This is a genomic window from Thiomicrospira microaerophila (assembly GCF_000934765.1).
In the GTDB taxonomy this organism is placed as follows: domain Bacteria; phylum Pseudomonadota; class Gammaproteobacteria; order Thiomicrospirales; family Thiomicrospiraceae; genus Thiomicrospira; species Thiomicrospira microaerophila.
In genome coordinates this window covers 1-51,460 of sequence record NZ_JYNN01000021.1, presented here as the reverse complement: position 1 = coordinate 51,460, position 51,460 = coordinate 1, and the positions used below count along the sequence as shown (strand labels likewise).

Sequence of the window (51,460 nt, the reverse complement as noted above, 5' to 3'; positions counted from 1 at the left end):
GTCAGCAAGAGCAAGCTCTTCTGTTACCGTTCGACTTGCATGTGTTAGGCCTGCCGCCAGCGTTCATTCTGAGCCAGGATCAAACTCTTCAGTTTAATCTTGAACATATATAAAACACTCGGAATTGACAAAGTTAACATGGAAGAATTGCTTCTACCTATACTTCATTTGTCGTTTCGAGTTAATTTTTGCTTCGGCGCATCTTCGCACTTCCACATAAATTATCTCTGAATTACCTGATTTTTAAAGAACTTAATTCGTTCACTAAGCAAGTGTTTCTCACTCAGTAAGCCAGCTATTCTAGCCAACTTCGAAACTCGTGTCAATCGTTTTTTTCAAACTTTTTTCTGCAAATTTCGTTTCGTGTTTCTTCTTCAGCGCCTTAGCGTCGAAGTGAGGCGTATTCTACAGACTATCCCGGTTCACGCAAGCGTTATTTAACATTTTTTTGATTTTTTTATTACAGCGACTATTTATCAACAACTTACCAGTCAACACGCGCTCCTATCTAGCCCGCATGTTTGATAAATTCGCGTGATGATCGCGCAGGATATTGGTTTCCCAGTGCTTTTTTCGAAGGCGTGCTCTAGTTATTCATGCAGCCGACTGAGAAAAAAGTACTGGGAAATCAATAGTCAAGCGAGGGCACGTGAGATTTATGAATCGAAGAAAGCGATGCTAAATATCCGGGATAAACCAACCACACAACGGAACAGCAGAGCTACTTTACTAACTGTAGCCCGTCGGACTAAACTAGTCGCAGCGAAAAAGTCTGCGTTGCGTCAGTTTTTGCAGCCGATTGGTTAGCACGGCAAACGCCTAGTCCCTAAACAACTGCCACACAGGCACAACCCCGTCTGGTAAAGCCGCCAACCAACCTAGGTTTCGCCATTTATGCTCTGGGCGGTGAAAGTCCGACCCGACCGAAGCATAAAACCCATAACGCTTAGCGCGGTCCGCCATACCCACTATATTAGATGTTCGATTCGGCGTGGTCACTACTTCAATACCCTTGCCACCGGCTTGAGCAAAGTCAGTTAGCATCAGATTAAGCTTCCGACTGGTCATATTGTATTTTTCTGGGTGTGCCATCACCGCGATACCCCCCGCTTGCATGATCGTTGCCACCCCTCTTTCCAAAGCAGGCCACGCCTCACTCACATAACCTGGGCGACCATTTTTTAAGAATCGATCAAAGGCTTGTTGCTGACTAGTTACATAACCACGCTCAATTAGTACCTGTGCGACATGTGGGCGCGCCGCCACCCCGACCCCAACGATTTGTTGAATACGTGCCAACATACAAGGATGCCCACGTTTAACTAGCTTGCTATTAATTTGTTTAACTCGCGCCCAGCGGCTGTCGCGTATATCCGCCAACAAGGCTTGTAATAGCGGATTATCTGTATCAACATTTAGCCCAACAATATGAATACTTCGCCCCTGCCATAACACCGACATTTCAACACCTGAAATCAAGCGCAAACCCTGTTGTCTCGCATACTCGACCACCGCCTGATAGCCGGCGGTAGTGTCATGATCAGTAATCGCAAGACAATCTAATTGTTTTTCAATCGCCAAGTCAATTAATTGGTGCGGCGTCAAGCTTCCATCAGACGCTTGGGTGTGGCAGTGAAAATCAACTTTCATTCTTCGTCATTCCCCTTTAGAATGGCATATTCTATAGCGTGGTAACCCTGATTACCAGCACGACACATTCACCAACTAAAAATGTAAAAAAACTATGAAACTATTATTTGATCTCTTTCCCGTTATTCTATTTTTCATTGCTTATAAAATGTATGACATCTATGTCGCCACGGGCGTCGCCATTGTCGCCACTATACTCCAAGTGAGCTATTTGTATGCCCGTTATAAAAAAGTAGAAAAAATTCACCTAATCACCCTTGCACTGATTGTTGTACTTGGCGGTGCCACGATTATTTTACAAGACGAAGCCTTTATTGCCTGGAAACCAACTGTCGTCAACTGGGGGTTTGCACTGGTGTTTCTAGCAAGCCATTATGTATTTGGTAACAAGCCAATTGTGCGCCGAATGATGGATTCAATGATTAGCCTGCCTGATCAAATCTGGATACGCTTGAGTTATCTATGGATTGGCTTTTTTGTGTTCTCCGGTCTAATTAATCTATGGGTCTATTACAACTTCTCACTCGATGCATGGGTGAACTTCAAGCTGTTTGGTTTAATGGGCTTAACCTTTTTGTTTATCCTGGTTCAAGGTGTCTATATCAGCCGCTATACTAAAGATGAGGAACAGGAGGAAAAAGACTTAAAAGAGCCTACCCCTGAGGCTTTTGATAATAACCAGAGAAAAACGGAGAACTAAGTATGCTTTTTTCGATCTTTGCCTACGATGTAGAAAACAGCTCAGCCTTGCGCCAACACGCTCGCCCAGCACATATTGCAAGACTTGAGGCACTTAATAATGCTGGACGCCTAGTGATAGCAGGCCCTAACCCCAACTTAGAAGGTGAGGGGTTTAGTGGCAGTTTGATTGTGGCTGAATTTGATAGCTTTGAAGCCGCCGATCAATGGGCGAATGAAGACCCCTATTTCTTTGCTGGCGTATATGACACAGTTGAAGTAAAACCGTTTAAACAAGTTTTTCCTAAATGAATCACTTATCACTCACTCTACTCGCGTGTGGCGGCACGATAGATAAAGACTACAACCCAATTACGGGCGAATTGTGTTTTAGCCAGAGTCACCTAGGTGAGATACTAGATCAAGCGAACCACCAGCTTAATATTGATCTGCAAACACTAATGCTTAAAGATAGTTTAGAGATGGACGAACAGGATCGTGAACAGCTCTTTCAGGCCTGTTTGGCTTGTGAAAGCCAACTTATCGTCATTACACACGGTACCGACACACTTACCGATTCAGCCGAATACCTGAACGCGCGATTTGAACATTTAAACAACAAAACCCTCGTTCTAACAGGGGCCATGCGCCCTTTTAAACTAGGAAACTCTGATGCGCTGTTTAATTTAGGCACCGCTTGCATGGCCGTACAACTCTGTAAACCAGGCGTATATATCTGCATGAACGGCCAGTTATTTTCAGCAGGAAAGGTTACAAAAAATCGCGCTTTGGGCATTTTCGTTTCACCCTAACACCTTATCTCAATTTCAATGTAAGCGAGTCTACCATGCCCGTTCTTTTGGCTTATTTTGCGGTGATTGCAATTTGGACCACCACGCCCCTCGCTATCCAATGGTCAGGTCAAACCGACTGGTTTTTTGGGGTCGCTGCACGCCTGATTTTAAGTGCGCTGCTGATTCTGCCTTTCGCCCTACTGTTTAGCAAACAACGTTTTGCTCTCGACTGGCCCGCCATCAAAGTCTATGGCGCCGCATCTATTGGTCTACTGGGCGGAATGACACCCGTTTATTGGGCCGCCCAAACTATGCCCTCAGGATGGATAGCCCTCATTTGGGGAATGACGCCGATTGCAACTGGATTGTTAATATATTTTCTACTCGGCAATGAACGTCTATCTTTAAACAAATGGCTCGGCATCAGCATCAGCTTGCTTGGATTAGTTGCGCTATTTGTTCCCAACCTTGAACCGACCGAGTCTCGCCTGCAACTGATGGGACTTGGGCTGGCCCTTGTCGGTGTATTTTTCCACTCTCTCAGCACCGTGCTGGTTAAAAAATCACAACACAATTTACCACCGCTGCATGTCGTTACGGGTGCGCTTTGGATAACAGCAGTCGTTTTCCTTATTTTCCAGCCCCGTATTCTGCTTGATTGGCCAGCGCTTGAACCTCACAGCCTCGCCGCTATCGGTTATTTAATTGTAATCGGCTCGGTTATTGGATTTGCACTTTACTACTATGTTCTTAAACAAATGGATGCGATGCGCTTAGGCCTTATACCCATGATCACACCTGTATTTGCTTTATTGCTTGGTTACTTTGTTAACAATGAAATACTCAATTGGTCGATATGGTTAGGTGCAGGCCTGGTTGTGCTTGGGCTTATTTTGTTTGAGCTCGATCGTTTCTATCGCTATCGAAAGCAAAAAAGTCAGCGTTAAAACCCAACAATGTTAAAATAACGCTGAACTTAATTAGGAGCAAACCGCATGAAAAAACTCTTTTTATTAACAGGCCTGGCTATCACCCTTGCCTTTAATGGCCTCTTAGCAAAAGCCGAAAACCCGCAAGTTTTAATGGAAACCAATAAAGGCTCATTAATTATTGAACTGTTCCCAAACGAAGCACCCGAATCGGTTAATAACTTTTTGGCGTATGTTAACAGTGGCTATTATGATGGCACCATTTTTCATCGCGTGATTGGTAACTTTATGATTCAAGGCGGTGGCTTTGATGCCGACTTCAACCGTAAACCGACTCGTGCCCCGATCCAAAACGAAGCCGACAATGGTCTCCAGAATCGGATTGGCACCATTGCCATGGCGCGCACCAATGACCCCCACTCCGCCACCTCTCAGTTTTTTATTAATGTCGCCAATAACAACTCGCTCGACTTCCGGGAAAAAACACCTCGCGCCTGGGGTTATGCCGTATTTGGTCGTGTAACAGAGGGTATGCGCACGGTTAATCAAATTCGAACCGTCCCGACCACAAGACATCAAGGGCATCAGGATGTACCTATTGAACCCGTTATTATTGAACGCGTAAGACAGATTAAATAACTTACTTTAACAACCAGTAATTAACCAAAGGAAAACGCATGACACAGGTTACCTTCCACACTAGCATGGGTGATATTAAAATTGAAGTTGATCACAAAAACGCACCTATCAGTGCAGCTAATTTTGTGCAGTATGCTGAAGAGGGCTTTTATAACGGCACTATTTTTCACCGCATTATCCCAAACTTTGTTGTTCAAGGTGGAGGATTAGAACCCGGTATGGAATCCAAACCCAATCGTGACTCGATTATAAATGAAGCTGATAACGGGCTAAAAAACTTAAAAGGTTCACTATCTATGGCACGCACAATGGCGCCTAATTCGGCGACTTCGCAGTTTTTTATCAACTTAAAAGACAATGCGTTTCTTGACCATACCAGCAAAGATGTTCATGGCTGGGGTTATGCGGTTTTTGCCAAAATAGTTGAAGGCATGGATGTTGTTGAAGCAATGGCAAAAGTTAAAACTACCAACCGTATGGGACATCAGGATGTACCTGTCGACGATATTTTGATCGAAAATACCACCGTCACTCAGGCTGACTAAACCTTGCCTCAACAAGCGCTCTGCTATATTCTGGCTGATGTTCACCTTCAGCCAGACCCTCAACACCCCGTTAATCAACTTTTTCACCAGTTTTTAACTCGCCTCGCTCCTCAAGCAGATGAAATCTACATTTTAGGCGACTTATTTGAAAGCTGGGTCGGTGATGATATTGAACTCAGCCGCTATCAAACCGAAATTAATTTACTCAAACAAGTTAGCGACCAAGGCACCCACTTGCATATTGCTTATGGTAACCGCGACTTTTTAATGCGCGGTTTATTTGAACGCGCCACCGGAGCAGATGTAATTCGACAGGACATCATCATCGAAACAATTCAAGGCACCCCATTCCTACTACTTCACGGTGACACACTTTGCACGGATGACGTAAGCTACCAAAAAATGCGGCGCTGGCTACACAAACCTTGGATACAATGGCTATTTCTTCATTTACCTCAAAAAACACGTTTAAAGATAGCCGATTCTATGCGAAAAAACTCAGGTCAAGCTACAGCTAGCAAGTCTCAACAAGCGATGGATGTCAATTTACAGACCGTAAAGACGATACTTGCTGAACATAAATTCATTGAACACATGATCCACGGCCATACCCACCGCCCTCATCGACACGCTACTCACTTAAAGTCTGGAGATAAAACACGTTGGGTTGTCGGCGACTGGCACCCTCAATCCGCTAAATTCATTCAAATAAAAAACGGGCAACCGGAGTTTATTCAATATTCGGGCTAGTAACAAGACAGCTTACATCATCACAACATCAAAAAACTCGGCTGGATAACAACTTTCTGCTTGAAAGCTAATGGGTTTTTTTAGAAATGCTTCCAAGGAAGCAATGCTTTCCGACTCCTCATCCATTATCTTAGCGACTACGCTTTCAGCCGCAATCACACGGTAGCGCTCAGCATTAAAGGATTTGTCCATACGCGTGATTTCCCTAAATATTTCATAGGCTACGGTTTCGCCGGTTTTGACCACGCCTCGACCATTACAAACAGGACAAGTCTCACACAATGTACGCTCCAAACTTTCACGAGTACGCTTACGAGTCATCTCAATGAGGCCTAACCTTGAGATTTCACTTATTGATGTTTTGACCCGATCTTTAGCAAGAGCTTTTATTAATGCATCATAAACATGTGTTTTATGCTCATCTTCCTCCATATCTATCAGGTCAAGAATAATAATACCCCCTAAGTTTCGCAATCTCAGCTGTCTTGCAATCGTTTGTGTCGCTTCTAAATTCGTACGATAGATGGTCTCTTCAAGATTTTTATGGCCGACAAACCCCCCTGTATTTACATCAATGGTCGTCATCGCTTCTGTTTGGTCGATAATTAAATAACCTCCCGACTTCAGCGGAACGCGTTTTTCAAGTGCCGCTTGAATTTCATCCTCGATGTTATACAGATCAAATATGGGCCTCTCGCCTTGGTAGTGTCCTAGTTTATCAGTTACTTCCAACACATACATTTGTGCAAAACGCTGCATTTTTGAATAGGTTTCAGCAGAATCAACGCGAATTTTCTCAATGCCAGCGTTAGGAATATCTCGTAAAATTCTTAAGTACAGGGGTAAGTCTTCATAAATAATTTGCGGTTTCACCGCTAACTGTGATTTTTCAACAATCGATTGCCAGAGGCGCTGAAGATAAATCATATCTGCTCTTAATTCATGGAACTGCGCGCCCTCCGCCACCGTTCTGACGATAAACCCCCCATCTATCGCTTTGGCCTCGGGAATCTGCTTCATCAACTCTCTTAGCCGCTCTCGCTCCTCGGTAAGATCAATTTTCTGGGACACTCCCAAGGTTTTTTCAGATGGCATATAAACGAGCAAACGAGAAGGAATGGAAACCTGCATAGTTACCCTGGCACCTTTCGTTCCGAGAGGGTCTTTAACCACCTGAACCATAAGCTTCTGCCCCTCATGCAAGAGCTTGGCGATATCTTGAGGTGTTTCAGGTGATTTTTTTTGTATCAAGTCATCTGATAAATCAGAAACATGCAAAAAAGCGGCGCGCGATAAACCAATATCAATAAACGCGGCCTGCATACCGGGTAGAACTCGCTCCACCTTTCCCCAATAGATATTACCAACCAGGCCACGCTTTTTAGAGCGCTCAACCCATACCTCTTGTAACACGCCATTTTCAACCCAAGCAACACGCGTTTCATTCGGCGTGATGTTTACCAGGACCTTTTCTTCACTATTCATGGCGCTACTCATAAAACCGACTTTCGGTTAATAATTGATTTAATTCGAAAATAGGTAAGCCCATCACAGCGGAGTAACTACCCTCCAAGCGCGCAATATATTTGGCACCTATTCCTTGAATTGCATAACCGCCGGCCTTGTCTTTAGGCTCTCCGGTATTCCAATAGTCATCTATATCCTGAGCAGATAAAGCATTAAATTTTACACGTGTACAATTTAATGCCCATACCTCCTGAATGCCATTGTCGAGTGCGACGGCTGACAGTACCTCATGCCATGAGCCGGATAACATTTGCATAGTCAGACAAAAATCGGCTTTAGATTTAGGTTTACCGATCACTTCCCCCTTAATAGCCAACAGCGTATCGCCCGCGATCACCCAAGCCTTGGGGTCGAGCGTATTTTGCCTTCCTGCTCTGGCTTTTTCCAATGCCATGCGCACAACAAAATCATCTACACGTTCATTAGGCTGTGGAACCTCATCAATATCAGCGGCAACTACATTAAAATCAAGTCCCATTTGGCTTAACAACTGAGCGCGACGCGGTGAACTTGAAGCAAGATATATATGTTTATTCACCTGAAATCCTTTTTCATCTGGCCTTTATTTATTAGAAGAGAGAAGCAGATCAATCAACTCAGCCAAGTGCATGGCGGAACGATCAGCAAGATCTGCAATTTGCTGACGACAACTCACCCCCGTTGCCACCACCCAGTCATCCTCTGAAGCCTGTTCAATAGCCGGCAACAAGGCTTGCTGAGCAATGTTAACTGACATATCATAATGCTTGTAGCCAAAGTCGCCTGCCATACCGCAGCAGCCACTTTTAATCGTGTTGACGACTAAACCAGGTACTTGCGCAAGGATCTTATTGACATCTTCGGGTTTAGCGAGCGATTTTTGATGGCAATGTACATGCAGCCAAAGTGTTTTTTCTACGGTATTGATCGTTGGAAAACGCTGCTGTTTAATCAAATCAATCAGCAACTCTTCATAGAGCATAACGTGCGCATAATCAAATGCATTGGCTTTTTTAGGCAATAAATCTTTTGCTTCATCACGCCAGGTCAAGGTTTCAGAAGGTTCGATACCAATGATATAATCATCCAGTGCCACATTAGACAGCGCGTGAATTATGCGCACCAATTCAGCAGAAGCCTCAAGCAATAAACCTTGACTAATCAACAATCTCGGCGAGGCTTTCATAAAGACAGGTCGCACATCAAACCCTAGTTTCATTAGGCTTTGCAGCGTCGCTCTGCCAACTTGCGGTTCTTGATATTGGCTATATAAGTCCACCAACACCCAAACTTTTTGCTGATTAGCTACGTTTGCTATTGATTGAGCCTGAGACACCCACCAGGCCTGCAAATTAAGTGCACCCATTTTCGGTATCGGGCGCCTTTCATCCAAACCCAATGCTTTTCTTGATAAGCCAATCTTTTGTACCCAGCTTAATGCTTTTGGGTTTTGTTGTGCCCAAAACATCACCTTTTCTTGCTGATTCAATAAAAACCTTCGTGTTTTACTGGGCTTAAGTTGATAGGCCACCTCCGCCTTTAAACGTGCCATATCTACACTAGCAGGGCACTCCGATTTACAGGCCTTACAAGCCAAACAATGTGATAAAGCTTCTTGCAACTGTGGCATGCCCAGTGCATTGACTGGATCCGGTTCGGTCAGCGCCCAACGTAATAAGTTGCTGCGTCCTCGTGTTGAATAGGCTTCTTCTCGAGTTACTTGATAGGAAGGACACATGTTACCCGTAGTCTTACGGCAGGCGGCGGCACCGTTACACTTCTCTACCGCATCCATCAAACTGATATCACTGCGCCAATCAAACCCGGTTGCTAGTTTTTGAATCGGTTGACGCTCAGCCCGCAACCCTTCTAATATCGAAGCGTCTGACAGTATCACACCCGGATTCAATTGATGCGTAGGATCAAATATCGCCTTCAGCTGCTGCCAAATTAGATATACCTCCTCGCCAACTTGCTGCCTTAAAAAAGGGGCACGTAAACGCCCATCACCATGTTCGCCGGACAAGGCACCGTTAAACTGTTTAACCAGACGAGAAAAGGCTTGCGCTAACTCCCCGAACACCTGACGATCATGCGGCTCCGCTAAATCGAGCTCAGGTCGAATATGAATAAGCCCTACTGATGCATGGCCATAAAACACCGCACGCAACTGATGTTCAGCTAACAATACCTGCACAGCACGATAAAAGTCACACAATTTACTAACGGGTACCGCCGCATCCTCAATCACCGCTACCGCTTTCTTTCGTGTACGCTTGCCCATTAGCAAGCCTAAACCTGCCTTCCTCAGTGCCCAGACCTTATTGGCTTGATGACTTGCAATCATCGGTGCGGCATACGCGCCCTGCCTCAACAACCAGGCCTGGATGTGTTTAGCCTGTTTTTTTAAACCCTCCGCAGAAGATGCATACAATTCAATAACCAAAACAGCTGCTGGCTTACCCTCCAACCAAAAACGATTTGCCGCTTGCTCAGCATTGCGTGCCGTACAAGCTAAAGTTACCTGATCAATTAACTCAACGGCAGCTGGTTTCATGGCAAGCAGCGGCTCAATAAGACTGAGTGCTTGCTCAATCGATTCAAAATGAGCACAAATTAATTGACTATGCGTTGGTTTCGCGCTGAGCTTTAGTGTAGCAGAGGTAATAACACACAGGGTTCCTTCAGAACCACAAATGATAGGCGTTAAATTAAAGGGCTTACCTTCAGGATTAAATGGCTGATAATCGCGTGCCAGCACATCTAGTGCATAACCAGTATTACGACGTATTAAACTAGTATCAGGCGATGCCTGCAAAATTGCCTTTCGATGCATCTTAACCAATGAAATGACCTGACGATAAATTTCACCCTCCAAGGTTTGCAGTGTCATTTTTTGATTCAAGGCTGTTGCGTCCAAGGATTCAAAACAAGCTTGCGAGCCATCAGCCAACACCACCTCTAATGACGCCACCCAATCACGCGTTGTCCCATAATACACAGAATGAGCGCCCGCGGCATTGTTAGCAATCATGCCACCCAATGTTGCACGACTAGCCGTTGAAATATCAACTGGAAAAAATAAGTTATCAAAAGCAAGCCGCTGGTTAAGCTCATCTACAACCAGACCAGGTTGTACTTTTACCCGTTGCTGACTAGGCCTATACTCAATTAATTCATTGAGGTGCTTAGACACATCCACCAACCGCCCCTGTCCAATGGCTTGCCCCGCCAACGAGGTACCTCCACCACGTAACGTAATCGCTTCACCCACACGCAGCGCCTCCTGCAACTGCTCCAAGAGCGCATCGTGCGTCTTAGGCACACTCACATCCTGAGGATAAATCTCAAATACAGAGGCGTCTGTGGAATATAAAAGTTCTTTTTTCAAATTAAACCCCAAGCACTTTTTTTAGCCCCTTCGGCAACATTAAAACACGCTTTGCCCGTGTAATAGCCACATAAATAACATTCAAACTTTCACGATACCCCGGATGCCCATCATCTGGCCACTCAAAATCCGATGCTAATACCACCTGGTCGAAACCCAATCCCTTTGCCTTGTGCACAGTACTAATAAACACTTGCGTTTGTGCTGAAGGACGTGCATGATTGCCCAATTTTTTTATTTTATCTAAGGTTTGAGTTTTATGCGTTTCGACAAACTTTACAATCGTTTTCCATTCTGCCTTATTAAGTTCTTCGGCCACTTCACTAAACTCCTGCCAAGAATTAAACAAGCTTAACTCTGCCGACCTAGGTACCTTTCGATCCCCCTGGTACAAACCATACGCTGACTCAATCAAGCGCGTAATTTGATCCAACCCGCCATTAATACTATAACTGATATTACGCTGCAAACAAAAGTCTGCCACCTCAAACACCTTTGCATTCGTCCGGCACATCACTGCATAAGGTTGATAAGGATCAAATCCACTATTAATAGGCTGATCCAGCCCACGCCCTACAATACGTCTTGTCTCATTTAACTTGTCCAATAGTTGATTAGCCAACGCTGAAATATGAGAACCAAATCGAAAGGAATGGGTTAACGGATAGTCTTTTAATGCCACCTTATCGAGTGTGTTAATGGCATTACGCCAAGCATAAATTTCTTGATGACGATCACCGACCAGCACTTTTTGACACGACTGTTGAGCCAGAATGGCCTGCAACACCGGGTTAGTATCTTGCGCCTCATCCAATAACACAACATCATAACCGAGCTGGGGCTTTCTCAACTGAAAAGCTTTTAAATAAGCATCATGCGTCATCCCACAATCACACCCTGGGTCTAGCATATTTTCGGCTAAACACTGTGTAATAGAGAGGAGTTGAGTAACAAAATCAGCTTCTTCTCTTGGGCTCGCGTTAGTCGCCCACTGCATGATCATTTCTGAAATATGGTTTTTATCCACCACCCACTCTGCCGAGTTCAGGTAATTATTTAATGTCTCACTGATCGCAATATTAACCTGAAAACGAGAACGACGAAATGGCTGCCAATGCTCGGGTTTATTAGAATAATGTTCCAAGTCTTGATAGGGCAAAAATGCACCAGCGCGTTTGAGCTTTTGCTGATACCGTGGCTCGGAATGCATCATAAAACGATAAGCTAAACTGTGTGCCGTTCGGCATTCAACCCAGTTAGGGAAAAGTTGACGTGCTTCCTCCGCGATCGCCTTGTTAAACGCTAAGTAAAGAATACGCTTAAAGGGAAGGTGTTGAGCCACGCCTCTAAGCGTCGTGGTCTTAGTCGCACCAGCAAAGGCCGACACTTTGAAACTTTCGCCGGCCTGCGCCGCTTGAATAATCGCGACTTGTTCCGGCGTCGCCGCTAAATCATTGATGAATAATGAATCAGAGGCGCAACCAAACATAAAATGAGCAGGTGCAAGCGGCACTAAATATAATTCACCTCTAGGATTTCATAATCAATATCACCACTGGGCGCTTTAACAATAATTTCCTCACCCTCCTCTTTGCCAATCAATGCACGCGCAATAGGTGAATTAATCGATATTTTATTCGCTTTTACATCCGATTCATCATTACCGACGATGCGATAAGTTACTTGCTCATCGGTATCCACATTTAACAATTTAACCGTAGCACCAAATACAATTTTGCCATGCGCTTCAATTTGTGTAACATCAATAATCTGCACATTGCTCAACACGCCTTCAATGTACTTAATTCGTGCTTCATTCATGCCCTGCTGCTCACGCGCTGCATGATACTCCGCATTTTCTTTTAAATCGCCGTGCTCACGTGCATCGGCAATCGCTTGAGTTATGCGTGGGCGATCCTCTTTTTTTAAACGATTAAGCTCAAGCTGTAATTTATCGGCACCTTCTTTAGTCATAGGATGTTTTTGCATTTTCATTCTCCTAAAAACAAAAAGAAGCCGGCACATAAGCACCGGCTTCTATTGTCTATTCTAATTAATTTTTAATATAAATCTTGTAACCGCTGCACTGGCTGCACATCAAGATAGTCCATCGCCGCGACGGTAGCAAACGCCCCAGCCATGGTGGTGGTATAACAAATCTTATGCATTAAAGCCTCACGACGTATACCAGAGGAGTCTTTGATACTCACAGAACCATCCGATGTATTAACGATCAAATCAATTTCCTCATTTTTAATCGCATCGACAATATTGGGACGCCCTTCTGCAACTTTATTAATCAACTCGCACTCAATACCCGCCTCAATCAAAGAGGACGCCGTACCCCGTGTAGCCACTAAACTAAACCCTTTATCTTGTAAGCGCTTAGCTAAATCGATAACCTTCACACGATCGGCTTTGCGCACACTAATAAAAGCTTTGCCCTGGCTTGGCAAAATCGTACTGGCCGCCAACTGTGCATTCGCATAAGCTTGCGCAAAATTAACCCCAATACCCATTACCTCACCAGTTGATTTCATTTCTGGGCCTAGAATAGGATCTACACCTAAAAACTTAATAAACGGAAACACGGCCTCTTTAACAGAGTAGTGCTTGGGTTTAACTTCTTTTTCAAAGCCTTGTTGTTTTAAAGTTTGACCCGCCATACAACGTGCGGCAATTTTGGCCAATGGAAAACCGATTGCTTTAGACACAAACGGCACGGTTCGCGATGCACGTGGGTTGACCTCTAAAACATAAATATCTTCACCTTTAACAGCGAACTGGGTATTCATTAAACCAATAACATTTAACGCCTTCGCCATTTTGTATACTTGATCGCGTATTTCATTCTGAATTTTTTCAGAAATACTATAAGGCGGCAATGAGCAGGCAGAATCGCCAGAGTGAATTCCGGCTTGTTCAATATGCTCCATTAAACCGCCGATGACAACCTGCTCTCCATCACAAATTGCATCGACATCAAGTTCAACCGCATCATCTAAAAACCGATCTAACAACACCGGTGAATCATTTGAAACCTTAACCGCCGTTTTCATATAGCGAATCAAATCTTCTTCACCATAAACGATTTCCATCGCACGTCCACCCAAAACATAGGATGGACGCACGACTAACGGATAACCAATTTCTTTAGCTAAGGTAATAGCTTCATCTTCACGACGCGCGGTTCTGTTTGGCGGCTGACGTAATGCCAGTTTATTAAGCAACTGCTGAAAACGTTCGCGATCTTCAGCCAAATCAATCGAATCAGGTGAAGTGCCAATAATGGGGACGCCGGCGGCCTCTAGGTCACGCGCCAATTTTAACGGTGTTTGACCGCCATACTGGACAATCACACCTTTTGGCTTTTCAACTGCAACGATTTCCAACACATCTTCAAGCGTCAGGGGTTCAAAATACAATCGGTCAGAAGTGTCATAATCAGTAGAAACAGTTTCTGGGTTACAGTTAACCATAATGGTTTCATAACCATCTTCGCTTAGCGCCATCGCCGCATGTACACAGCAATAATCAAATTCAATACCCTGACCGATACGGTTGGGCCCACCGCCCAATACCATAATCTTGTTGCGATCAGTTGGTTGCGCTTCACACTCGTCCTCGTAGGTCGAATACATATAAGCCGTGGAAGTAGCAAACTCACCCGCACAGGTATCGACACGTTTATACACCGGACGAATTCCCAAGGTATGACGATACTTTCGCACCAAAGCACTATCCGTTTTTAATAAACTGGCAATACGATTATCAGCGAAACCTTTACGCTTTAACTGACGTAAAAAATCTTCTTCAAGCGCATCGAGTCCTTTGGCGATAACCTGAGATTCAAGCGCTACAACTTCTTGTATCTGCGCTAAAAACCACGGATCAATTTTACTGACCTCAAAAATCTGCTCAATCGTCCAGCCTGCGCGAAACGCATCGGCCACATACCAAATACGATCAGGGCCTGGGTCACGGAGTTCACGACGCAAAATATCGCGCACGTCCTTTTCATCCGTCGTCGCCATATCAATCATTTCATCAAAACCGTTCATCCCGGTTTCAAGACCACGCAATGCCTTTTGAATCGACTCTTGAAAGTTACGCCCCATCGCCATGACCTCACCAACCGACTTCATTTGAGTCGAAAGACGTGCTTGGGCTTGTGGAAACTTTTCAAATGTAAAGCGTGGCACCTTGGTGACAACATAATCAATTGAAGGCTCAAACGAGGCGGGGGTCGCCCCATTAGTGATATCATTTTTTAATTCATCAAGCGTATAACCTACCGCTAACTTAGCCGCAATTTTAGCGATAGGAAAACCTGTTGCTTTCGATGCCAAAGCCGATGAACGTGAAACACGCGGATTCATTTCAATAACAATCATCCGGCCATTTTCAGGGTTAAGCGCAAACTGCACGTTTGAACCACCGGTTTCAACACCAATTTCACGCAGCACAGCAATCGATGCATTACGCATAATCTGATATTCTTTATCTGTCAGGGTTTGCGCAGGCGCAACAGTAATCGAATCACCGGTGTGCACACCCATCGGATCAAAGTTTTCAATCGAACACACGATAATGCAATTATCCTTGCGATCACGAATCACCTCCATCTCAAACTCTTTCCAGCCCAAGATAGACTCTTCGATCAATAGCTCCTTAGTTGGTGACAAGTCCAAGCCAAACTTACAGATCTGCTCAAATTCTTCTTTATTATAAGCGATGCCGCCGCCAGAACCACCTAATGTAAAGGATGGACGAATAACCGTCGGAAAACCGAGGTCTGCTTGAATAGCCCAGGCCTCGTCCATATTGTGCGCAACTTCAGAACGCGGCATATCTAAACCAATTTTAGTCATCGCATGACGAAAACGATCACGATTTTCAGCCTTATCAATCGCATCTTCACTCGCGCCAATCAGGCTGCAGTTATACTTAGCCAACACACCATTATGTGCTAAATCCAATGCACAGTTAAGGGCTGTTTGACCGCCCATAGTCGGCAAAATCGCATCGGGACGCTCTTTTTCAATGATACGCTCAACCACCTGCCAAGTAATCGGCTCAATATAGGTCGCATCCGCTAAGTCTGGATCGGTCATAATCGTTGCCGGATTGGAGTTAACCAACACTACCCGATACCCCTCTTCCTTTAACGCCTTACACGCTTGTGCGCCAGAATAGTCAAATTCACAAGCCTGACCGATAATAATGGGGCCGGCGCCGATAATCAGAATACTTTTTATGTCTGTTCTTTTTGGCATGTTATTCCCTTATACCTGTACCCAACTACTTGGCGTTAGCGGATTTAAACTGTTTAATATTTTCTACAAACTGGTCGAAAAGCGACGCAACATCATGCGGCCCCGGACTTGCCTCAGGGTGCCCCTGAAAACTGAATGCCGATTTATCTGTGCGAGAAATGCCCTGCAATGAATGATCAAAAAGAGACTTGTGCGTTGCCTTAAGACAAACAGGCATTGTCGCTTCATCTACCGCAAAACCATGATTTTGCGCTGTAATTAAAACTCGTCCTGTTTCCAAATCTTGCACAGGATGATTACCGCCATGATGACCAAACTTCATCTTCAGTGTTTGTGCACCACTTGCTAAAGCGAGCAATTGATGGCCTAAACAAATTCCAAACACAGGAATATCCGCCTCTAAAATTTCAGCAATAGCTGTAATCGCATAGTCGCAAGGTGCAGGATCACCTGGACCATTAGATAAAAACACACCGTCGGGTTTCAAGGCTAACACATCCGCTGCACGGGTTTGAGCAGGTACCACAGTTAAACGACAGCCACGATCAGCCAACATGCGCAAAATATTAAGTTTAACACCATAATCATAGGCCACAACATGATAAGGCTGCTCTCCTGAAGGTTCTGCATGCCCCTTGCCCAATTGCCACGTTCCCTGCGTCCAATGATAAGTATCTTGCGTTGTGACTTCCTTTGCTAAATCCATACCCTTCAGTCCTGAAAAGCTACGGGCTTTAGCAACAGCTTGGTCTGCATCGATATTTTCGCCCGCCACAATCACCCCATTCTGCGCACCCTTTTCACGCAAAATACGCGTCAGCTTGCGCGTATCAATATCCGCAATCGCTACCACATTTTGGGATTTTAAATAATCTGGCAAGCTTTGCGTAGCACGGAAATTACTCATTACAGCAGGACAATCCTTCACCACCAAACCCTGAGCCATAATTCTAGATGATTCTTCATCATCAGGATTTACCCCCACGTTACCAATATGTGGATAGGTTAAAGTCACTATTTGCTTGAAATACGAAGGATCCGTTATGATTTCCTGGTAACCGGTTAATGAAGTATTAAACACCACCTCACCAACACACTCACCCTGAGCGCCTATCGAAGCACCCCAAAACAACGTCCCGTCTTCAAGCGCCAATAAAGCTGTATAATTCATCTCATCGCCCGCCTAAATACTTAAAATGCAGATACAAAAAACGGAGCCAACTCCTGAATACCAAGAATAAGCTCCGTTTGCAATTTCACTTGAATATGACCTCATGTCACCCTTGCTTCGCGTCATAAAATCAAAAAATTTAATGAACGAGATTTTAATGCATTGAGCGGGCAAAGTCCAGTTGAAATTTACCCCATACCTTCAATCAACGCAAACCCAAAACATCTTGCATATCATAAAGCCCATTCGGCTGATGCGCTAACCATTGGCACGCACGTACGGCACCGTTTGCAAATGTCATACGGCTCGATGCTTTATGGGTGATTTCAACACGCTCACCTATGCCAGCAAACATTACCGTATGATCACCGACAATATCGCCCGCTCGTACCGTAGCAAAACCAATCGTATTCGGATCACGCTCACCGGTATTTCCCTCGCGGCCATACACCGCACAGGTTTTTAAATCACGCCCCAGCGTTTGTGCTACCACTTCGGCCATTCTTAATGCCGTGCCAGATGGCGCATCAATTTTGTGACGGTGATGGGCTTCTAACACCTCAATGTCAAAGCCTTCATTTAACACTTCAGCCGCCATTTTCAATAACTTAAGGGTTAAGGTAACACCTACACTCATATTGGGCGCAAACACCACAGGAATCTTGGCCGCTGCATCATCAATGGCAAGCAGGCCTGCTTGATCAAGCCCTGTTGTACCAATCACAATGCGTTTATTCGCTTGCACACATAAACCTAATGCCTGCAACGTCACTTCAGGGCGCGTAAAATCAATCAACACATCAAAGTCATCAACAACCTGAGCTAAATTATCAACCACACGCACACCTAAAGCACCGACACCCGCCAGTTCGCCCGCATCCGCGCCCACTAAACTCGAACCGGGTCGTTCAACCGCTGCGCCTAAAACCAAACCTGGCGTATTTACCGTCGCTTCAATTAAATGCTTGCCCATTCGGCCCGATGCGCCTAGCACACCAATGCGTAATCCTTCGGTCACTTGATTTCCCCTTCTAAGTTATGAGTTCCACGGGTCTTTTTTGTCTTTAGACTTTTCATCACTCTTGTCATCATCTCCAGTAAAAAAGGCTTTAACCGTATCAAAAAATGAATGTGACTTAGGGCTATGAGTATGAGCCTGCTTGCCCTGCAAGCTTTCATCAAAGGCTTTTAACAGCGCTTTTTGCTCGCCCGTCAAATTAACGGGCGTTTCAATGTTAACCTGACAAATCAAATCACCTACATAAGACGACCGTACTGACTTAACACCTTTACCCGATAACTTGAATCGCTGACCCGACTGTGTCCCTGCAGGTATTTTTAAACGCGCCTTACCATTTAATGTTGGCACCTCAATCTCACCACCCAAGGTCGCCGCCACAAACGAAACAGGTAGCTCACAAAACAAGGTATCGCCATCACGTTCAAAAATAGCATGTGACTTCACACGCATCCTAACGTAAAGATTTCCTCGTGGAGCACCTGTCTCACCCATGCCACCTTCACCCTGCAAGCGAATACGATCGCCATTATCAACACCGGCCGGAATTTTAACCGACAGGGTTTTGTGCTTGGTCACGCTGCCACGACCATTACATTTCTTACAGGGTGATTTGATGATCTTGCCACGACCATGACAAGTTGGACAGGTACGCGCTACTGAGAAGAAGCCTTGCTGAATACGTACCTGCCCCTCCCCACCACAGGTTGGACAAGTTTGCGCACTGGTACCCGGCTCTGCACCAGAGCCATGACACACATCACAATCCTCTTGACGTGGAATGCGAATATCAACTTCAGCGCCATTAACAGCATCCTCAAGAGAAATTTCCAAATCATACTGCATGTCATCGCCCGCTTGCGGGCCGCGACGACTAAAGCCGCCGCCAAAGATATCACCAAAGATATCGCCAAACGCGTCACCAAAACCGGCACCGCCACCAAAGCCCCCGCCTTGATTGCTGCCCTCAACACCCGCATGACCAAACTGATCATAGGCCGCACGTTTTTTGGCATCCGATAGGACTTCATAAGCTTGTGTCGCTTCTTTAAACTTATGATCGGCATCAGGATCATCTGGGTTACGATCTGGATGGAACTTCATCGCTAGCTTGCGATAGGCTTTTTTAATTTCTGCCTCGGAGGCGGTTTTCGCTACCGACAGTATTTCGTAATAATCACGCTTGCTCATAATTCGACACATTTATCCTTAAAAAACTCGGATAAGCAACCAGGCCTGGTTGTTTATCCGAACTTTTTGGTTTCTTGATTGATTAAGTTATCAAATCAATTTGTTCTTAAAATAGAACAGCGACCTAATGAAAATAATCTCCATTAAGTCGCTGCTTATTCACTTTACCAATTATTTCTTGGTATCGTCAACTTCCTCAAACTCCGCATCAACAATATCATCGTTAGCGTTTTTCTCGCCTTGTGATTGCGACTCAGCGCCACCTTGCTGTTGCTTAGCCATCATTTTTTCAGTCATTTTTTGCGATGCGGCCGCTAAAGCTTGAACTTTTTCATCAATCTTCGCTTTATCATCACCCTTCATCGCGTCTTCAACGTCTTTAATAGCCGCCTCAATCGCTTCTTTTTCTGATGCATCAAGATCATCACCCGCATCTTTCATTGCTTTGCGGGTAGCATGAACCATTGCATCCGCTTGGTTACGTGTTTCCACCAACTCCTTCATTTTACGATCTTCTTCCGCATGCGCTTCAGCATCTTTTACCATGCGCTCCACTTCTTCATCGGTTAAGCCTGATGAAGCTTTGATCGTAATGTTCTGCTCTTTACCGGTGGCCTTATCTTTGGCTGATACATTTAAAATACCGTTTGCATCGATATCAAAGGTGACTTCAATTTGTGGCATACCACGTTGAGCCGGTGGGATATCTTCAAGATTAAACTGGCCTAATGACTTGTTACCTGAAGACATTTCACGCTCACCTTGAAGAACATGAATCGTTACCGCTGTTTGATTGTCTTCAGCGGTTGAAAATACCTGCGACTTACGCGTTGGAATCGTGGTGTTCTTTTCAATCAACTTGGTCATGACCCCACCCATGGTTTCAATACCCAAGGATAAGGGTGATACATCAAGCAACAATACATCCTTCACATCACCTGATAAAACACCCCCTTGAATCGCCGCACCCATCGCAACGGCTTCATCAGGGTTTACATCACGACGCGGTTCTTTACCAAAGAATTCTTTCACACGTGCCTGCACCATAGGAACACGCGTAGAACCACCCACCAAAATCACATCATCAATGTCAGATGCTGACAAGCCCGCATCCTTCAGTGCAATTTTACAGGGCTCAATTGAACGCGCAATCAAATCCTCCACGAGCGATTCAAATTTTGCACGTGTAATTTTAATATTCATATGCTTAGGGCCGGTTGCATCCGCTGTAACATACGGCAAGTTGATATCAGTCTGTTCACGTGAGGATAATTCAATTTTTGCTTTTTCTGCGGCTTCACGTAAACGCTGAAGCGCCAACGGATCATTGGTTAAGTCAACACCTTGGTCTTTTTTAAACTCTGCAACCAAGTAATCCATGATCTGCTTATCAAAGTCTTCACCACCCAAGAAGGTGTCGCCATTTGTTGAAAGCACTTCAACTTGCTTTTCGCCATCCAGATCGGCCACTTCGATAATCGACACGTCAAACGTACCACCACCTAAGTCATAAACGGCGATTTTGCTATCACCTTTAGCTTTATCCATACCATAAGCAAGCGCCGCTGCGGTTGGCTCGTTGATAATACGCTTCACATCCAAACCAGCGATTTTACCTGCATCCTTGGTTGCTTGACGCTGTGCATCGTTAAAATAAGCAGGCACCGTGATCACCGCTTCAGTGACTTCATGACCTAAATAATCTTCAGCCGTTTTTTTCATTTTTTGCAAGGTACGTGCAGACACCTCTTGCGGCGACATTTTTTTACCATCCACATCAACCCATGCATCACCATTGTCCGCCGCTACGATTTTGTATGGCACCATGCCGATGTCTTTTTTCACTTCCTTGTCTTCAAAGCGACGACCAATTAAACGCTTGATTGCAAACAAAGTATTTTTTGGATTAGTCACCGCTTGGCGTTTAGCCGAATCGCCAACCAACACTTCGCCGTCGTTAGTGTAAGCGACGATTGAAGGTGTGGTACGCGCCCCTTCTGCGTTAGGAATAACCTTAACGTCCTTGCCTTCCATTACGGCAACACACGAGTTTGTTGTTCCTAAATCGATACCGATAATCTTTGCCATGTTTTTATTCTCCAATATTTTATAAACTTGTTAATTATGTAAGCTAGTTTGTATATAAGTCTTGATTCACTTTATTCAAGCACTGAACCTTCGATTTTTTTTAAAAATTATTGCGCCACAATAACACGTGCCGGACGAATCAAGCGCTCATTCAATGCATAGCCTTTCTGAAACACCTCAACGACCATATTACTTTCATGTGCGGGTGATGGAATCATGGTCATCGCTTCATGTTTTTGTGGGTCAAATTTCTCGCCCGCTGGATTAATTCGCTCTACATTAAAGTCAGCCAATACATCTAAAAGTTGCTTGAACGTCATATCTAATCCTTCACGAATAGATTCTAAAGAAGCTTCAGGCTTACTGGATGCCTCCAACCCCATTTCCAAGCTATCTGCAACAGGGACCAATGCATGAATCAACTTTTCAACCCCATACTTATGGGCGTTTTCTATATCAATGCGTGTACGACGACGTAAGTTTTCCATATCCGCCTGCACCCTTAACAAACTATCCCAGTGGGTTGCGGCCTGCTGACGTGCTTCTTCCAGTAATTGATCGACATCCTGCTCTACTTCCGTTTCAGCCTGCTCCAAGGTTTGCTCTGAATTTGCCGCATCCAACTCGTCCGGATTGGCTTGTTTATTTTGATCTGACATGGTTTATGCTCCAACATTTCATTATTAATTATTCTGCTTTGTCTTTGATGGGGTTCAATACCCGATGTTTCAAGAGCCGATTAAAAATAAATTTCATAAGATTGAAATCAGATAAATACCACCCATGCAGGCGAGCCTGCATATCTCATAAATTCACGCACCCCCACTTGTCTATTGATTCCCCAGCACTTTTTTCTCAGTCGGCTGTATGAATAACTACAGCGCTCCTTCGAAAAAAGCACTGGGAAACCCATATCCTGCGCGTCCATCACGCGAATTTATGAAATATGCAGGCTAGCTTGTTATAATTACCAGAATTTACATTCAACTTAAAAATATAAAGACATTTATGGATAAACATTTCGACCCAAACACTATAGAAGCTAAATGGTACCAAACTTGGGAAAACGCCGGTTACTTTGCGCCCAATACCGATTCAAACCAAGCCCCCTACTGCATTATGATACCGCCACCGAACGTGACCGGTAGTTTGCATATGGGTCATGCGTTCCAGGACACTATTATGGATACGCTAATTCGTCTTAACCGTATGCAAGGCAAACCGACGCTATGGCAACCGGGAACCGACCATGCCGGTATCGCCACCCAGATGGTGGTGGAACGCCAACTTGCGGCCAAAGGCTTAAGTCGCCATGATCTTGGACGTGATAAATTTATCGACGAAATTTGGAAATGGAAAGCCGAATCGGGCGGTACCATCACTCAACAACTGCGCCGCTTGGGTGCATCACCAGACTGGAGCCGCGAACGCTTTACGATGGACGATGGTCTTTCTAATGCGGTGAAAGAAGTGTTTGTTCGCTTGCATGAAGAAGGCTTGATTTATCGTGGCAAACGTTTAGTGAACTGGGACCCTGTACTTCACACCGCTGTATCTGACTTGGAAGTGGTTTCTGAAGAAGAACAAGGCAATATGTGGCAAATGCGTTATCCGTTAAGCGATGGTAGTGGCCATCTTGTCGTCGCGACCACCCGCCCTGAAACCATGCTCGGTGACCAAGCGGTGGCGGTGCATCCTGAAGATGAACGCTATCAAGCCTTGATTGGCAAAACCATCACCCTACCGCTGGTCGGCCGTGAAATCCCGATTATTGCCGATGATTATGTGGATCCAGCCTTTGGTACTGGCTGTGTCAAAATCACCCCAGCGCACGATTTCAACGACTATGAAATGGGTAAACGCCACAACCTGCCGATGCTTAATATTTTTACCCAAGACGCAGCGATCAATACTGAAGCGCCTGAAAAGTATCAAGGCTTAGATCGTTATGAAGCACGTAAACACATCGTCGCTGACCTGGAAGCCCTCGGTTTAATGGAAAAAATTGAACCACATAAACTAATGGTTCCTCGTGGTGATCGTACCCATGCAGTGATTGAACCGATGCTGACCGATCAGTGGTATGTCGCGGTACAAGAACTGGCGAAACCCGCGATTGATGCGGTGAAAAACGGCGATATCGAATTTGTACCCAAAAACTGGGAAAACACCTATTTTGAATGGATGAACAATATCCAAGACTGGTGTATCTCACGCCAAATCTGGTGGGGACACCGCATCCCGGCTTGGTATGACGACCAAGGCAAGGTGTATGTCGGACGCGATGAAGCCGAGGTCCGAGCTAAACATAACCTGGGTGATCGTCCGTTAAAACAAGACGATGACGTGTTAGACACCTGGTTTAGTTCCGCGCTTTGGACCTTCTCCACCCTCGGTTGGCCTGAACAGACTCCTGAGCTAAAACAGTTCCACCCGACTTCGGTTTTGGTAACTGGCTTTGACATTATCTTCTTCTGGGTTGCGCGGATGATTATGATGAGCTTGAAGTTCACAGGGCAAGTGCCGTTTAAACAGGTGTATGTCCATGGTTTAGTGCGTGATGCCGAAGGTCAGAAGATGTCTAAATCCAAAGGCAATGTTCTCGACCCCATTGATTTGATTGATGGCATTGACCTTGAAAGCCTGGTCAACAAGCGTACCTATGGCATGATGCAACCGGAAAAAGCGGCGAAAATCGAAAAAGACACCCGCAAGCAGTTTGCGGATGGCATTCCCGCTTTTGGCACCGATGCGATCCGTTTTACCTTCGCGTCATTGGCTTCAACCGGCCGTGATATCCGCTTTGACTTAAACCGTTGCGAAGGCTACCGTAACTTCTGCAATAAACTCTGGAACGCCACCCGTTATGTATTAATGAACACCCAAGGGTTTGATACCGGTGTCGATGAATCCGCACCTGTTGAACTGTCGCTGGCCGATCGTTGGATTATTTCACGCTTGCAAACCTTGGAAACCGAAGTGGTTCGCCATTTTGAACAGTATCGTTTTGACTTAGCCGCCAATCTACTCTATGAATTCACCTGGAATGAATACTGTGACTGGTATTTAGAATTGGCGAAACCGATCCTCAACAAGGATTCATCGGATGCGGCGAAACGCGGCACCCGTAAAACCTTGGTAGGCGTGCTGGAAGCCTTACTGCGGTTATTGCATCCAGTGATGCCTTATATCACCGAAGAAGCTTGGCAAGCCGTCGCGCCTTTGGCGGGTAAACACGGTGCAACCATTATGCTACAACCTTATCCACAAGCGGATGAAAGTAAAATCGACACCGCAGCTGAAGCCGAGCTCGATTGGGTGAAGCAGTTTATTATGGGTGTGCGTCGCATTCGTTCTGAAATGGATATTGCACCGGGTAAACCCCTGCCGGTTTTATTAAGCAAAGTGTCCGCCCAAGACCAGGCCTGGTTAGACCATAATCGCCTGTTCTTAATGACACTGGCTAAGCTTGAGTCGATTGAAATACTGGAGCGCGACGACCAAGCACCCGAATCCGCCATGTCTTTAGTAGGTGATATGAATATCTTAATTCCCATGGCGGGTTTAATCGACAAACAAGCTGAGTTAGCACGCTTAGATAAAGAAATCAACAAACTCAAATCCGAATTTGCGCGCTTAAACGGCAAGCTCAGTAACGAAAGCTTTGTTGCACGCGCGCCCGAAGCCGTGGTAGCGAAAGAACGTGCTAAACTCGACGAAATTCAAACCGCATTAAGCAACTTGGAGCAGCAATATGGCAAAATTCAACAGCTTTAAACGAAAAGTTATTACAGCAGGACTCAGCGTGTGCTTCAGCCTTCCTTTAACCGCCATGTCAAACGCCATGGCGAGTGAAGGCTATACTCACTACATTAGTGATCGAGTTGAAGTGCCAATGCGCCGTGGCTCAGGGCCAGAGTATCGTATTGAACGCATGCTACCAACAGGTACACCTATTAAGATTCTTGAAACCACAGGGGCTTGGTCGCGCGTTGAAGTAAAGATAAACAACCGTGATTGGACCGGCTGGGTATTTCAAAATGCAATCCAAAACGAACCTCCAGCGCGTTTGCAATTAATCGAACAGATAGAGCGTACTCAGCAACTCAATGAACGCTTTCGCCAACTTGAGTCTGAACACAATACGCTACGTGAACAGTACACACAAGACAAACAAGAGCTTGAACGTATTAAACAAGCACATTTTGAGCTCAACAATGCACATGATGAACTTAAATTGATTTCAGGTAATGCGGTTGAAATGGATAATCGAAATCAAGAAATGCGTCAAATGATTAATGACCTTGAATCGCAAAATATCATTATGCGAGAGCAAATCGCCAAGGCTGACGATACAATTAAGCGCCAATGGTTTCTTACCGGTGCAGGCGTATTGTTGCTCGGTTTATTGTTAGGGCGTTTCTTTAGATTGCCACAAAAACGCGGAAGTTGGGATAAGATTTAAAAGCCAAAAAAACCGGACAAGTGTCCGGTTTTTTTTGGGCTTCGTTATTTTGCCAAAAGTGCAGGAATCAACTCTTTCGCTTCGACATAACCCGGGATCATAGAGCCATCATCAACTATCATCGTCGGCGTACCGGTAATACCGAATTGCTGTGCATGCATCATATGCATTTGCACCGGATTTTCACAACGCTGGTTTTTTGGATCTAAACCATTTTTTGCATCATCCATCGCTTTCACTGGATCCTTGTCACACCAAACCGAAACCATTTTATGATAGCTTGGCGTATTGGGGCCTGAGCGCGGGAAGGCTAGATAACGAACCGTAATGCCATTTTTGTTAAGTTCCTCGACTTCATTATGAAACCTTTTACAAAACGGGCAATCAATATCGGTAAAGATGGTAATCGTTCGTTTCTCTTCACCCTTCGCCTTAAAACTAATCATCGTAGCCGCATCAATTTCTGCTAGGGCCTGAGCGCGGGCTTGATCCTTAGCAATTTCTGTCAGATTATCACGTGTATTTAGGTCAATTAAATTGCCATTAAACAAATACTGCGCATCCGCCGTAATGTATATCACATTCGGCCCTAACACCACCTGATACAAACCGTCCACTTGGCTTTTCGTGATTTGCGCACTCGGCGCGGATGGAATTACTTGATTAAGTTTTTGCTGAATTTTAGCCACCGCCTCATCGGCTAGCGCATTAAAACTAAGGCTGGCTGCAACCAGGCCTGGTACAAGGGTTTTTAAAAATTGTGTATACATTGGATATCCTAATTGTTTATTCAAATTGTTTAGCCACGCGGATGGTGTTGCTGATGCAGACTTTTCAAGCGCTCTTTCGCCACATGTGTATAAATCTGGGTGGTCGATAAATCGCTATGCCCCAACAGTAATTGCACTGTTCGCAAGTCGGCACCATGATTAATCAAATGCGTTGCAAATGCATGACGTAAACCGTGAGGCGATAGTTTACCAGTGATGCCGGCTATTTGCGCAAGATTATGGATACGATGCCACAATGTTTGTCGAGTCATCGTGCGCCCTATGCGCGAAACAAACAGCGTTTCCAACCACCTCTCACCAACAAGATTAGGCCGTGCTATCTTTAAATAGCTCGTTATCCACTCGGTGGCGTACTCACCCAAGGGCACTATGCGCTCCTTATTTCCCTTGCCCGTCACCATAACCAGACCCGCCGATAAATTCAACTGTGCTAAAGGTAAATTAACCACTTCCGATACACGTAAACCCGTAGCGTACATTAATTCAAGAATAGCGCGATCACGTAAACCCAAATCGGTTTGCGTGTCCGGCGCATTCAGTAAATCAAGTATTTGCTTTTCACTCAACACAGAAGGAATCGCTGCAGTAACCTTAGGCGTTTTAACCAAATCACAGGGATTAATCGACAACCAGGCCTGCTCAATCGCAAAGCCATAAAAACGCTTTAACGACGACACCATACGCGCTATCGAACGATCAGAGCGCTTAATATCCTGTAATTGAGTGATAAAGGTTTGTAAATCATCACGACTCACTGATAACCAGGCCTGGTTATCTAAGCCGCCAAAATAGTTAGCAAACTGTTTGAGATCGGTTTTATAAGCAGAACGCGTGTTGGCGCTTAAACCTTCTGATAAATAGAGATGAGATAAAAACGCGTCTAACGCTTGGTTAAATAGCATGAATAGGTTTTAGACAAAAATATCTTTTAAAACAGGAACCAATAACACCGCAATCATTATAGCAATCAATATCTCTAAACGATAAATACGTTTATCAACCTGGGCAATTTCTTTCATTACAGGCGTCAAACCCTCCTTCAAATCAAGCTTTGTCACAAGCTGAGTTTCTTGCGAATCTTTTACCGCTATTGCGATCGCCTCAGCTTGCTCCTCCGACATACCCGATGATCTTAGCGTTTTAACAAACCGTAATCTATCAAATGTAACGCTTGACATAACCCATACCTTTTATCTATTTTTTGTAATATTAACACAAAAAAACCCCGCAAAGCGGGGTTTCGATTTTAGACTAAAAGCCGTTATATTTTAGCGACGTCAAGCTCTTTAGCCAGTCTTGGCTTGTCTTCTTCATCCGGATCAGATGGGAAGTAGGTTTGCCAGATAAAGTACATCAACGGAATGACAAACAGCGTCAAGATAGTTGATGAGATCACACCAAAGATTAAGGAAATAGCCAAACCACCAAATACAGGATCAGGAATCATAACAATAGAGGCGAAGATAATTGTTAAGGCGGTTAAGATAATGGCTTTTGAGCGCACCTTACCGGCCTCAATAACCGCATCACGTAATGGAATCCCCTCTCGACGATATTCGATAATAAAGTCGATTAACAACAGGGAGTTACGCACCACAATACCGGCGAGTGCGATCACCCCGATCATCGAGGTCGCGGTAAAGGCTTGGTCTAACCACCAATGCCCTGGGAACACCCCAATCATGGTTAACGGAATCGCGCCCATGACAATAAATGGCACCATAAATGAGCGATAATAGCCTACTAGAATCAAATAGATTAATACCAACGCTACCATAAACGCACTCCCCATATCACGGAACACATCTAGGGTTAAACGCATTTCACCGCCCCATAACAGAGTGTAATCGGTCACATCTTTAGGTTGTGCTTCCAAAAAGCCAAGATTAGCAGTTTGGAAAGTCACGCCTGATTCAGGCAAGGTCACATTATCAATCATTTTATCAAGTGACAACACCGCATAGACCGGACTTGAACGTAAAAGTTCACCGCTTACCATCGTCATTGAATGCTGATCGCGCCCCATAATAGGCTTGGCTTGCATCCGCTCTTCAATTGTTGCAATCGCTGACAAGGGCACCGCATCACCTGAAAAAGAATTGATACGTAAGGTTAACAACTGCTCTGGCACACTGCGTTCTGAACGCGGTAAACGCACCACGATATTAACCGGCTCGCGCACATTATCCAGATGCATATAACCTAATGCATAGCCACTGATATAATCATGCAACATTTTGCTAACCGCGGCAGGCGCAATGCCTAACAAGTTTGCTTTTTCACGGTCAATATTAATCTCATAACTGGTTACATCATCGGTCACTGAGTTATCCACATTAATCATGCCGTAAATCTGTTCAAACTTAGCATTAATTTCATTCGCCGCTTCACGCAACTTGTCATAATCAGGGCCATACAATTCCGCTAAAATCTGTGCGGTTACGGGTGGCCCAGGTGGCGTTTCATAAATCTTCACCTTCGCTTGCGGAAAGTCTTGGCGAACCAGCGCGAGGGTGTCATGCAACTGCTGGGCAATTTCATGCGAACTTAAACTACGCGCTTCTTTTTCTAACAAATTCACCCGAATCTGCGCAAAGTTAGACCCCTGCTTAATTAAGTCCCCTCTAACCAATGCGGCAAAATCAATCGGTGCGGGCATACCCACATACACACTATAATCGGTAACATAAGGTGTCTTCGACAGAATATCACCCACAAAACGCACCACGCGATCCGTTGCTTCAGTAGCTGACCCTGTTGGCATATCTACCTGTACCAAAAAGGTATTGGTGTTATCGAAGGGTAGCATTTTAACCTCTACCCCCATTGGGTGAAGCGGATTATTCATGCCATCCTCACGCACAAACTGCAAGGCAGGTTGCACCATCGCCGCAAACAAACTGATTAGCACAACACCTAAAAAGATATTGCGTTTGGTGCGACTTTCAATCATCGGAATAATGATTTTTGCATAACCCCGTTGCAACCAATCTTCTTTTTGCGGATGCGGGTTTTCAAGGCTCTCGGTTTGCTCCATTTTGGCAACGGCACGTTTACCCAACCAGCGATAAGCCGCATAAGGCACCAACATATAAGCAATCAACAAAGAGGCAATCATCGCAATCGGCACGTTAAATGGAATCGGCGCCATAAACGGCCCCATCATGCCGGTTACAAATAACATCGGAATAAACGCCAAAATAACCGCCAAGGTCGCGACATTCGTTGGGTTACCAATTTCATTAGTTGCACGCACCAACAAACTATCCAGGTTTTTGGGATCACAACCATCTTTGATATGCCGATGAATATTCTCAATAACCACAATCGCGGCATCCACCAGCAAACCTAACGACAAGATCAACGCAAACAGCGTAATCCGGTTCAAGGTTTGACCAAATATCAAACCAACAATTAACACCACAAACAAGATCAATGGCACTGTCAGGGTGACAATCGCCGCTTCACGCCAACCCAACGAGAACATCAAAATAATCACGACCGCCACAATAGCGACAACTAAGCTATCCACCAGTTGATTAACCGCTTTATCCGCCATCTCGCCATCATCGCGGGTCACCACCACCTCAATATCAGCGGGCAGCATGGAGACTTTTAATTCTTCAAATTTCTCCAACACGGCACTTGTCACATGCACGGCATTGGTGCCAGGTTTTTTGGCAATCGAGATCGTCACTGCAGGAAATTCTCCACGCTTACTCGCTTGTGCCGCAGGGCCAAAACCGATACGCGTATGAATTTCTTCTTCCAGCGGGCCATCGACAATACGCGCTATGTCACGTAGAAAAATTGGCTGCCCCTTATCCGCACCAATAATAATCGAACCCACTTCATCGGCATTACCCAAATAACCATTGACGCGAATCTGGGTGGTTTGGTTGTTAGAAACCAAATTCCCCACAGGTAAAGACACGTTTGACCCTAGCAACATGTCACTAATATCATCCAATGACAGCCCCGTCATCGCAATTTTTTGCGAATCTAACCAAACATTCACCGCGCGCTTATGCCCCCCCACCACATCGGTAAAGGACACACCAGGCACATTGCGCAATTGTTCCACCAGCTTCAAACTGACATCACGCAAGTCAAAGCCATCCATTCGCTCAGAGGTGAGCGTTAAGGTCATTATCGGTACATCGTCCACGTTTATCGGTTTGATAATAGGCTGCTGCGTGGCCGGTGGCATGCGATCCATATTCTGCATGACCTGGTTATAGACTTTTACCAAGCTATCGACCTGGTTCTCACCGACCTTAAACTGCACGGTGACGACACCAAAGTCACTCGTGGCATAACCAAAGGTATTCTCCACCCCTGGAAGCGCGTTCATAATCGCTTCTAAGGGTTTAACCACCATATTATTGACTTCTTCAGGTGTTGCCCCTGCCTTAGGCACCATAATATTGGCGGCTGGCACCACAATTTGTGGGTTATATTCACGCGGTGTCACATAAAGCGCTAATATCCCCGCCAACATAATCGCGATCATAATCATCATCGTGATTTTGGAATGAATAAACATCTGGGCAATTTTGCCCGCCATATTAAGTTTTAAATCTTGATCTTCATGCGCTCGTGTGCCCATTATTAAGCTCCTGTGCTCGACGCATTAAAGATCACACGATCGCCGTTGACTAGGGTTTGATTATTACTCACCACAACTTGCTCGCCGACATCCAACCCGGCTTGTACCTCAAAATGGCCATTGAGATTTTCACCAATACGCACCATTCTAAAACTAACAAGATTGTCTGAACCTACCACAAATACACCCTGTATGCCGGCACGGGTGACTAACGCCTCGGCGGGTAACAAAATCGCTTGACGTTCACCGCGCACAAAACTAATGCGTGCGAAGGTACCTGAGTTGACATTATTCACTTCTGGCAAGCTGAGCTTAGTGGTATGTCCACGCGTGCGCGGATTGGCAGCGGCCACTAATGAATAAATTTCACCGGTCATTTGATGCGCCACACCGTCCACCAAAATCTGTGCGGTATCACCCACTTTCAATACGGCATATAAATCTTGCGACACTTCAGTTTGCACACTCAAGGAGCGCAAATTTTCTATGACAACAATAGGATTACCAGGTGCCGCCAAATCGCCTGCTACCGCCATTTTCTGTACAATAACACCATCAAATGGCGCACGCACATTGGCATAATTAAGCTGGAACTCAGCTTGATCGAGTCCGGCTTTAGCGGCGGCTAAATTTTCTTGCGCCACACTATACTGTAAACGGATACCATCAAACTGCTGGCGTGACACAGACTCTTCTTTTAACAATTGAGAAAAGCGGTCAAAATCAGCTTTTGCATTTTCTAATGCGGCTTGCGCCTGTTGGTAAACGGCGCGAGCTTGAGAAATCTGACTTTGAATATCCTGCGGGTCAATTTCAAACAATAAATCACCGCGCTTGACGTGATGCCCCACCTCAACAGGAATACTGCGAATATAACCCATTAAACGCGACGCAATCCGTGCCTGCTGATCGGGTACAACCGAACCTGGCACGCTGGCGACTAAAGGAACTGTACCCAAATTCACCGGCGCGACGCTCACTTGATGCTCTGCTACCTCATAAGCTAGTTGTTGCGTAGCTTGTTCAGAATCACAACCGCTCAATCCTAGTGCTAACGCCAAAAGACTGACGCTCAAAATTTTTGAATTTGCTCTCATTCACTTATTCCTTTATTAAATTTGTTCTAAACTCATGCGCCCAGTAGACAGCATCAATTGGGCTTTTTGAATATTCATCGTGTATTGTGCGCCCGCTAACTCCGCACGCGCTTTATCTAACTGCGCCTGACCTGCCAATACTTCAGTCATGGTAGCGACACCTGTTTCATAACGTCGTGAAATTAAAGCTTGCGCCTCAGCGGCATACTCAACAGCGGCTTGGCTAGAGGCTACTTTTTTCAGCTCATTTTGATATTGACGCCAAGCTTGCAACAAGCCCATCCGCACTTTCTGCTCCTCTGCTCTCACCTTCGCCGCTTGCTCACGCGATGCCGCGCTGGCCTGATCAACCGCTCTGTCTGTCATGCCAAAATCGGTAATTTTCCAAGAAGCCACCGCCGCGATGGTGTAGGAATGCGCACTCAGACCAATCGAATCATCATTCCAATCAGAACGCGCCATTAGGTTAAAACTTGGTTTCTTTTGGGCTTGAGCAACCTGAACAGCCGCTTGACTTGCTTGAGTTTGGTGTCGCATCGCAATCAGTTGCGGATTATTGTCAATCGCCATTTGAATCAAGCTATCTAGCGAATCATCGGGTAAATCAATTGATACGCGCTGCGCCACATCCAAATCCGCGCTCGCGCTCAACCCCATTAGTGTACGCAAACCATCAAGCGCCAGTAGCTCTTGGTTTTTAGCCTGCTCTAACATCAGCTCAACTTCAGCACGATGCGCTTGCGCACTCAACAATTCAGAACGTACTACAACACCCTGGCGAACTAAATTACGGGTAGTATTGACATAGGCATCTGCCGCGATTAAAGCCTGTTCGGCCACCTGAATAAATGAACGCGCCGCATGCACACCTTCGTAGGCTTCATACACAAAATAAGTCAGCATCTGTTGCACAGCCTGATCGCCTTGCTGCGCGGCTAACAACATGGCCGAGGCTTGTTGCTGATAGCCGGCAATCTTGCCGCCATTATAGATAGGCAACAACATTTCAACCCGGGTATTGATATCGTTATGTGTGCCGGGCTTGTTAAGATCACGAGGACGTGTATTTAAGATACTTGGGTTAGTATCATCAAATTGGCTAAACCCAAAATCACCAAACGTGGCTTGGCGTTGTTGCAACTTCATCCCAAACACATTCAACGCATTATTAGAATGTGAACCAGTTACCGACAAAGTAAACTGCGGCATACGACTTAGTTTTGCTTGATCAAAAGCCGCTTGTGCTTGATCAATTTGACTTGCAACAACATCACGTTGTGGGTTTTGCGACAAGGTGGTTTCAACACTGGTTTTAAAATCAACCGTCTGGCTCATCACCAGGCCTGGTGATGCAAGGGACATCGCCAACAACAAAGCCTTAAATTTCATTTGGTTATTCCTGTAAAATCGTGAAAACAAACTTACTGGCGCAAGTGTGAAAAATAGCTAAAGCATAGCGGTTATTGTTAAATAACTCAAACACATTAGAATATTAGAAGGTTCTAATATAAGAAAATAATGATATTATAGTGAGCTGTTCATATATTGCAAATAGATTTACCCTTCAACCTGCAGAAACAACAAAGCCCTCAATCAAGAGGGCTTTGTGTTTAATAGAACAATTAAAAATTATTCGATTTCTAACAACTTAACCTTGGTTAAACCAGAGTCTGTCGCATAATGCGTGATTTCAGCTGGTGATGTCGCGCCCAATTTAGTCATTAGGTTCTCACGGTGCTTAGACACGGTGCGATCACTAATTTCTAACATTTCAGCGATATCCTTAGTTTTGTAACCTTCCGCAATCAACTTAGTGACCTGTTTTTCGCGAACAGACAGCTTACGCATGTTACGTTTTTTCTTCACTTTTGAATCCGCATCCAAAAGATTAACAACATGTGGTCTAATTTCATCAGAAATAAAACGCTCACCCTCGAAAACCTGCTTTAGCCCGGCTAACAAGTCTTTTTTAGCGATATGCTTAGTCGCAATACCGTGCGCGCCCAACTCAATGGCTTCTTGCCAAACACTCGGGGTTTCAGCCGCAGTTAACACAAACACTTTAGTATCCTGGTGACGACGACGCAATTGACTAATCGTGTTTAAGCCATTTAGCTTTGGCATCGCAAGAGAAAGCACTACAACATCTGGATCTTTTGCACGAACTTGTTCCATACAAACAATACCATCTTCTGCTTCTGCAACTACTTTAAAATCCACATCTGTTTCAATTAACATTTTTAATGCTTCACGAACTAAATCATGGTTTTCTGCTAGCAGTAGGTTTATTTTTTTTCCCATGTTACTATCCCTCATCTAATTAATAAACTATATAAACGTTTACGATATGCATTCATAAACACTTCACTAGAACGTATTGCTTTAACCTTCTTAACCCCTTTCAAGTAAAGAAGGAAAAGGTTTCGCTTTTTTCTGTAGGAATTTTAACATGTATAACTTTTTTACAAAAGACTTTTTTAGTACTTTATGAATCTAGAACCTAAAAAATCATTTAATTCCACGATATTAGCCTTCAAAACAGCGACACAGGATAGGATTTTTAATCCAATCTGCGTAAAATAAGCCGACAATTCTTCAATATTCCACACTAACTAACAAAAGTATTAAAAAAATGAAAGACACTCGCCCTGTACAAGACAGCATGGGAACACTGAATGTTCCTACCGACGCCCTTTATGGTGCACAAACTCAGCGCGCCATCAACAATTTTCCGATGAGTGGACGCGCTCTTCCGCCCTCTTTTATTCATGCACTTGCCTTGGTCAAACAAGCCTGTGCACAAGCGAATTTTGAGTTAGGTTTACTAGATCTAACCAAAACACAGGCGCTCTCAAGTGCGGTAGAAGCCATCTTAAAAGGTGAACATGATGCCCAATTCCCAGTCGACATTTTCCAAACCGGCTCGGGCACCAGCACAAATATGAACATGAACGAAGTGCTAGCCACGTTAGCCAGCAGAATCAGTCAGCAAACCATTCACCCGAATGACGACGTCAATATGAGCCAAAGCTCAAACGATGTGATTCCAAGCGCGATTCATGTCAGCGCAATGCTTGCGGTTACTCAGCAACTGCTGCCAAACCTACAACACTTGTCGAATACACTAGAGCGCAAAGCGCAAGCTGTCGAAGGCATTATCAAAACAGGTCGTACACATCTAATGGATGCCATGCCGATTAGCCTAAGCCAAGAAATACGCGCTTGGCGTCAACAGATTATTGATAACATTTCACGCCTCTCATCAAGCCTTGAACGTGTCCGCCTACTTCCCCAAGGCGCTACAGCCGTCGGCACTGGCATCAATGCAGATCCAAAATTTGCAGAGATTTTTTGTCAAAAAATTAGCGAGCTGACACACATTGACTTTAAACCCATGCCCAACCTATTTATTGGTCTAAGTTCACAAGATACCGCGTTAGAGCTCAGCGGCCAATTAAATGTGCTCGGCGCCAGTCTAATGAAAATCGCCAATGATTTGCGCTGGATGAACGCAGGTCCGCTGGCAGGCTTAGGCGAGATTCAACTTCCTGCACTTCAACCTGGTAGCTCGATCATGCCTGGCAAGGTCAATCCCGTCATACCCGAATCCGTAGCAATGGTATGCGCTCAAATCAGCGGCAACCACACCGCGATTACCATCGGCGCCCAATCGGGCAACTTCCAACTTAATGTCATGCTACCAATGATTGCCGACAATCTACTCTATTCAATCAACATCGCCGCCAACGCGGCTAAACAACTTGCCGATCAAGCGATTGCAGGCTTTGTGGTTAATCAGGCACAGCTTAAAAAAGCCTTAGATGTGAATCCAATTCTAGTCACCGCCCTTAATACTGTGGTAGGCTATGAAAAAGGCGCGGCAATTGCTAAAGAAGCCTACCGTAGTCAACGCCCTGTTTTAGAGGTCGCGTTAGAAATGACCGATTTAGATCGAGACACGTTAATCCGTTATCTTGACCCGGCTAAATTAACCCAAGGCGGCACACCCACACTTTGATTAAAAGGATTTTATATGGCAGTTTTAAACTTAACCTCCGCACAATTTGAAGAAACCATTGCGAACAATGACATGATTATTTTTGATTTTTGGGCCGAATGGTGTGGTCCTTGCAAACAGTTTGGCCCGGTATTTGAAGAAGTGGCAGCAAAACATCCTGACATTGTGTTTGCCAAAGTCAATGTTGAAGAAGAGCAGGAATTAGCTGGCATGTTTCAAGTGCGCTCGATTCCAACGATTGCTTTAATGCGTGAAAAAGTGGTTGTCTATGCCAACCCAGGTGCCTTACCTGCCAGCAACCTAGAACAAGCTGTCCAACAGCTGCGTGACTTGGACATGGTCAAAGTTCATGAAGATATGGCCGCAGCACAAGCTAATCAATAATTACCAACCCCTAACGCGAGGTGTATTCAATGAGTGAAAAGAAGTTTCGTTTAGTCACACGTAGTGACTTTGATGGCTTAGTGTGTGCCGTTATTCTGAAAGAAAAAGACTTGATTGATGACATTTTATTTGTTCACCCTAAAGATATGCAGGATGGCAAGGTTGAAATCGGTCCAAATGACATTACCACCAACCTACCCTATGTCGCCGGCTGCCATTTAGCCTTTGACCACCACCACAGTGAAAGCTTACGCAATGAAAAGCATGATAATCATATCATTGATGTCGATGCGCCTTCAGCGGCACGGGTGGTCTATGACTATTACGGCGGAAAAGAGGCTATGCCTCGCATCACGGACGATTTAATGGAAGCGGTAGATAAAGGTGATGCCGCGCAGTTCAGTCACGACGAGGTACTTAATCCGAGCGGTTGGCCATTATTAAATTTCCTAATGGATGCGCGTACGGGCCTAGGGCGCTTCCGTGATTTCAGAATCTCTAACTATCAACTCATGATGGAATTAATCGACTACTGCCGCGATCACACCATTGAACAAATCTGCCAACTGCCGGATGTTAAAGAGCGCATTGAGCTTTACTTTAAATATGAAGCAGAGGCTAAAGAACAATTGCTACGCTGCTCAACACAGCATGGCAATCTCGTGGTTTTAGATTTGCGCAACGAAGAAACCATTTACCCAACCAACCGTTTTACCATCTACGCCCTCTTTCCGGAGACCAATATTTCGATTCATGTCTTATGGGGATTAAAGCAACAAAACACCGTATTTGCGATTGGAAAGTCCATTCTAAATCGTAGCTCAAATACCAATGTGGGCGAGCTGTGTTTACAGTATAACGGCGGCGGACATATGGCCGCGGGCACCTGTCAAGTTCCTAATGACCAAGCTGATGCCACGCTTCAAGCCTTAATTAGCAAGATTAACGCAGACGGTTAATCCGATTGTAACGTTACACATAAATTTCAAGCGGCGGCAACATAGCCAACCGCTTGATTAAATCCGCACGCGTTACCATGCCAATTAACCCTCCCAAATCCGACATCACAGGCAAAGCGCCTATTTGATATTCCGTCATCATAAAAGCCACGCGCCGCACATCAACATTCGGCAAAGTGGTAATCACCTCAGGGTTCGCAATCTCAGCAATCCTATGACCTTTGGGCGCCTCAATCCGATTATCATCATTAATAATCACATGACGCAATAACTCTTGCGACGAACAAATCCCAACAAGACTCCCCTCATCAACCACCGGTAAATGGTGGAATTTATGTTGCTGCATTAACTGCCAAGCATCACTAAAACTCGCTTCCGGGCTAATCGTTACAAGCTTAGTTGACATAATTTCGGATACCGTAACCACCACATGACGTTCATGCAGGGTATCAAGCTGTTTTTGATACTGACCCAGCGCATAGCTGGCTTTTTGATGCTGCTGCGTGCGCTCAGGTAAATCCTTATCCAACTCCATCATCGTTTCCTTAAAATCCGACTCAGTAATAGCATTCACTTTCGTGGGATTCGCTTTATCTGACTTCCCGCCAATAAAATTACGCCCCTCTGGACTATAAACAACAAACATAACCAACACCTATAACGAATTAAAATTAATGTATTTGAATAAGCTTAAAGCGTGCCACAAGCATCTAGGAGCCTGGTTAAAAAATTGATTATTTTCAGAATCAACCACAAGCAAACCACTTCAAAACCTACACAATGGTATAATTGAACGTTAAACTCGATATATCAGGGCAAACGCATCTAAAGTAAATAATAAATCAACTGCTTACAATCAGGTCTCGCTCCCACGTTGAACGTGGGATCGCCTTGGACTTGGGTTTAAGCGCTGTTTCATAGGTTAAATCGGTCTACATTCCCTCGCACAGCGTGGGAACGAGGTTAATCATGCCTATCGCTATGATTTTTTTATTATTTAGATGCGTTTGCCCTGCTCGATATATCGGGTTAATTGCCAAGGGGTGGCCAGCAGGCCTGAGATTGCATCCGCAAAACCCTTTGAACCTGATCCGGATCATACCGGCGTAGGGACAGGCGCTCAGTTTACTTCTATCTGTTGCTTCCCTGTCCTTTTTTAACCTCCATACATTGCAATGGATTAAAAAGGATTACCATGAAATTCAAACCACTTGCTTTTGCCGTTATAAGTTTATCACCAGGCCTGGTTATCGCCTCCAGCCTTCAACCCATTATTGTCAATGCCGACTTACGCGCCAGCGAACAACAAGCGATTGCCGCTAGCGTCACCGTTATGGATGAAATGGCGTTACAAGATCGCGGCGCGATTCATTTTGATGATGTGTTGCTGCAAACCCCGAATGTCAACTACTCAGGCCAATCTTCACGCGCGCGGCATATTCAAATGCGCGGCATGGGTGAGCGTGATGAATACACCGGCGCACCGAATGCTAGCGTTGGTTTTGCGGTCGATGGCATCGATTTTAGTGGCATTGGCATGGTTGGACATTTATTTGATGTCAAGCAGGTTGAAGTATTGCGTGGCCCGCAAAGCACGCGCTATGGCGCCAGTGCGATAGCAGGCCTGGTGAACATCCAAACCAACGAGCCAACGCCTTATAATGAAAGCCTGATTGAAGCTACGCTGGGTTCGAACAACCTTAGCGAAATCGGTGTCGCCACCAGTGGCGCATTCAGCTCAACCGACAAAAGCCCGCAATATCGACTAAGCCTATTTAAACAGGATAGCGATGGGTTTCGTGACAATAAAACCTTAAACCGCAGCGATACCGATGGCCGCGATGAACTCAGCGCACGCGCCAAGTTACGTTGGTGGGCGGGCGAGTCAACCCAATTTGACCTCACGCTGATCCATGCCAATCTCAAAAACGGCTATGATCACTGGTCACGCGATAATAGTTTCACCACCCAATCAGACCAACCCGGTCAAGACAATCAAAAAACCAACGCCGCGGCGCTAAAAGTTCAGTACGAAGGTAACCCAAACTACACCCTCACCTCTACCACCAGCTTTGCGGACTCGGATATGGTCTATAGTTATGATATTGACTGGATTGCCGACCCTGCAAAAACAGTGGGTACCTATTACAACGACCAAACACGAAAAAACATCTCTCAAGACCTGCGTTGGACTTCGACAGAGCAATCTAAAATGGGGAACACGGATTGGTTAATTGGGCTATTTGCATCACGCTTAGAAGAAACCAATCAACGTATCGAACGTGCAGATTATAAAGTTTTTGGCGATATTTATAACAATGATGCGGACAGTGATTTCACACACAATAAATTCGCGATTTACGGTCAACTTGACCAAGCCATTAGCCAACAAAAAACCCTTATTTACAGCTTAAGAGTTGAGCACCAACAACAAAACTACCAACTCAATGCACGTAAATTTGGAACAGACACCAGTTTTGGTGGCGGTGATTTTGACTACCCGATGGCCGACGATTTCTCACCCTCTGAAACCCTATGGGGCGGTTCGATTCATTATCAACACCAATACAGTGAACGCCATCTGGCTTTTGCCGGCATTACACGTGGCTACAAGGCCGGCGGTTTTAATACCGGATTAAGCAGCCCGACTTTTGCCAAGTATAAAAATGAAACGCTTTATAACTATGAAATCGGTTTACGCTCGAATTATGGCGATATCAAAACGGCAACAACCCTATTCTTTATGGATCGGAAAAACCCACAATTTGATGGTTACAGCTATGAACCGGGTGGCTACGAATGGGTATTCTTTACCGAAAACCTTGATTCCGCCAAACATTACGGTTTAGAAACGGAAATTAATTGGCAGGTGGATAGTCGTTTGACTCTATTTACCCATTTAGGTCTATTAAAAACCGAAGTCAAAGGCACACCGATTAATAGCAGCTTTGAAATGTCAGGGCGTGGTGCGGCGCATGCGCCTAATTTCCAATACCTTATCGGTGGTCAATATCGTAGTGACCAGGGCTGGTTCTCTCGCTTAGAACTTCAGGGCATGGATGCGTTTTATTTCGACAATGTACATAATGAAAAATCCAGCGCCTATGCCTTGGTTAACGCCCGCTTAGGTTATGAAGCCGCCGATTGGGAAATTTATCTTTGGGGCAAAAACCTGACCGATGAGCGTTATGCAACCCGTGGCTATTTCTTTGATCACTTTGACGGCGATGGCGAACAACGCTATCTTAGCCTTGGCGATCCGCGCCAAATCGGTTTAACCGCACGGGTGCGGTTTTAACTAGCCACAGAAAAATCCCTGTCATTGCGAGGAGCGTAGCGACGCGGCAATCTCTCAAGGGCGTGCGCAGTCTGTAAGAGATTGCCACGGCCTTCGGCCTCGCAATGACCGCGATACGGGTTTGTTCGTAATGACGTTGCACAGGTCTTCACACAGTTTAATAAATTAAAAGGAAATCAAAATGAAGGTATCACTCGATATTAGTATGTACCCACTTGATCAGCATTTTGTTGAGCCGATTTTGGCGTTTATTGCACGGCTAGAGCAGCAACCAGGCCTGGTGATAAAGCGCAATAGTTTAAGCACTCAAGTGTTTGGCGACTTGCAGCACATCATGCAACTGATGACCGATGAAATCACAGAAGTATTTAATCAAAACCCCAATACGGTTTTTGTATTAAAATTGGTCGGACAAGATCGCTCAGATTAATTGCAATATCTAAACCACTTCAACTCGCCTAACAAAAGGATAGATTTATGGATGCCAGCTTTGCCGAACTCTTTCAACTTCAACTGCAATACTTTTCAATTTGGGAAGCCGTTGCGGTCGCGCTCGGATTGGCCTATGTATTTATGGCCGCCAAAGAAATTATCTGGGCTTGGCCGGCAGCCTTAGTCAGCACCGCGATTTACACGATGATTTTTTGGGAAGGCAACTTACCCATGCAATCGGCGTTGAACCTGTTTTATATGGGCATGGCGGTCTATGGCTGGATGCTCTGGCGTCCGCGCCCAGCCGATGCAACGCACACACCACTGAGTATTCATCGCTGGAATCTTGGCAAACATGCGTTATGGATAGGTTTGGGTGTGTTGTTGACCTTCAGCTTTGGCGGATTATTAACCCTGTTTAATGCCAGCCAAATGCCTTATTTGGATGCAGGCGTGATGGTATTTTCAATGATGACGACCTTTTTAATGGCGCGTAAGGTGCTGGAAAGCTGGTTTTATTGGATTATTATCAATACCTTTGCGGTCGCGCTTTATTGGCAAACCGGCTATCCCTTAACCGCGATGATGTTTGTCGCCTATATGTTTATGGCATGGTACGGCATGATTAACTGGCAATTACGCTGGCGCCAGCAGAATCAGGCCACCGCGAGTTAGTTGGGCTTGCAGGCCTAGCAGATGTAGGGTGGATAAGCAAAGCGCATCCACCTGGGTTTTAAACCACTTCAAAATTTTTAGGTGCCGATAACCAGGTATGTAGGTTATCCGCGCCTAACCAATTCAACCGAAACAAAATCAACCGAAACACATCACGCCACGCCTCAAGCTGGCTAAATAACGCTTCGCTATCAATCCCCTGCCCTGCCAAGTACGCCACATAATAATCGCGCCAAATGGTGGATTGTTCTGCATTCAACAACAACTCCAGCATCACCAAATGCAAGCTTGCCGGCGCCATCACCCAGGCATCCATATCCACCATACCTATCGGCATATCCTCTTGCCATTGCAATTGATCCCAACGAAAATCTAACATCACGGGCATGAGTGCTTTTATCGGGCAAGCAAGGGTCTTATCTACTGCATGAGCAACCAGGCCTGGTTGTAAATCGAGGGTTTGCACAAACGCGTGTGTTTTCTGCATCCAGTTCTCTGCCACTGCGGTTTCATTAACCGCAAGCCGGTGAAGCTGAGAAACCTGTTGCGCTAAAATCTTGAGTGCAGGGTCTGACAAGGTTTTTGGTGGTTGATTGTGCCCTGCTATCGCACGACTTAACACATAGCCATGCTGCTGGCTATCAGAGGGCGATACCGCCAAAAGAATCTGTGCGATTTGAAGCGGTGAAACCTGTTGCAACAAGAATGCCCAATCGGGTTGATACTGATAGCCCTGCGCCAAGTCATAGCCCAACCAAGCTTTAACGTCTTGCCAAAAAGCCTGCTGAGTTAAATTCTTACGCAACCATTTAAGATAATAGGTACCGGCATCAGTATCGAGTTTAACAAGTGAATGGGTGGAATCTGAAAAAGCACTATCTAACAACCAGGCCTGGTTGAGGTGTGTCCAAGGCAATAAGGCCGCATCAATCTGTAAAGACTGTTGAATAGCCGACCATTGTTGGGCAGAAAGCAATCTGGACGTTGAAAAAGTAGAAGACATAAAAAAAACAGCCGGAATCCGCTAGAAACGCGTTAACCGGCTGTTTTTGGTAAGCAACCTAGTGATGACCACCGCGATGCGGATTCCAATCTTTTAGCACATATTCCGTGCCGCAATAAGGACACTTGGCTTCACCGGTTTCTTCAATCGGCAAAAACACTTTTGGATGGGCATCCCATGCACTTTCCCCCGGCATCGGGCAGTACAAAGGTAAATCATCATAAGTTACTTCAACACGTCGCTGTGAACAGGATTGTGCAGTCATGGTCACTCCTCTTTTAATTTTTTAACCGGCTTTAACCGGCTTATTTTACCGGCGTTAACCAGCCTAAATGCGGCGCTGAACGACCGTGAACCACATCAAAATACAAACTTTGCAGTCTTTCGGTAATCGGACCACGCGAGCCTTCGCCAATTGGACGGTTATCTAATTCACGAATCGGCGTCACTTCAGCCGCCGTACCGGTAAAGAAGGCTTCATCGGCAATATACACTTCATCACGCGTAATGCGTTTTTCAATGACTTTATATCCCAACTCATTCGCCAGCTGGATCACCGTTTTGCGGGTAATGCCATCTAACGCCGCTGACAAGTCTGGCGTATAAATCACGCCATCTTTAATCATAAAGAAGTTCTCGCCACTGCCTTCGGCCACGAAGCCTTGCGGGTCAAGCAACAAGGCTTCGTCACAACCATGCGAAACCGCTTCTTGCAATGCCAACATCGAGTTCATATACGCGCCATTCGCTTTCGCTTTGGTCATGGTAATATTTGGGTGGTGACGGGTGTAAGACGAAGTAGCCACCTTAATCCCCCTCGTCAAATTTTCTTCACCCATATACGCGCCCCACTCCCAAGCCGCCACAATCACGTGGGTTTTTAAATTATCCGCACGCAAGCCCATGCCTTCTGAGCCGTAATACACCATCGGACGAAGGTAAGCTGATTTTAAATTATTTTCAGCCACCGCCGCACGTTGGGCTTCATTAATCGTTTGTTTGTCAAACGGCATCGGCATATTCATGATTTTAGCCGAATTAAACAAACGGTCGGTATGCGCCTCTAAGCGAAAAATTGACGTACCTTGCTCGGCGTCATAAGCACGCACGCCTTCGAATACGCCCATACCGTAATGCAGGGTATGTGTTAAAACATGGGTGTTGGCATCGCGCCAAGGCACCATTTTACCGTCCATCCAAATCAGGCCATCACGATCAGACATTGTTCGCATTCAAAGGCTCCCTAAAAAATTTGTTCATTAAATAAATTGACTATTTTATCCTAACCTAAGTCGCAATAACAGGTTTTGCGATAGGTTTATTAAAACGCGCAATTAACTTGAATTTATTCTCTATTCAGCTAAAATCAATCTTTGTTCTACGAAATAGCTAAAACTAGGAGCCTGTCGGACTAAACCGGTCGAAGCGAAAAAAAGTCTGGTTTGAGTCAGTTTTTGTTCAATTCCGAGGAGAATAGCTAGCTATTTGACGAGGAAGTGGGCAAAAAATGGCCAAATCCAGCTTTTTTGCAGCCGATTGGCTTTAGTCCGACAGGCTCCTAGTCCTTAGCTTGTTGCTTCCATAGTGGGATTGAACCTTGGGTTTAAATCCGAACTTTTTTTAGAGGTCAAAATGTCAGCCAGTTTAATGAATACCTATGCACGTTTGCCAATTACCTTTGTCGAAGGTGAAGGCGCAACACTTTATGATGAGCAAGGTCGCGCTTATTTAGATGCGGTTAGCGGTATAGCTGTCTGCAGCCTCGGGCATGCGCATCCTGAAATAGCACATGCTTTATGTGAGCAAAGCAAAAAACTCATTCATACCTCTAACCTTTATCACGTTGTTAACCAACAACTGTTGGCCGATGAACTTATTCGTTTATCTGGCATGGATAAAGTGTTTTTCGGCAACTCTGGCGCCGAAGCTAATGAAGGCGCGATTAAAATTGCGCGTAAATACGGCAACGACCAAGGCAAAACCAACCCTGAAATTTTGGTGATGGAAAATAGTTTTCATGGACGCACCATGGCGACACTCAGTGCTACCGGTAGCCAAAAAGTGCAAGAAGGCTTTCATCCGCTCGTGTCCGGTTTTGTGCGTGTTCCGTTTGATGACATCGCCGCCGTTGAACAAAAAATTGCCTCCCACCCAAATTTAGTTGCGATATTGGTTGAGCCAGTTCAAGGCGAAGGTGGTGTGCATGTCCCTAAAGACGGTTATTTGAAAGCACTTAGAGCACTATGCGACCAACACAACCTGCTACTGATGATTGATGAAATCCAAACCGGTGTTGGACGCACAGGCAAATGGTTTGCGTTTCAACACGAAGACATTTTGCCAGACGTTTTATCTTTGGCCAAAGCGCTGGGCAATGGTGTGCCAATCGGTGCTTGTTTAGCGCGTGGCAAAGCGGCTGAGGTGTTGGCACCGGGTAACCACGGCACTACATTTGGTGGCAATCCGCTGGCTTGCGCGGCAGGCTTGGCGGTAATAAAAACCATTGAACACCATAATTTTATTGACTATGTAGCCAAACAGGGTGAAATCATGATTAGTGATTTCAAAGCGCGTCTTGCCGGTATTGAGCAGGTCAAGCAAGTACGCGGAAAAGGCTATATGATCGGCATTCAGCTAGATCGCCCTTGTGGTGAACTGGTGAAACGCGCCCTAGACAAAAACCTACTAATCAATGTAACACGTGGTGACACTATTCGCCTGCTTCCGCCTTTTGTGATGTCACATACACAGCAAGAGCAATTGGTCAGCGGTGTTTGTGAACTGATTAATGAATTTTTAACCGATATTTAACTAAATAACTTATTTTTAACATGACAAACCAACATTTTTTAACCCTCAAAAGCCTCAGCACAGAGCAACTCAACCAACTACTTCAACGTGGAATTGAGTTAAAAGCGATGCAAAAAGCTGGCGAGATTTACGAGCCACTCAAAAACCAAACGCTGGCGATGATTTTTGAAAAAGCATCCACGCGCACGCGAATTTCTTTTGAAGTCGGTATGACTCAACTCGGCGGTCACGCGCTGTTTCTTTCACCGCGTGACACCCAGCTTGGGCGTGGCGAGCCGATTGAAGATAGCGCAAGAGTGATTTCAAGCATGGTTGATGGCATTATGGTGCGCACCTTTGAACACAGTATTGTTGAAACCATGGCTGAATTTTCAAGTGTGCCCGTGATAAACGCCTTGACCGACGACTTCCACCCCTGCCAACTTTTAGCCGATATGCAAACCTATTATGAACACCGCGGCTCGATTCAGGGTAAAACCGTGGTATGGATTGGCGATGGCAACAATATGTGCCAATCTTATATCAATGCCGCCCAGCTGTATGATTTTAAACTACGTGTCGCCTGCCCGAAAGGATTTGAGCCGCGCGCAGACCTGGTTGAAATGGCGAAGGATCGAGTTGAGATTATTCGTGATCCGATGCAAGCCGCTGATAAGGCAGATTTAATTGTCACCGACGTATGGGCCAGCATGGGACAAGAGGACGAACAGCGTCTGCGTAAACAAGCGCTATCTCACTATCGCGTTAGCCAACCCTTGATGGAACAGGCCAACCCTGATGCACTATTTATGCATTGCTTACCCGCTCATCGCGGCGAAGAAGTGACCGCCGAGGTGATTGATGGCTCGCAAAGCGTGGTGTGGGATGAAGCTGAAAACCGTTTACATGCTCAAAAAGCCTTACTTGAATTCTTAATGAAAAGATAAATGTAAAGATAAAAAAGGAAAAAACTATGACACAAGATGAATTAAAACAACTCGTTGCCAAAGCCGCTATTGAATATGTAGTGCCTGAAACGATTATTGGTGTGGGCACAGGTTCAACGGCTAACTTTTTTATTGATGAATTAGCCAAAATTAAACACACTATTGAGGGCACTGTGGCCAGTTCTGAAGCCTCGGCCGCGCGCCTACGTGGTCACGGCATCCCCGTTTTAGACCTCAATAGTGTCAGCGAAATTTCGGTTTATATTGACGGCGCAGATGAGGCGGACCCAGGTTTGCACTTGGTTAAAGGCGGCGGCGGTGCCTTAACCCGTGAAAAAATCGTGTTAGCCGTAGCGGACAAATTTGTGTGTATTGCCGATGAAAGTAAAAAAGTCGCGGTATTAGGTAAATTCCCATTACCAATTGAGGTCATTCCAATGGCACGCAGCTATGTAGCGCGTGAAATCGTTAAGCGTTTTGGTGGCGAACCCGTTTTGCGTGATGGCTTTACCACCGATAACGGTAACATTATCCTAGACGTTCACGGTTTACAAATTAGCGATCCGGTCGCGATAGAAACCGAAATCAACCAAATAGTCGGTGTCGTGACCAATGGCTTATTCGCCTGCCGTAAAGCCGATGTGTTTTTATGTGGCGGAAAAAACGGCGTAGAAACGCTAAAAGCCTAGTTGCGATCAATTTCTGAGTTCTTACTAAAAGCGCAAGAACTCAGTGACATCCCCATTTTTTAACACTTCGGATTCACATTTTTCTATATATTAATTTTTTCACGATCATTGTCTGGAGCAAACATGAAAAGCCTATCTACCAAACTCTTTGCAGGCCTAGTTGCCGTCCTTGTGGGTGCATTAGTTTACTTTTCAATTTCTGGGGGCGAAAAAGCACCTAACGTTCAAGTCACACTCGATTCAGGCGAGCAAATTAATTTGACCCTGCCCAAAAAACCCATCCTCGTTAACTTCTGGGCGACCTCTTGCCCGAGCTGTGTAGCCAAGATGCCGGATATGGCTAAACTCAAACAAGAATTTGGTGACCGCTTTGAAATAGTGGCGATATCAATGGACTATGACCCTAAAAACCAAGTTGACGCTTTTATCCGCGCCAACCCCTACCCGTTTAATTTTATACAAGATACCGATGGCGCCTACAGCCAAGCCTTTGGAAATATCCGCCTCACCCCAACCACCTTCTTAATTGCTCCTAACGGCAATATTGTGTACCGTAAAATTGGTGACAGTGATTTTGAATTCTTAGCTCAACGTATTAACCAACTCAGCCCACAGTTCTAGGGCAATTCTAGGAGACCGTCATGAAAAAACTTCTACTTGCCTGCGTAACCAGTTTTGCGCTTGTCACCTCTGCATCGGCGATTGATCGTGATGACATGATGATGGCTTTACAAGACTATATGGAAATGGCGGCTTTTGGTGACGGCGTCATCATGGCCGCCAACTTGGCTGAAATCAAAGATGAGGTAGTATTGGTCGATACACGCCAACCGCAGGACTTCGCCAACAATCCAATTCCCGGTGCGATAAACATTGATTGGCGCTTTGTACTCGCTGAACTTGATAAGTTGCCTGAAGATAAAATGATTGTCTTGTATTGCGATACAGGGATTCTATCGTCAAAAGCCCATATGGCTTTGCGTTTAGTCGGTTATCAGCAGGTGCGTGTACTTTTCAACGGCCTTGCTGGCTGGCAGCAACATATTAATCAATAACAAATATTAAATGAAGATAACCGGTCTTTATGCTATAACCGACCCCAACCTATCACCAGGCCTGGTTGTTGTTGAGCATGTGCGCCAAGCCTTATTAGGCGGCGCACGGATAATTCAATATCGCGATAAAACCTCACCGTTTGAACAACAGGTGGCGCTAGCTAAACAGCTTAAAAACCTATGTCACAACAACCAGGCCTGGTTGATTATTAACGATTCGATTGAACTGGCGTTAGCCTGCCAAGCAGATGGACTTCATCTTGGCAAGGATGACACTAGTTTGATGCAAGCCCGCAAAGCCTTAGGTGAACAGGCCATCATTGGCATATCCTGCTACAATGACCTAGAACGCGCCCAGCAAATGCAAGCCTTAGGCGCCAACTATGTAGCCTTTGGTCGTTTCTACCCCTCTCTCACCAAACCCAATGCCCCACAGGCCGAACTCAATACACTATGCCAAGCCAAACAAACCCTTGATATCCCGATTGTCGCCATCGGCGGTATTAGCCAACACAATGGCGCCGCATTGATTCAAGCGGGCGCTGACAGTCTAGCCGTTATTCAAGCTGTGTTTGCTCAAGACGATATCTACCAAGCCGCCACTGACATCAGCGCATTATTCAAGGTATAATCGCTTGTTAACCATTAACCCATAAAAAGGATACGCTATGTCTCGTTCTCATGATCTGTTTATCGCCGCGCAAAAACACATTCCTGGCGGAGTCAACTCGCCCGTTCGTGCATTTAAGGGTGTTGGCGGTGATCCGATATTTTTTAAATCTGCCCATGGCGCTTATTTAACCGATGAAGACGACAAAAAGTACATAGACTATGTTGGATCATGGGGACCTGCGATTTTAGGTCACGCACATCCTGAAGTGATTCAGGCGGTTCAACGCCAAGCCGAGCATGGCTTAAGTTTTGGCGCGCCAACCGTGATGGAAACCACCATGGCCGATTTAGTATGCGAACTGATCCCTTCGTTTGATATGGTGCGCATGGTCAGCTCGGGCACCGAAGCCACCATGACCGCGATTCGTTTAGCCCGCGGCTATACCGGTCGTGACAAGATCGTTAAATTCGAAGGCTGCTACCACGGTCACTCTGATTCCTTGCTAGTCAAAGCCGGTTCAGGCGCATTGACCCTGGGCGTACCCTCCTCACCTGGTGTACCTGCCGCCTTGGCCTCTGAAACCCTAACGCTCACCCATAACGATGCCGACGAAGTGCGTCAAGTATTCAGCGAAATCGGTGATCAAATCGCCTGTATTATCGTAGAGCCGGTAGCCGGCAATATGAACTGCATTCCACCTGAGCCAGGCTTTTTAGAAGCCTTACGTGAAGTGTGTGATCAACACGGCGCGGTCTTGATTTTTGATGAAGTGATGTGTGGTTTCCGCGTCGGCCTACAGGGTGCGCAAGGCCGTTATGGGGTTACTCCCGACATCACCACCTTTGGCAAGGTGATTGGTGGGGGTATGCCTGTCGGTGCATTTGGTGGCAAAAAAGAGATTATGAGTCATATCGCCCCCCTCGGCCCGGTTTATCAAGCAGGCACACTATCGGGTAATCCTATCGCGATGGCGGCGGGCTTAATGACGCTAAATCTACTCAAATCCCCCGCGTTTTTTGAACACCTAGAACAAAAAACCAAGCGTTTAGTCGATGGTTTGCAGGCGGTGGCCGATGAAGCAGGCATCCCTTTTACCACCAACCAAGTAGGCGGTATGTTTGGTTTCTTCTTCACGGAAGAAAAGAATATTACCCGCTTTGCGCAGGTAGCACGAGGCGATATGGCGCGTTTCCGCAAGTTCTATCACGGCATGCTGAACGAAGGCGTTTATCTGGCGCCATCCGCATTTGAAGCGGGCTTTATCTCTGCCGCCCATTCAAATGCCGATATAGATCAAACCATTGAAGCCGCACGCATTGTGATGGCGAGTTTATAATCTGCTAACACTGTAATTGTCTAATAACCCGGCTAAGGTGATAGCAAGGCCGAACGCTTTTCCGACTTTCTCAGATGGAGCCGTGTAAGGCTTGTCCACCATGATTAACCTCGTTCCCACGCTGTGCGTGGGAATGCAGACCGATTTAACCTATGAAACAGCGCTTAAACCCAAGTCCAAGGCCCTCCCACGTTCAACGTCAACGTGGGAGCGAGACCTGATTGTAAGCTGTTGATTTATTATTTACTTTAGATGCGTTTGCTCTGGGATACTAACTCAATCTCTAAGGTCAGCCTATGCATTATGCTAAAATAACGCCAGTAAATGAATAGTGTGAAAAAAAACAAATGACCAATACCACCGATTCAAAGTTCCACGACACCGGCTATAAGGAATTATTCTCTTACCCGGAAATGGTGCAAGCGCTGATTGAAGGCTTTTTTCCCGAAGAGATGGCTCAGCTGGTGGATTTTGATAGCCTAACCCCACAACCGGGTAATTATGTCACGCCGCTGTTTGATGAAAAGATAGAAGATGTGGTCTGGTCAATTGATGTAAATATTGAGGGGAAATGTCAACCCATATTCTTGTACTTACTAATGGAGTTTCAATCTGGGGTGGATTATGCCATGCCTCTGCGATTTATGCATTATGTCGCGGGTTTTTACTCCAC

46 protein-coding genes, 1 rRNA gene and 1 riboswitch are annotated in these 51,460 nt (G+C 45.4%); of the genes, 23 read left to right on the top strand and 24 right to left on the bottom strand.

Annotated elements, in window-relative coordinates; translation table 11 throughout:
- A 16S ribosomal RNA gene (locus tag NA59_RS08320) occupies positions 1-95 on the bottom strand; the annotation flags it as partial.
- A 724-nt stretch (positions 96-819) separates the two neighbouring features.
- A complete protein-coding gene (locus NA59_RS08315) occupies positions 820-1,650 on the bottom strand; it encodes a PHP domain-containing protein (RefSeq protein ID WP_044410889.1) in 831 nt (276 codons plus the stop codon).
- Positions 1,651-1,744: 94 nt separating this feature from the next.
- Between NA59_RS08315 and NA59_RS08310 the strand changes: the two genes are divergently transcribed.
- The 7 genes from NA59_RS08310 to NA59_RS08280 are packed head-to-tail and all read left to right on the top strand — an operon-like array spanning position 1,745 to position 5,985.
- Complete coding sequence (locus NA59_RS08310; protein WP_044410886.1) at positions 1,745-2,350, top strand: septation protein A; 606 nt, start codon at positions 1,745-1,747, stop codon at positions 2,348-2,350.
- A 2-nt stretch (positions 2,351-2,352) separates the two neighbouring features.
- Positions 2,353-2,640: a YciI family protein gene (locus NA59_RS08305; protein WP_044410884.1), complete on the top strand. Its 288-nt coding sequence runs from the start codon at positions 2,353-2,355 to the stop codon at positions 2,638-2,640.
- Complete coding sequence (locus NA59_RS08300) at positions 2,637-3,140, top strand: asparaginase domain-containing protein (protein ID WP_044410881.1); 504 nt, start codon at positions 2,637-2,639, stop codon at positions 3,138-3,140. The genes NA59_RS08305 and NA59_RS08300 overlap by 4 nt, the downstream gene beginning before the upstream one ends.
- Before the next feature lie 35 nt (positions 3,141-3,175).
- Complete coding sequence (locus NA59_RS08295) at positions 3,176-4,069, top strand: DMT family transporter (protein ID WP_044410878.1); 894 nt, start codon at positions 3,176-3,178, stop codon at positions 4,067-4,069.
- 48 nt (positions 4,070-4,117) lie between these two features.
- Positions 4,118-4,690 carry a peptidylprolyl isomerase gene (locus NA59_RS08290; RefSeq protein WP_052501553.1) on the top strand — a complete coding sequence of 191 codons (573 nt, stop codon included), beginning with the start codon at positions 4,118-4,120 and terminating at the stop codon, positions 4,688-4,690.
- Positions 4,691-4,728: 38 nt separating this feature from the next.
- A complete protein-coding gene (locus NA59_RS08285; protein WP_044410874.1) occupies positions 4,729-5,235 on the top strand; it encodes a peptidylprolyl isomerase in 507 nt (168 codons plus the stop codon).
- Between the two features lie 3 nt (positions 5,236-5,238).
- Positions 5,239-5,985, top strand: a complete 747-nt coding sequence (locus NA59_RS08280) for a UDP-2,3-diacylglucosamine diphosphatase (protein ID WP_044410871.1) — start codon at positions 5,239-5,241, stop codon at positions 5,983-5,985.
- Between the two features lie 12 nt (positions 5,986-5,997).
- On the opposite strand, the gene rng is transcribed toward NA59_RS08280, so the two are convergent.
- The 11 genes from rng to grpE all read right to left on the bottom strand — a co-directional run bounded on the left by rng (position 5,998) and on the right by grpE (position 22,285).
- The gene (gene rng / locus NA59_RS08275) at positions 5,998-7,470 is read right to left on the bottom strand and encodes a ribonuclease G (protein WP_044410906.1); all 1,473 of its coding nucleotides are present in this window, start codon (positions 7,468-7,470) and stop codon (positions 5,998-6,000) included.
- Positions 7,471-7,474: 4 nt separating this feature from the next.
- Positions 7,475-8,050, bottom strand: coding sequence for a Maf family protein (locus NA59_RS08270; protein WP_083945021.1), 576 nt, complete (start codon positions 8,048-8,050; stop codon positions 7,475-7,477).
- 24 nt (positions 8,051-8,074) lie between these two features.
- A complete protein-coding gene (locus NA59_RS08265; RefSeq protein ID WP_044410901.1) occupies positions 8,075-10,882 on the bottom strand; it encodes an FAD-binding and (Fe-S)-binding domain-containing protein in 2,808 nt (935 codons plus the stop codon).
- Between the two features lies 1 nt (position 10,883).
- Positions 10,884-12,395 (bottom strand): 3'-5' exonuclease, encoded by a 1,512-nt coding sequence (locus NA59_RS08260; protein ID WP_232504063.1) that lies wholly within the window; start codon positions 12,393-12,395, stop codon positions 10,884-10,886.
- A complete protein-coding gene (greA, locus tag NA59_RS08255; protein WP_407701052.1) occupies positions 12,395-12,877 on the bottom strand; it encodes a transcription elongation factor GreA in 483 nt (160 codons plus the stop codon). Before greA ends, NA59_RS08260 begins: the two co-directional genes overlap by 1 nt.
- A 65-nt stretch (positions 12,878-12,942) precedes the next feature.
- Positions 12,943-16,158 (bottom strand): carbamoyl-phosphate synthase large subunit, encoded by a 3,216-nt coding sequence (gene carB, locus NA59_RS08250; protein ID WP_044410864.1) that lies wholly within the window; start codon positions 16,156-16,158, stop codon positions 12,943-12,945.
- A 25-nt stretch (positions 16,159-16,183) separates the two neighbouring features.
- On the bottom strand, positions 16,184-17,329 hold the full coding sequence (gene carA / locus NA59_RS08245; RefSeq protein WP_044410861.1) for a glutamine-hydrolyzing carbamoyl-phosphate synthase small subunit: 1,146 nt from the start codon (positions 17,327-17,329) through the stop codon (positions 16,184-16,186).
- Between the two features lie 205 nt (positions 17,330-17,534).
- A complete protein-coding gene (dapB, locus tag NA59_RS08240) occupies positions 17,535-18,347 on the bottom strand; it encodes a 4-hydroxy-tetrahydrodipicolinate reductase (protein ID WP_083945020.1) in 813 nt (270 codons plus the stop codon).
- An 18-nt stretch (positions 18,348-18,365) separates the two neighbouring features.
- On the bottom strand, positions 18,366-19,538 hold the full coding sequence (gene dnaJ, locus NA59_RS08235) for a molecular chaperone DnaJ (protein ID WP_044410858.1): 1,173 nt from the start codon (positions 19,536-19,538) through the stop codon (positions 18,366-18,368).
- Positions 19,539-19,709: 171 nt separating this feature from the next.
- On the bottom strand, positions 19,710-21,626 hold the full coding sequence (gene dnaK, locus NA59_RS08230) for a molecular chaperone DnaK (protein WP_044410855.1): 1,917 nt from the start codon (positions 21,624-21,626) through the stop codon (positions 19,710-19,712).
- Positions 21,627-21,733: 107 nt separating this feature from the next.
- Positions 21,734-22,285, bottom strand: a complete 552-nt coding sequence (gene grpE / locus NA59_RS08225) for a nucleotide exchange factor GrpE (protein WP_044410852.1) — start codon at positions 22,283-22,285, stop codon at positions 21,734-21,736.
- 349 nt (positions 22,286-22,634) lie between these two features.
- Between grpE and NA59_RS08220 the strand changes: the two genes are divergently transcribed.
- A complete protein-coding gene (locus NA59_RS08220) occupies positions 22,635-25,403 on the top strand; it encodes a valine--tRNA ligase (RefSeq protein ID WP_044410849.1) in 2,769 nt (922 codons plus the stop codon).
- Positions 25,381-26,091 carry a TIGR04211 family SH3 domain-containing protein gene (locus NA59_RS08215; RefSeq protein WP_044410846.1) on the top strand — a complete coding sequence of 237 codons (711 nt, stop codon included), beginning with the start codon at positions 25,381-25,383 and terminating at the stop codon, positions 26,089-26,091. The genes NA59_RS08220 and NA59_RS08215 overlap by 23 nt, the downstream gene beginning before the upstream one ends.
- Positions 26,092-26,135: 44 nt before the next feature.
- Here the strand turns inward: NA59_RS08215 and NA59_RS08210 are convergent, their stop codons facing one another.
- From NA59_RS08210 to NA59_RS08180, 7 genes are all read right to left on the bottom strand, one after another.
- Positions 26,136-26,861, bottom strand: coding sequence for a DsbC family protein (locus tag NA59_RS08210; RefSeq protein WP_052501552.1), 726 nt, complete (start codon positions 26,859-26,861; stop codon positions 26,136-26,138).
- A 29-nt stretch (positions 26,862-26,890) separates the two neighbouring features.
- On the bottom strand, positions 26,891-27,784 hold the full coding sequence (xerD, locus tag NA59_RS08205; protein ID WP_044410843.1) for a site-specific tyrosine recombinase XerD: 894 nt from the start codon (positions 27,782-27,784) through the stop codon (positions 26,891-26,893).
- A gap of 9 nt (positions 27,785-27,793) precedes the next feature.
- Positions 27,794-28,060 (bottom strand): CCDC90 family protein, encoded by a 267-nt coding sequence (locus NA59_RS08200; RefSeq protein ID WP_157792578.1) that lies wholly within the window; start codon positions 28,058-28,060, stop codon positions 27,794-27,796.
- Positions 28,061-28,143: 83 nt separating this feature from the next.
- Entirely contained in the window at positions 28,144-31,491 is a 3,348-nt protein-coding gene (locus NA59_RS08195) for an efflux RND transporter permease subunit (protein ID WP_044410836.1), read from the bottom strand.
- A gap of 2 nt (positions 31,492-31,493) precedes the next feature.
- Positions 31,494-32,588 (bottom strand): efflux RND transporter periplasmic adaptor subunit, encoded by a 1,095-nt coding sequence (locus NA59_RS08190; RefSeq protein WP_052501551.1) that lies wholly within the window; start codon positions 32,586-32,588, stop codon positions 31,494-31,496.
- 15 nt (positions 32,589-32,603) lie between these two features.
- Positions 32,604-33,977 carry a TolC family protein gene (locus NA59_RS08185; protein WP_044410833.1) on the bottom strand — a complete coding sequence of 458 codons (1,374 nt, stop codon included), beginning with the start codon at positions 33,975-33,977 and terminating at the stop codon, positions 32,604-32,606.
- Positions 33,978-34,217: 240 nt separating this feature from the next.
- Complete coding sequence (locus NA59_RS08180) at positions 34,218-34,889, bottom strand: response regulator (protein ID WP_044410830.1); 672 nt, start codon at positions 34,887-34,889, stop codon at positions 34,218-34,220.
- Between the two features lie 331 nt (positions 34,890-35,220).
- Here NA59_RS08180 and NA59_RS08175 point away from each other — a divergent pair, with 331 nt between their 5' ends.
- The 3 genes from NA59_RS08175 to NA59_RS08165 are packed head-to-tail and all read left to right on the top strand — an operon-like array spanning position 35,221 to position 37,949.
- Positions 35,221-36,606: a class II fumarate hydratase gene (locus NA59_RS08175; protein WP_044410827.1), complete on the top strand. Its 1,386-nt coding sequence runs from the start codon at positions 35,221-35,223 to the stop codon at positions 36,604-36,606.
- Positions 36,607-36,621: 15 nt separating this feature from the next.
- Entirely contained in the window at positions 36,622-36,990 is a 369-nt protein-coding gene (trxA, locus tag NA59_RS08170; protein WP_044410823.1) for a thioredoxin, read from the top strand.
- A 29-nt stretch (positions 36,991-37,019) separates the two neighbouring features.
- Entirely contained in the window at positions 37,020-37,949 is a 930-nt protein-coding gene (locus tag NA59_RS08165; RefSeq protein WP_044410820.1) for a DHH family phosphoesterase, read from the top strand.
- Between the two features lie 13 nt (positions 37,950-37,962).
- On the opposite strand, the gene NA59_RS08160 is transcribed toward NA59_RS08165, so the two are convergent.
- Positions 37,963-38,595 (bottom strand): CBS domain-containing protein, encoded by a 633-nt coding sequence (locus tag NA59_RS08160; protein WP_044410817.1) that lies wholly within the window; start codon positions 38,593-38,595, stop codon positions 37,963-37,965.
- A gap of 383 nt (positions 38,596-38,978) precedes the next feature.
- Positions 38,979-39,080: riboswitch (TPP riboswitch) on the top strand.
- Between the two features lie 64 nt (positions 39,081-39,144).
- On the opposite strand from NA59_RS08160, the gene NA59_RS08155 reads away from it, so the two are divergent.
- The 3 genes from NA59_RS08155 (at position 39,145) to pnuC (ending at position 42,354) form a co-directional block, all read left to right on the top strand.
- Positions 39,145-41,247 (top strand): TonB-dependent receptor, encoded by a 2,103-nt coding sequence (locus tag NA59_RS08155; protein ID WP_044410814.1) that lies wholly within the window; start codon positions 39,145-39,147, stop codon positions 41,245-41,247.
- A 181-nt stretch (positions 41,248-41,428) separates the two neighbouring features.
- Positions 41,429-41,677: a hypothetical protein gene (locus tag NA59_RS08150; protein WP_044410809.1), complete on the top strand. Its 249-nt coding sequence runs from the start codon at positions 41,429-41,431 to the stop codon at positions 41,675-41,677.
- Positions 41,678-41,724: 47 nt separating this feature from the next.
- Complete coding sequence (gene pnuC, locus NA59_RS08145) at positions 41,725-42,354, top strand: nicotinamide riboside transporter PnuC (protein WP_044410806.1); 630 nt, start codon at positions 41,725-41,727, stop codon at positions 42,352-42,354.
- 58 nt (positions 42,355-42,412) lie between these two features.
- On the opposite strand, the gene NA59_RS08140 is transcribed toward pnuC, so the two are convergent.
- From NA59_RS08140 to NA59_RS08130, 3 genes are read right to left on the bottom strand one after another with little or no spacing between them, the layout of a single operon-like run.
- Complete coding sequence (locus tag NA59_RS08140; RefSeq protein WP_157792577.1) at positions 42,413-43,357, bottom strand: hypothetical protein; 945 nt, start codon at positions 43,355-43,357, stop codon at positions 42,413-42,415.
- Between the two features lie 58 nt (positions 43,358-43,415).
- A complete protein-coding gene (locus NA59_RS08135; protein ID WP_044410800.1) occupies positions 43,416-43,622 on the bottom strand; it encodes a zinc-finger domain-containing protein in 207 nt (68 codons plus the stop codon).
- Between the two features lie 40 nt (positions 43,623-43,662).
- Positions 43,663-44,589: a branched-chain amino acid transaminase gene (locus NA59_RS08130; protein ID WP_044410797.1), complete on the bottom strand. Its 927-nt coding sequence runs from the start codon at positions 44,587-44,589 to the stop codon at positions 43,663-43,665.
- Between the two features lie 400 nt (positions 44,590-44,989).
- Between NA59_RS08130 and NA59_RS08125 the strand changes: the two genes are divergently transcribed.
- From NA59_RS08125 to NA59_RS08090, 8 genes are all read left to right on the top strand, one after another.
- Positions 44,990-46,168: an aspartate aminotransferase family protein gene (locus tag NA59_RS08125; protein ID WP_044410795.1), complete on the top strand. Its 1,179-nt coding sequence runs from the start codon at positions 44,990-44,992 to the stop codon at positions 46,166-46,168.
- Positions 46,169-46,188: 20 nt separating this feature from the next.
- The gene (gene argF / locus NA59_RS08120) at positions 46,189-47,094 is read left to right on the top strand and encodes an ornithine carbamoyltransferase (RefSeq protein ID WP_044410792.1); all 906 of its coding nucleotides are present in this window, start codon (positions 46,189-46,191) and stop codon (positions 47,092-47,094) included.
- Between the two features lie 26 nt (positions 47,095-47,120).
- A complete protein-coding gene (gene rpiA / locus NA59_RS08115; protein ID WP_044410790.1) occupies positions 47,121-47,783 on the top strand; it encodes a ribose-5-phosphate isomerase RpiA in 663 nt (220 codons plus the stop codon).
- 123 nt (positions 47,784-47,906) lie between these two features.
- Positions 47,907-48,404, top strand: coding sequence for a TlpA family protein disulfide reductase (locus NA59_RS08110; RefSeq protein ID WP_044410788.1), 498 nt, complete (start codon positions 47,907-47,909; stop codon positions 48,402-48,404).
- Between the two features lie 20 nt (positions 48,405-48,424).
- The gene (locus tag NA59_RS08105; protein WP_044410786.1) at positions 48,425-48,838 is read left to right on the top strand and encodes a rhodanese-like domain-containing protein; all 414 of its coding nucleotides are present in this window, start codon (positions 48,425-48,427) and stop codon (positions 48,836-48,838) included.
- 10 nt (positions 48,839-48,848) lie between these two features.
- A complete protein-coding gene (gene thiE / locus NA59_RS08100) occupies positions 48,849-49,469 on the top strand; it encodes a thiamine phosphate synthase (protein ID WP_044410783.1) in 621 nt (206 codons plus the stop codon).
- A 37-nt stretch (positions 49,470-49,506) separates the two neighbouring features.
- A complete protein-coding gene (hemL, locus tag NA59_RS08095; RefSeq protein ID WP_044410780.1) occupies positions 49,507-50,787 on the top strand; it encodes a glutamate-1-semialdehyde 2,1-aminomutase in 1,281 nt (426 codons plus the stop codon).
- 347 nt (positions 50,788-51,134) lie between these two features.
- The coding region (locus tag NA59_RS08090) for an Rpn family recombination-promoting nuclease/putative transposase (protein WP_044410891.1) at positions 51,135-51,460 on the top strand (326 nt) is incomplete at its 3' end.

Bases quoted from the DNA above. Each gene is read 5' to 3' on its own strand.
- NA59_RS08155 (WP_044410814.1), top strand. From the start codon at position 39,145: ATGAAATTCAAACCACTTGCTTTTGCCGTTATAAGTTTATCACCAGGC.
- hemL (WP_044410780.1), top strand. From the start codon at position 49,507: ATGTCTCGTTCTCATGATCTGTTTATCGCCGCGCAAAAACACATTCCT.
- NA59_RS08200 (WP_157792578.1), bottom strand. From the start codon at position 28,060: ATGTCAAGCGTTACATTTGATAGATTACGGTTTGTTAAAACGCTAAGA.
- NA59_RS08315 (WP_044410889.1), bottom strand. From the start codon at position 1,650: ATGAAAGTTGATTTTCACTGCCACACCCAAGCGTCTGATGGAAGCTTG.
- NA59_RS08285 (WP_044410874.1), top strand. From the start codon at position 4,729: ATGACACAGGTTACCTTCCACACTAGCATGGGTGATATTAAAATTGAA.
- NA59_RS08290 (WP_052501553.1), top strand. From the start codon at position 4,118: ATGAAAAAACTCTTTTTATTAACAGGCCTGGCTATCACCCTTGCCTTT.
- NA59_RS08165 (WP_044410820.1), top strand. From the start codon at position 37,020: ATGAGTGAAAAGAAGTTTCGTTTAGTCACACGTAGTGACTTTGATGGC.
- NA59_RS08105 (WP_044410786.1), top strand. From the start codon at position 48,425: ATGAAAAAACTTCTACTTGCCTGCGTAACCAGTTTTGCGCTTGTCACC.
- NA59_RS08160 (WP_044410817.1), bottom strand. From the start codon at position 38,595: ATGTTTGTTGTTTATAGTCCAGAGGGGCGTAATTTTATTGGCGGGAAG.
- NA59_RS08150 (WP_044410809.1), top strand. From the start codon at position 41,429: ATGAAGGTATCACTCGATATTAGTATGTACCCACTTGATCAGCATTTT.
- NA59_RS08180 (WP_044410830.1), bottom strand. From the start codon at position 34,889: ATGGGAAAAAAAATAAACCTACTGCTAGCAGAAAACCATGATTTAGTT.
- trxA (WP_044410823.1), top strand. From the start codon at position 36,622: ATGGCAGTTTTAAACTTAACCTCCGCACAATTTGAAGAAACCATTGCG.
- carA (WP_044410861.1), bottom strand. From the start codon at position 17,329: ATGAATTATACAGCTTTATTGGCGCTTGAAGACGGGACGTTGTTTTGG.
- pnuC (WP_044410806.1), top strand. From the start codon at position 41,725: ATGGATGCCAGCTTTGCCGAACTCTTTCAACTTCAACTGCAATACTTT.
- rpiA (WP_044410790.1), top strand. From the start codon at position 47,121: ATGACACAAGATGAATTAAAACAACTCGTTGCCAAAGCCGCTATTGAA.
- rng (WP_044410906.1), bottom strand. From the start codon at position 7,470: ATGAATAGTGAAGAAAAGGTCCTGGTAAACATCACGCCGAATGAAACG.
- thiE (WP_044410783.1), top strand. From the start codon at position 48,849: ATGAAGATAACCGGTCTTTATGCTATAACCGACCCCAACCTATCACCA.
- NA59_RS08210 (WP_052501552.1), bottom strand. From the start codon at position 26,861: ATGTATACACAATTTTTAAAAACCCTTGTACCAGGCCTGGTTGCAGCC.
- NA59_RS08175 (WP_044410827.1), top strand. From the start codon at position 35,221: ATGAAAGACACTCGCCCTGTACAAGACAGCATGGGAACACTGAATGTT.
- NA59_RS08125 (WP_044410795.1), top strand. From the start codon at position 44,990: ATGTCAGCCAGTTTAATGAATACCTATGCACGTTTGCCAATTACCTTT.
- carB (WP_044410864.1), bottom strand. From the start codon at position 16,158: ATGCCAAAAAGAACAGACATAAAAAGTATTCTGATTATCGGCGCCGGC.
- NA59_RS08195 (WP_044410836.1), bottom strand. From the start codon at position 31,491: ATGGGCACACGAGCGCATGAAGATCAAGATTTAAAACTTAATATGGCG.
- NA59_RS08110 (WP_044410788.1), top strand. From the start codon at position 47,907: ATGAAAAGCCTATCTACCAAACTCTTTGCAGGCCTAGTTGCCGTCCTT.
- grpE (WP_044410852.1), bottom strand. From the start codon at position 22,285: ATGTCAGATCAAAATAAACAAGCCAATCCGGACGAGTTGGATGCGGCA.
- argF (WP_044410792.1), top strand. From the start codon at position 46,189: ATGACAAACCAACATTTTTTAACCCTCAAAAGCCTCAGCACAGAGCAA.
- NA59_RS08135 (WP_044410800.1), bottom strand. From the start codon at position 43,622: ATGACTGCACAATCCTGTTCACAGCGACGTGTTGAAGTAACTTATGAT.
- dnaK (WP_044410855.1), bottom strand. From the start codon at position 21,626: ATGGCAAAGATTATCGGTATCGATTTAGGAACAACAAACTCGTGTGTT.
- NA59_RS08300 (WP_044410881.1), top strand. From the start codon at position 2,637: ATGAATCACTTATCACTCACTCTACTCGCGTGTGGCGGCACGATAGAT.
- greA (WP_407701052.1), bottom strand. From the start codon at position 12,877: ATGAAAATGCAAAAACATCCTATGACTAAAGAAGGTGCCGATAAATTA.
- NA59_RS08130 (WP_044410797.1), bottom strand. From the start codon at position 44,589: ATGCGAACAATGTCTGATCGTGATGGCCTGATTTGGATGGACGGTAAA.
- NA59_RS08305 (WP_044410884.1), top strand. From the start codon at position 2,353: ATGCTTTTTTCGATCTTTGCCTACGATGTAGAAAACAGCTCAGCCTTG.
- NA59_RS08215 (WP_044410846.1), top strand. From the start codon at position 25,381: ATGGCAAAATTCAACAGCTTTAAACGAAAAGTTATTACAGCAGGACTC.
- xerD (WP_044410843.1), bottom strand. From the start codon at position 27,784: ATGCTATTTAACCAAGCGTTAGACGCGTTTTTATCTCATCTCTATTTA.
- NA59_RS08310 (WP_044410886.1), top strand. From the start codon at position 1,745: ATGAAACTATTATTTGATCTCTTTCCCGTTATTCTATTTTTCATTGCT.
- NA59_RS08185 (WP_044410833.1), bottom strand. From the start codon at position 33,977: ATGAAATTTAAGGCTTTGTTGTTGGCGATGTCCCTTGCATCACCAGGC.
- NA59_RS08140 (WP_157792577.1), bottom strand. From the start codon at position 43,357: ATGTCTTCTACTTTTTCAACGTCCAGATTGCTTTCTGCCCAACAATGG.
- NA59_RS08220 (WP_044410849.1), top strand. From the start codon at position 22,635: ATGGATAAACATTTCGACCCAAACACTATAGAAGCTAAATGGTACCAA.
- NA59_RS08190 (WP_052501551.1), bottom strand. From the start codon at position 32,588: ATGAGAGCAAATTCAAAAATTTTGAGCGTCAGTCTTTTGGCGTTAGCA.
- dnaJ (WP_044410858.1), bottom strand. From the start codon at position 19,538: ATGAGCAAGCGTGATTATTACGAAATACTGTCGGTAGCGAAAACCGCC.
- NA59_RS08295 (WP_044410878.1), top strand. From the start codon at position 3,176: ATGCCCGTTCTTTTGGCTTATTTTGCGGTGATTGCAATTTGGACCACC.